The following is a 57,671-nucleotide window of genomic DNA, read 5'->3' as shown; positions in this document are numbered from 1 at the left end:
GGAGCGCACGGCGGACCGGTCCGTGGGCTCTGCAGGTTTTTCGGGCATCACGACCGAGACTATGTTTCACCACTGACATCGCTCACCCCCTTTTTCCGGTTTCAGGTTTCCGGTTTCCGGTCTCACTCCGCGACCCGGAGCAGCAGCACCGACCTGCCCTCCACCGTGAGTTCCGAGCCGCCCCTGTGGAGCGTGCCGGGGGCGGTGGACTGCTCGTCCCGCGAGGTGTCCAGGACCAGTTCGTAGGCCTGGGCCCAGGGCGGGCCGGGGAGCTGGAATCCGCAGGGCCTGTGGTCCGCGTGCAGCACCGCGAGGAAGCTGTCGTCGGTGATCTGCCCGCCCCGGGCGTCCCGGCCCGGGATGTCGCGCCCGGAGAGATAGAGCCCGAGCGTCGCGGCCGGCGCGTACCAGTCGCCCTCCGTCATCTCCGCGCCCTGCGCGGTGAACCAGGCAAGATCCCGCAGACCGTCCGGGGCCTGCGGAGTCCCGGCGAAGAAGGCGCGGCGGCGCAGCACCGGGTGGCGGTGGCGCAGGGCGAGCACCCGGGCGGTCAGCTCGGTCAGCTCCCGCCACCTGGGCTCGTCGAGGAGCGACCAGTCCAGCCAGCTGATCTCGTTGTCCTGGCAGTAGGCGTTGTTGTTGCCGCCCTGCGTACGTCCCATCTCGTCGCCCGCCACCAGCATCGGCACCCCGGTCGACAGGAGCAGCGTCGTCAGGAGGTTGCGCAGCTGCTTCAGGCGCAGGGCGTTGACGGCGGGGTCGTCGGTCTCGCCCTCGGCGCCGCCGTTCCAGGCGCGGTTGTCGTCCGTGCCGTCGCGGTTGTCCTCGCCGTTGTCCTCGTTGTGCTTGTTCTCGTAGCTGACCAGGTCGCGCAGGGTGAAGCCGTCGTGCGCGGTGACGAAGTTGACCGAGGCGTACGGCCGCCTGCCGCCCCAGGCGTACAGATCGCTCGATCCGGTGAGCCGGTAGCCGATGTCGCGCACGTCGGGCAGGGCGCCGCGCCAGAAGTCGCGTACGGCGTCCCGGTAGCGGTCGTTCCACTCGGTCCACAGCGGCGGGAACGCGCCCACCTGGTAGCCGCCGTTGCCGACGTCCCACGGTTCGGCGATCAGCTTGACCCGGCGCAGCACGGGGTCCTGGGCGATCACCGCGAGGAAGGGGGAGAGCATGTCGACGTCGTGCATCGAGCGGGCGAGTGCGGCCGCCAGGTCGAAGCGGAAGCCGTCGACGCCCATCTCGGTCACCCAGTAGCGCAGGGAGTCCGTGATCAGCCGCAGGACCTGCGGCTGCACGACGTGCAGGGTGTTGCCGCAGCCGGTGTAGTCCGCGTAGCGGCGGGCGTCCTGCTGGAGGCGGTAGTAGCCGCGGTTGTCGATGCCGCGCAGGGACAGCATCGGGCCGAGCTCCCCGGCCTCCGCCGTGTGGTTGTAGACCACGTCGAGGATCACCTCGATCCCGGCGTCGTGCAGGGCGTGCACCATCTGCTTGAACTCGCCGACCTGCCGGCCGGCCGTGCCGCTCGCCGCGTAGTCCGCGTGCGGCGCGAAGTAGCCGATGGAGTTGTAGCCCCAGTAGTTGTGCAGTCCGCGCCGCAGCAGATGGTCCTCGTGGGCGAACTGGTGGACGGGGAGCAGCTCCACGGCCGTCACACCGAGCCGCTTGAGGTGGCCGACGGCGGCGGGGTGGGCGAGCCCGGCGTACGTGCCGCGCAGCTCGGGCGGGATGTCGGGGTGGAGCTTGGTGAAGCCGCGTACGTGCAGCTCGTAGATGACCGTGTCCGCCCACGGGGTCTTCGGCCTGCGGTCCTCCGCCCACTCGTCGTCGTCGTGCACGACGACGGCCTTGGGGACGTACGGCGCGGAGTCCCGGTCGTCGCGCACGGTGTCGGCGACATGCTGCTCGGGCCAGTCCCTCACATGGCCGTACACCTCGGGCGGCAGGGTGAACGATCCGTCCACCGCGCGGGCGTACGGGTCGAGGAGCAGCTTCGCGGCGTTCCAGCGGGCCCCCGTCCAGGGGTCCCAGCGGCCGTGCACCCGGTAGCCGTACCGCGCTCCCGCGCCCACCCCGGGGACGAAGCCGTGCCAGATCTCATGGGTCAGCTCGGTCAGCGGAAGCCGGGTCTCGGTGCCCCGCTCGTCGAAGAGGCAGAGCTCGACGGCCTCGGCGCCGCCCGCCCAGAGGGCGAAATTGGTGCCCGCGACCCCGTCGGGCCCGACCCGGAAGCGTGCGCCCAACGGCATCGGGGCACCCGGCCATACGGGTGGTTCGTCCGGTTCGCCCTTCGGGGCCGGCCGGGTCACCACCACCCGCCCCGTCGCACGCGGAGTTTCCTCCTGCTCGGCAGTGCTCGACACCTCTCAGCCTCCTGCGGCTCGTAGGAGCGGTCACCCGGCAGAAGGAGCGCGCGGCGTCCCGGCCGCGGCCTCCCTGGCGGTGTCCTCCCCTCTCTTCTGCCCACCGGTGGCCCCGCCCTCACGTTTCCCCGGGGCGGTCACGTCGTTGGGGGGAGGGTGAACCACGTAGCGAAGAGAGCACGGGCGGGTTCGGCCGCCGTGCTGACATGGGCAGGACTGTTCACCGTGCTGGTCCTACTGACGGGCTGCACCGATGCGACGTCGTTCTTCGGGGACGACCGCTCACCCGGGGACGTCATCCGGATCACCCCCAAGGACGGTGCCGCGAACGTCGGCGCCGACAGCCCGCTCGGGGTGGAGGTCCCCGACGGGCGGCTCGAGCGGGTGAAGGTGACCCGGATGGCGGACGCGGAAGAGCAGGAGGTGCCGGGCCGGATCGCGAAGGACGGCCGTTCGTGGGCTCCCCAGGAAGCCGGATACCGGCTCGGGCTGGCCGGGAAGTACAGCGTGGAGGCCGTCGCCGTCGACGGTGACGGCCATCGCTCGGCCCGCAACACCTCCTTCACCACGCTGGTGCCCAAGGACCGCTTCATCGGCTACTTCAAGCCGGAGAACCGGTCCACCGTGGGCACCGGCATGATCATCTCCTTCGACTTCAACCGGCCCGTCACCCACCGGGACGCGGTCGAGAAGGCCATCAGGATCACCACGGATCCCGAGGTCGATGTGGTCGGCCACTGGTTCGGCAAGGACCGGCTGGACTTCCGCCCCGAGAAGTACTGGGAGCCGGGAACCGAGGTCACCGTCGATGTGGGGCTGCGCGATGTGGAGGGCGCGCCCGGTGTGTACGGGAGCCAGCAGAAGAAGGTGACCTTCCAGGTGGGCCGCTCCCAGACGTCCGTGGTGGACGCGCGGGCGCACACCATGGAGGTACGCCGCGACGGCGAGGCCGTCAGTACGGTGCCGATCACCGCGGGCGCGGCGAAGACGACCACGTACAACGGGAAGATGGTGGTCTCCGAGCTGCACGACGTGACCCGCATGGACGGCAGCACCGTCGGCTTCGGCGGCGAGTACGACATCAAGGACGTGCCCCATGCCATCCGGCTGACGAAGTCGGGCACCTTCCTGCACGGCAACTACTGGGAGTCCCCCGACATCTTCGGCTCCGAGAACACCAGCCACGGCTGTATCGGGCTGCGCGATGTGAAGGGAGGCAGCTCGGACACCCCGGCCGGCTGGTTCTTCGAGCGGACGCTCGTGGGCGATGTGGTCGAGGTGGTGAACTCCACGGACGGGACCGTCGCCGCCGACAACGGCCTCTCCGGGTGGAACGTCGGCTGGCCGCAGTGGACGGCGGGCTCCGCCCTGCGCTGATCCCCGGTCCGACCAGGGCGGGTCCCGGAGGCGCACCCTCCGGGACCACCCGGCGGCGGCCCCGGACGACTTGGGACCGAACGGTGACATTCCGGGGGGAGTCTCCCCATGTGCGGTGTGATTGTCTTACGCCCAGCGTGCATGTACAGCGCGTGGGAGTGCGGGCCATGGCGGGGCCAGGCCGTGCGAGGGGAGACGACCACATTGAACGGGCAGCCGATATCGGGGGCATGGGCCGACGCGGGCGGGGGACGGCGCGGGCGAGGTGCCCGGGGCCTCCTCGCACTGGCACTGGGCGCGCTGCTGTTGCTGGCGACCGCGTGCGGTGGCAGCGGGAACGCCGCCGACAAGAACGGTGACAAGCCGGGCGCGAAGACCGACGACACCAGCGCCTCGCAGGCGGTGGTGACCGTCGCGCCCAAGGACGGCGCCGACGGCGTGGCGACCAGCGGGGCACTGAAGGTCTCGGCGGCCAAGGGCAAGCTGAGCACGGTGAAGGTCGCGGACCCCAAGGGCAAGGACGTCCCGGGCAAGGTGGCGAAGGACGGGCTGACCTGGGTGCCCGACCGCCACCTGGCCGCCGCGACCAAGTACACGGTGCACGCGGTCGCCAAGGACGAAGATGGCCGGCAGTCGGCGAAGGACACCAGCTTCACGACGCTCGTCCCGCAGAACACCTTCATCGGTCAGTACACGCCCGAGGACGGTTCCACCGTCGGCGTGGGGATGCCGGTGTCGATCCACTTCACCCGGGGCATCACCGACCCCGAGGCCGTGGAGAAGGCGGTCACCGTGACGGCGGAGCCCGCCGTGGAGATCGAGCCCCACTGGTTCGGCAACGACCGCCTCGACTTCCGACCCGAGGACTACTGGGCGGCGGGCACGAAGGTGACCCTGCGCCTGGACCTCGACGGCGTCGAGGGACGGCCCGGGGTCTACGGCAAGCAGGCCAAGACCGTGAAGTTCACCATCGGCCGCAGCCAGGTCTCCACGGTCGACGCGCGCTCGCACCGGATGAAGGTGGTCCGTGACGGCAAGCAGATCAAGGACATCCCGATCTCCGCGGGCGCCCCGGCCACGACCACGTACAACGGCCAGATGGTCATCAGCGAGAAGCTCAAGGTGACCCGGATGAACGGTGACACCGTCGGCTTCGGCGGCGAGTACGACATCAAGGACGTGCCGCACGCGATGCGCCTGTCGAACTCGGGCACCTTCATCCACGGCAACTACTGGGGCGGCTCGGGCATCTTCGGCTCGACCAACACCAGCCACGGCTGTGTCGGACTCCAGGACGCGCGCGGCGCGGGAGACGGCGGGACACCCGCCGCCTGGTTCTTCGACCACTCCCTGATCGGCGACGTCGTCGTCGTGAAGAACTCCGACGACAAGGTGATCCAGCCGGACAACGGCCTCAACGGCTGGAACATGGACTGGTCGGAGTGGACCAAGTAGCTCCCCCCGCCCCGCGGGTGTGAAACGGGCCCGGTGCTGTGACCAACGGCACCGGGCCCTGACGCGTCCGTCATGTTGACGCGCTCACCCGCGATCGTCAGCGGCGTCACGGAGTCCGGGACCTCCGCCTCCGGCGTTGTCGTCAGTCGCGGGTGCGCTCGTTAACCTGCCTCCCATGACCGTAACCCTCGAAGTACACGACAACGTCGGCACGATCCGTCTTGACCGGCCGCCCATGAACGCCCTGGACACCGCCGTCCAGGACCGGCTGCGCGAGCTCGCCGACGAGGCGGCCCTGCGGGACGACGTGCGCGCGGTGATCCTCTACGGCGGCGAGAAGGTGTTCGCGGCGGGCGCGGACATCAAGGAGATGCAGGTGATGGACCACGCCGCGATGGTCGTGCGCTCCAGGGCCCTGCAGGAGTCCTTCACGGCCGTTGCGCGCATCCCCAAGCCCGTGGTCGCGGCCGTCACCGGTTACGCCCTGGGCGGCGGCTGCGAGCTGGCCCTCTGCGCCGACTTCAGGGTCGCCGGGGACAACGCCAAGCTCGGCCAGCCGGAGATCCTGCTGGGGCTGATCCCCGGAGCCGGCGGCACCCAGCGGCTGGCCCGTCTCGTGGGCCCGTCCAAGGCGAAGGACCTGATCTTCACGGGCCGTCAGGTGAAGGCGGACGAGGCCCTGGCGATCGGGCTCGTGGACCGGGTGGTGCCCGCCGCCGAGGTCTACGAGCAGGCCCACGCCTGGGCCGCCCGGCTGGCCCGGGGGCCCGCGCTGGCGCTGCGTGCCGCCAAGGAGGCCGTGGACGCGGGCCTTGAGACGGACATCGACACCGGGCTCACGGTCGAACGGTCCCTGTTCGCAGGCCTGTTCGCCACCGAGGACCGCGAGCGCGGCATGCGCAGCTTCGTGGAGGAGGGACCGGGCAAGGCCGAGTTCCTCTGACCGAGCGTGAGTTGCGTACACAGACGCGCGCGTTCATCCGTGCGGGCGGATTAGCTGAACCTTAAGAGAACCTTAAGGCCCGGCGTCCGCACTGCCTGTGCAATTACCCGGTGTCTCGCCGTCGCCGCAGGTGAGTGGGGCTGGACAGGGGGTTGTTCTGCCGCTGGCATATGCCGGAGAACCAGCCCGGAGTGACTGGTTCCGGTAGAGGGATTCACCGGAACGGTCACGGAGAGCGTTCTGTGCCTCCATGATGGTGAGCATGGCGGGCCTCGAAGGTGTGGATCAGCCGCGACCGCGCGGCGGCGCGACAGCAGCGCGCTTGACGACTGCCGTCGAAGACGAACAGGCGTTCAAAGCGCTGGAGTTGTTCGGAAATCCGACGGAGGGTGAAGTCCGGCTGCCCTCCCGTCCCGAGTCCGCGGCGACCGCCCGCCGGATCACCTCGTGCGTGATGCTGCGTCAGTGGCAGCTCCCCCCGCAGACCGCCGAATACGGAGTGCTACTGGTCTCCGAGCTGGTGGGCAACGCGGTGCGGCACACCGGGGCGCGGATCTTCGGTCTGCGGATGCTGCGCCGCCGGGGCTGGGTCCGTATCGAGGTGCGTGACCCCTCGCGCGGACTGCCGTGTCTGATGCCCGTCCGCGAGATGGATGTCAGCGGCCGGGGCCTCTTCCTGGTCGACAAGCTCTCCGACCGGTGGGGCGTGGATCTCTTACCGCGCGGGAAGACCACCTGGTTCGAGATGCGCACCACCGACCGCTGAGCCCTGACCCGCACCCCACAGGCGGGCCGGCACGCAGAAGCCCCCGGTCCGCCTGGGTGTGGCGCTTCGGGGGCTTCTGAGGGGGCCGTGGAATGGGGGGTGTGTCCACGGCCGCACGGGGGGGGACCTGGCTCGGGTCGGAGGAGGTCGTACCCCCGACTATGACAGACGGGCGACCCCGGAGCCAAAGCCGTAAAACGGTCAGCGACCCACAAAACTATCGATTTGGGTTATGAATCGCAGGTGGGATGGGTCACGCGCCTGGCATTCCCCGTTGATCCGCCGGTATCGACGGGTGTTTCATCGATCCGTCGGGTAGGTGGCCTCGAACGAGGTCCGGAACAGGGTGGTGCGCGTGCACGAGGACGGCCGGGACGCAGACGATCAGTTCGAGCGCGGCGATGCCGGCCTCGCTCCAGCCGCGTGGGGGCGCGCCGCATGACGCCGCAGCCCGAGCCCGGCGGCCGTCCGCTCCGTGCCGCCGTCGTCGGCACCGGGGCCATCGCGCAGGGCGCCCATCTGCCCGCGCTGCGCGCGCTGGAGCCGGCGGTGGACGTGGTGGCGGCCGTCGACGTGTCGGCGGAATCCGTCCGTGAGTTCTGCGAACAGGGCGGCATCCCGCACGCGTACACGTCGCTCGACGACCTCCTGGCCGAACAGCGCCCCGACTTCGTGGTGATCTGCACCCCGCCGGCCGTGCACCGCGAGCAGACCGTGGCGGCCCTGCGGGCCGGTGCCTGGGTCCTGTGCGAGAAACCTCCGTGCCCCTCGCTCGCCGACTTCGACCTGATGACGGCCGAGGAACGCGAAGGCGGCCCGTACGCCGCGATCGTCTTCCAGCACCGCTTCGGCTCCGGCTCCGCCCATGTGCGCCGTCTGCTGGCGAGCGGGGCACTCGGTAAGCCGCTGGTGGCCCACTGCCAGACCACCTGGTACCGCGACCGCGCCTACTACTCGGTCCCGTGGCGGGGTCGCTGGGAGACGGAGGGCGGTGGCCCCGCCATGGGCCACGGCATCCACCAGATGGACCACTTCCTCGACCTGCTGGGGCCCTGGTCGCAGGTGCAGGCGATGGCCGGGCGGCTGGTGCACGACGTGGAGACCGAGGACGTGTCCACCGCCCTGGTCCGCTTCGGGAACGGCGCGCTCGGCACGATCGTCAACAGCGTGCTCAGCCCCGACGAGGTCAGCCGCATACGGATCGACTGCGAGCGCGCCACGGTCGAGGTCACCCACCTGTACGGCCACTCCAACGCCGACTGGCGGATCACACCGGCGCCCGGGGTGCCAGGGACCGAGGCCGCCGCCTGGCAGGACTTCGGCCCCGACACACCCAGTTCACACCTGGAGCAGCTGCGCGCCTTCACCGCCGATCTGCGGGCGGGCCGCCGGCCGGGCTCCAGCGGGCAGGGCGGCCGCAGCACCCTGGAACTCATCAGCGCGCTGTACAAGGCGGCCTTCACCGGAGCCACCGTGCGCGCGGGCGAGATCGGTCCTGGCGACCCCTCCTACACGGCGCTGCACGGTGACGCCCCGGGCTGGGCGCCCGGGACGACGACGGAGAGCACCGCATGAAACAGCACGGACTGTCTGGCCGAGGCCCTGGTGCGCACCGAACGGCCCGCCGAGCGCGGCAGATTCGGCAGGTGCGGACACCTTGGCGTCTGCACCCCATCACCCGCGTCCCCAACCTCACAGGGCAATACACCTAGCACTCGATGATGTTCACCGCGAGCCCGCCCCGGGCGGTCTCCTTGTACTTGACGGACATGTCCGCGCCCGTCTCCTTCATGGTCTTGATGACCTTGTCCAGGGAGACCTTGTGGCTGCCGTCGCCGCGCAGCGCCATCTTCGCCGCCGTGACCGCCTTGACCGCCGCCATGCCGTTGCGCTCGATGCACGGGATCTGGACGAGGCCGCCGACCGGGTCGCAGGTCAGGCCCAGGTTGTGCTCCATGCCGATCTCGGCGGCGTTCTCGACCTGCTCGGGGGAGCCGCCCAGGACCTCGGCGAGGGCACCCGCCGCCATGGAGCAGGCGGAGCCGACCTCGCCCTGGCAGCCGACCTCGGCGCCGGAGATGGAGGCGTTCTCCTTGAAGAGCATGCCGATGGCGCCGGCGGCCAGCAGGAAGCGGACGACGCTGTCCTCCTTCTCGGCCTCGGTGCAGCCGCCCGCGGCGAAGTTCATCCAGTAGTGCAGGACGGCCGGGATGATGCCCGCCGCGCCGTTGGTGGGGGCGGTGACGACACGGCCGCCGGCGGCGTTCTCCTCGTTGACGGCCATCGCGTAGAGGGTGATCCACTCCATCGCGTGCGTCTGGGGGTCGCCCTCGGCGCGCAGCTGCCTGGCCGAGTTCGCGGCGCGGCGGCGGACCTTCAGGCCGCCCGGCAGGATGCCCTCGCGGGACATGCCGCGCGCGATGCAGGCCTCCATGACGCGCCAGATCTCCAGCAGCCCGGCCCGGATCTCGGCCTCGGTGCGCCAGGCCCGCTCGTTCTCCAGCATCAGGGAGGAGATGGACAGGCCCGTCTCGTCGGCGAGCCTCAGCAGCTCGTCGCCGGTGCGGAAGGGGTGCTTCAGGACGGTGTCGTCCGGGACGATCGGGTTCTCGCCGGCCACGGCGTCCCCGTCGACGACGAAGCCGCCGCCCACCGAGTAGTACGTCTTCTCCAGAAGCGGGGCGCCGTCGCGGTCGTACGCGATGACCGTCATCCCGTTGGCGTGGTAGGGCAGGGCCTTGCGCCGGTGCAGCACCAGTTGCTCGTCGGCGTCGAAGGGGATCTCGTGCATGCCCAGCAGATTGATGCGCCCCGAGGCGCGGATCTCCTGGACGCGGGCGTCGGCGCCCTCGACGTCGACCGTGCGGGGCGACTCGCCCTCCAGGCCGAGCAGGACGGCCTTCGGGGTGCCGTGGCCGTGCCCGGTCGCGCCGAGCGAGCCGTACAGCTCGGCGCGTATCGAGGCGGTGTGGGCCAGCAGGCCCTCGTTCTTGAGGCGGCGGGCGAACATGCGGGCCGCGCGCATCGGGCCGACCGTGTGGGAGCTGGACGGGCCGATACCGACCGAGAAGAGGTCGAAGACCGAGAGGGCCACGGGAGTACTCCTAAGGCGTTGGTGGACGTCGTTGTCCGCCGGGTGGTGCGGGACGGGCCGGGTGGGCCCGGGAGCGCGGGGCAAAGGGGTGGGGGCACCGGGCTCACTGTGTTCAGTGTGCGCGGTGCCCCCACCCTGCGTGCAAATTGCGGGTGACTACTTGATGCCGGGGTACAGCGGGAACTTCTCGGCCAGCGCGATCACGCGGGCCTTGAGGTCATCGGCGTCGTACGCGGGCTTCAGCGCGGACGCGATGATCTCGGCGACCTCGGTGAAGTCCTCGGTCCGGAAGCCACGGGTGGCGAGCGCCGGCGTACCGATCCGCAGGCCCGAGGTGACCATCGGGGGGCGCGGGTCGTTCGGGATGGCGTTCCGGTTGACCGTGATGCCCAGCTCGTGGAGCCGGTCCTCGGCCTGCTGCCCGTCCAGCTCGGAGTTGCGCAGGTCGACCAGGACCAGGTGGACGTCCGTGCCGCCGGAGAGGACGGATACGCCCACCTCGGTGACGTCCGGCTGCACCAGGCGCTCGGCGAGGATGCGGGCGCCGTCCAGGGTGCGCTGCTGGCGCTCCTTGAACTCCTCGGTCGCCGCCACCTTGAAGGAGACGGCCTTGGCCGCGATCACATGCTCCAGGGGGCCACCCTGCTGACCGGGGAAGACCGCCGAGTTGATCTTCTTGGCGAGCTCCTGCGTCGACAGGATGACGCCACCGCGCGGACCGCCGAGGGTCTTGTGCGTGGTGGTCGTGACGACGTGGGCGTGCGGCACCGGGCTGGGGTGCAGACCCGCGGCGACCAGGCCCGCGAAGTGCGCCATGTCGACCATCAGGTACGCGCCGACCTCGTCCGCGACACGGCGGAAGGCGGCGAAGTCCAGCTGGCGGGGGTAGGCGGACCAGCCGGCCACGATGAGCTTCGGCTTCGACTCCTTGGCGAGGCGCTCGACCTCGGCCATGTCCACGACACCGGTGTCGTCGACGTGGTACGGGACCACGTTGTAGAGCTTGCCGGAGAAGTTGATCTTCATGCCATGGGTCAGGTGACCGCCGTGGGCCAGATCGAGGCCCATGATCGTGTCGCCCGGCTTCAGCAGCGCGAACATCGCGGCGGCGTTGGCCTGCGCACCCGAGTGCGGCTGGACGTTCGCGGCCTCGGCGCCGAAGAGCGCCTTGATGCGGTCGATCGCGATCTGCTCGACCACGTCGACGTGCTCGCAGCCACCGTAGTAGCGGCGGCCGGGGTAGCCCTCGGCGTACTTGTTGGTGAGGACGGAGCCCTGCGCCTCCATGACCGCGACCGGAGCGAAGTTCTCCGAGGCGATCATCTCGAGGGTGGACTGCTGACGGTGGAGCTCGGCGTCGACGGCGGCGGCGACATCCGGGTCCAGCTCGTGGAGGGAGGAGTTGAGAAGCGACATCAGTTAAGTCCCTAAGGTCTCAGTTGCCGGAGAACGCGGTGTACTCGTCGGCGGAGAGAAGGTCCTTCGGCTCCTCCGCGACGCGCACCTTGAACAGCCAGCCGCCCTCGAAGGGAGCGGAGTTCACCAGCGACGGGTCGTCCACGACGTCCTGGTTGGCCGCGGTCACCTCGCCGGTCACCGGCGAGTACAGGTCGCTGACCGACTTGGTCGACTCCAGCTCTCCGCAGGTCTCGCCCGCGGTCACCGTGTCGCCGACCTCCGGGAGCTGGGCGTAGACGACGTCACCGAGCGCGTTGGCCGCGAACTCGGTGATGCCGACCGTGGCCACGCCGTCCTCGAGGGCCGACAGCCACTCGTGCTCCTTGCTGAACCGCAGCTGCTGGGGGTTGCTCATGACCTGAATTCTCCTGTACGCGGGGGAGTGCTGATGAACGATGGTCTTACGGTGTGAGACGGGACTGCGTCACGTCTGCGGTGCGCTGCGCGCTGTGTCACTTACGGCGCTTGTAGAAGGGCAGCGCCACGACCTCGTACGGCTCGTGCGTGCCCCGGATGTCGACCGCGACACCCTCGGTGCCGGGCGTGGCGTGCGCCGCGTCCACGTACGCCATGGCGATCGGCTTGCCCAGGGTGGGCGACGGCGCGCCGGAGGTCACCTCGCCGACGACCTCGCCGCCGGCCACGACCGGGTAGCCGGCGCGCGGCACCCGGCGGCCCTGGGCGATCAGGCCGACGAGCTTGCGGGGCGGGGCCGCCTCGGCACGCTCGGCGGCGGCGGACAGCGCATCGCGGCCGACGAAGTCACCCTCCTTCTCGAACTTCACGACCCTGCCCAGGCCCGCGTCGAAGGGCGTCAGCGCGGTGGTCAGCTCGTGCCCGTACAGCGGCATGCCCGCCTCCAGGCGGAGCGTGTCGCGGCAGGAGAGTCCGCAGGGGATCAGCCCGTACGGCGCGCCGGCCTCGGTCAGGGCCTTCCACAGCTGCTCGGCGTGGGCCGGGTCCACGAAGAGCTCGAAGCCGTCCTCACCGGTGTAGCCCGTACGGGCGATGAGGGCGGGGACACCGGCGACCGTTCCGGGGAGTCCGGCGTAGTACTTCAGTCCGTCCAGGTCGGCGTCCGTGACCGACTTCAGTACGGCGGGGGAGTCGGGGCCCTGGACGGCGAGCAGTGCGTACGCCTCACGGTCGTCGCGCACCTCGGCGTCGAAGCCCCCGACGCGCTCGGTGAGGGAGTCCAGGACGAGCTGGGCGTTGCCCGCGTTGGCGACGACCAGGTATTCGGTGTCGGCCAGGCGGTAGACGATCAGGTCGTCCAGGATCCCGCCGTCCTCCGCGACGATCATCGTGTAGCGGGCCCGGCCCAGGCCGACGGTCGCGATGTTGCCGACCAGCGCGTAGCTCAGGAAGGCCGCCGCCTGCGGACCCGTGACCGTGATCTCACCCATGTGCGAGAGGTCGAACAGGCCGGCCCCGCCGCGTACGGCGTTGTGCTCGTCGCGCTCACTGGCGTACCGCAGCGGCATGTCCCAGCCGGCGAAATCGGTCATGGTCGCGCCCAGGGACCGATGCAGGGCGTCGAGGGCGGTGAGGCGGGGTGCGGCGCTCGGGGCAGTGCTCATGGACTTGGCTCCAGGGCATGACGACAGGGGGTGGTTCCCTCCCCATCTGTCATCGGAACCTGAGAGGTTCGCCGAGAGCCCCTGAAAGGGTCCGGCTTGCACCTTGGGTGGAGCCGCACAGCGGCCCGCTTTTCAGATCTGCCTCATCCACGCGGTACGGGGCCTGAGAGATTCAAGGGAGGAACTTGCTCCTTCGGCGCCCGGCGCACACGGTGTCCGGGACTCTCCCGCGCGGATTCAAACGGCCGGTATGCAGTTGGCGGGGTCATCATCGCACGCGTTGGGCAAGATTGCCTTTTCTTTACACTTCATGGGTAGCCCGTCGGGCGACTCGGCAGGGGGACGGCGATGACGTTGCAGGGCCACGCGGCGACCACGGGGGCGTTACCCGGTGCGCTGCCCCACCCCCGGCCGGGCGGGCCTCCCCGGGACCCGGGGAGCGTGCCCGCCCCCGTGGTGCGTGATCTGCGGGGCGGGGGCGGGCCGGGCGGCCTCGACTTCGCCGCGGGCGACGTGGTGGTGATCTCGGGGCTGCCCGGCAGTGGGAAGTCGACACTGATCCGGCGGGCGGTCCAGGGGCACGCGGTCGACTCGCAGGACACCAGGGACCGCTGGGCGGCCGTCCTGCCCGGAGTCGTCCCTTATGCCCTCTACCGTCCCCTGGTGCGCGCCGCGCACTTCGCCGGACTGCGGCGGCGCCTGCGGTCGGGCGCATCCGTCGTCGTGCACGACTGCGGCACGCAGGTCTGGGTGCGGCGCTGGCTGGTGCGTGAGGCCCGGCGCCGGGGCGGCGACCTGCATCTCGTCCTGCTCGACGTCACCCCCGAGGCGGCCAGGCAGGGGCAGTGGGAGCGGGGGCGGCGCGTGTCCGGATACGCCTTCGCCCGGCACCGGCGGGCCTTCGCCCGGCTGTTGCGCGACACGGAGACCGGACTGCTCCCGCCGGGGTGCGCCTCGGCGGTGCTGCTCGACCGGGAGGCGGCCTCGGGGATCGGCCGGATCTCGTTCCCCCGGGCGCGGCTCCCGCTGGGATAGGTCCCGTGGCGCCGGCGCGGGCGGGGAGCGATTCCTGGTGCGCCCCGGGGCCGCTGCGGGCGTCACTGTTCGCATACGCACAGTTCGCGGGCGTCCCGCGGGCCGTCCGATATCTGGACGGTGCGGTGGACGGCCCGTCGCGCCTGCCGGTGACGCCCCCCGAGCGCGGCGGACCGTCTAAGGTTTCAGCCGCACCACAAGGCGAGAAAGGGACACAGACACCGTGGACATTCCGGCTCAGGCCCAGGCCCCGTCGCATCCGTCGCAGGGGTGGCCGGCCAACGAGCTCGAAGAAGTGCTCAGCGCCTCCATCGGCGTGCCCGGGGCGGGCGGCAGGCTCGTCGAGGTGCTCGGCCGCAGCCAGGTCTGGGTACCCCTGCCGAACGGCGGAGGGCCCGACAGCATCGGCCTCGACCTGCCGACGGTCGACATCGACGGCGGCGCGTACGTCCCCGTGTTCAGCTCCGAGGCGCAGTTCCTCCAGTGCGTCGGCTCCCATCTCTCCTTCACCGTCGCGCCCGCACGTGAGTTCGCCCGTGGGCTGCCCCCGCAGCTCGGTGTCGCGGTCAACCCCGGTGGAGCCGTCGGGGTTCCCCTGCCGCCGGCCGCCGTCGCGGAGCTCTGCCGGGCCGGACGGACCCCGCTCGACGGCCCCGCGAGCGGCGGCCGGGTGCGGCTGTACGAGCCGGACTGGAAGGAGGACCCCGTGGACTTCCTCTCCGCGGTGTCCGCCGAATTCCAGGCGACCGGCGTGGTGAACACCGCGCGCCGGGCGCTGGCCAGCATCGAGGGCGAGGGCCCCGTGCTGTTCGTCGGCGTCGAGTCGCCCACCGTATGGGAATCCGCGGCGCAGAGCGCCCCGCTGGACGCCCTGGGCCGCGCGCTGGGCCGGGTCCAGGTGCCCTGGCCCGTCAATCTGGTCCTGCTCGACGCCGCGCAGGACCCGGTCGGCGACTGGATGCTGGAGAAGGTGCGCCCGTTCTACCGGCGCGACGCGTACTGAGCGGAGGCCCACGGCGGCTGATGGCGTCGAGGCCGTGTCGGGGGTGGCGCCTAAGCTGTTGGACGACGACGAGGTGGAACGAAGAGGGGCGGGACCCAGGGTGAGTGCGTCAGGCACCGCGGCGGCCGGGCAGCTGGAGCACATGCTTCGACAGGTGACCCCTGGGCGCCTCGACGCGTACGAGACGCTGCTGCGGTCCCTGGCGGACGGCCAGGTCTGGATGCTGCTCTGGCACGGTACAGCCGGTTCCCCGGACGCCCAGTACGGCAACATGGAGGTCCAGGGGCTGGGTTACGCCCCCTGCGTGACCTCCGCCCAGGAGCTCTCGGCCAGCGGCTGGACCAGGGCCCACGAGGTGACCACGGGCCGCGACATCGCCCGCTCCCTCTTCCCCGACCGCTGGGGCATCTGGCTCAACCCGCACGCCCCGGGCGGCGGCGTCGGCATCCCCTGGCTCGACCTGCGCCGCATCGCCACCGGCCTCGACCGGATGCCCGCGGGGCCGCTGCGGCTCTCCGAACCCGCCATCGAGCTCCCGCAGTTCTACGCCCTGTTGTCGCAGAACGCCCACCGCACCTCCGCGGTCCGCGCGCTGCGCAGGGCCTGGGTGCAGCCGGCGCTCGGTGCCCCGTACCTCGCGATCGGGCTCGACCTCTACGACACCGGCAGGCCCTCGGTCGACGCGGTCCGCGCGATGATGCAGCAGTCGATCGGCGTGGTCCCCGACGGGCTGCCGGTCTCGACGGTCTCGCTGTCCGACGAATACGACCCGGTCGCGATGTGGCTCAACGCCAACTCCCGGCCCTTCTACGACCGCGAGGCGCACGCCCCCGCACCGGCCGCCCCCGGCTACGGCTATCCGCCCGCCGCCGGCCCCGCTCCGCACGCCTACTGAGAAGGCGTCAGCGGACGCGGGGGCGTGCGGGTCATTGGTGCCGTGTTCAACGCTGTTGCGCAGCATGTCCGTTATCGCGGATTAGTGGCCGAGAGGTCCGCTGAGTAAGCACGAGTGTCCGGATAACGGAAGCCCTCTGACAGCATCACGTTTGAGCAAACATTCCCCGTCAGGTCTGGCGGGTGATCGCGAAGTGGCTGAAGACTCCACACAGCAGGTGGTCCATGCCCTACGCGCCCCTTTTTCAAACTGGGTCCGTTCGGCCGTAGCGCCACCACACGCACATGTCATACGAGCCGCTACAGCGGCGGTCACAGGCCGGCCACCGCCGGCCGAGAGGGGTCTCCAGCGCAATGACGGCACCGATCGAGACCACCGGGGCGGACGCGCTGCCCGAAACGGTGCTGGAAGGCGCCGGGCGCAAGGAGATCGAGGGCCGCTCGCTCGGCCGCATCGCCTGGACGCGCTTCAAGCGGGACAAGGGCGCGATGGCCGGTGGCATCGTTGTCGTGCTGTTGATCCTCATCGCGGTGCTGTCCAAGCCGCTCCAGTCGCTCCTGGGGCTCGACCCCAACGGCTTCAACCAGAGCCTGGTCGACCCCGTCATGCTCGCGCCCAAGGGCTCCCTGGGCGGGATGAGCTGGGACCACCCCCTCGGCGTCGAACCGCAGACCGGGCGCGACATCCTGGCGCGCATCCTCGAAGGCTCCTGGGTCTCCCTCGTCGTCGCCGTCGGCTCCACGCTGCTCTCCGTCGTCATCGGCGTCATCATGGGCGTCGTGGCCGGGTTCTACGGCGGCTGGGTGGACAGCTTCATCAGCCGGCTGATGGACACCTTCCTCGCCTTCCCACTGCTGCTCTTCGCGATCTCCATCTCCGCCTCCCTGCAGGGCAACGCCTTCGGGATGGAAGGACTCACGCTGCGGATCGCGGTCCTGATCTTCGTGATCGGTTTCTTCAGCTGGCCCTACATCGGGCGCATCGTCCGTGCGCAGACCCTCTCCCTGCGCGAGCGGGAGTTCGTCGAGGCCGCCCGGTCGCTGGGCGCACGCGGCCCGTTCATCCTCTTCCGGGAACTGCTGCCGAACCTGATCGCGCCGATCCTCGTGTACGCGACGCTGCTGATCCCCACGAACATCCTCTTCGAGGCCTCCCTGTCCTTCCTCGGCGTGGGTATCGCGCCGCCGCAGGCGTCCTGGGGAGGCATGCTCACGCAGGCGGTCGACCTCTACGAGGTGGACCCGATGTTCATGGTCATCCCCGGCATGGCGATCTTCATCACCGTGCTGGCCTTCAATCTGCTGGGGGACGGGCTGCGCGACGCACTCGACCCTCGTGGCAAGTAATCGCGGCAGTGCCGCACCGGACTAGCGAGGGGGCTTTCCTCAGCATGCAGAACAGAAAGACAGCAGCGGCCATAGCCGTGGCCGTAGCGGTGTCGCTCGGCGCATCGGCGTGCAGCGGCAGCGACTCGGGCAGTGACGGCAGCGGCGGTGGGGGCAACGCCAAGGCCGACGCGGGTCTCACCAGCGTCGTCAACGCGACGGACAAGAAGGGCGGGACGCTCACGCTGGAGCACTCCAGCGGCGCCGACTCCCTGGACCCCGGCAACACGTACTACGGCTGGGTGCAGAACTTCTCCCGCCTGTACGCCCGTTCCCTGGTGACCTTCAAGCCGGCCGCGGGCAAGGAAGGCCTGGAGGTCGTTCCCGACCTCGCCACCGGCCTGGGCAAGGCCAGCGACGACGCCAAGACCTGGACGTACACGCTCCGCAAGGGCGTGAAGTTCGACGACGGCAGCGAGATCACCTCGAAGGACGTCAAGTACGCCGTCGAGCGCTCCAACTTCGCGCCGGAGGCCCTGTCCAACGGCCCCACGTACTTCAAGGCCTACCTCGCGGACGCCGACAAGTACAAGGGTCCGTACAAGGACAAGTCCAAGGAGGGTCTCAAGTCCATCGAGACCCCGGACGACCAGACGATCGTCTTCCACCTGAAGAAGCCGTTCGCGGACATGGACTACCTCGCGGCGTTCTCGCAGACGGCCCCGATCCAGCAGAAGGCCGACACGGGCGCCAGCTACGTCCAGAAGATGGTCTCGTCGGGCCCGTACAAGATCTCCAAGTACGACGAGAGCAAGGGCATCACGCTGGTCCGCAACCCCGAGTGGGACGCGAAGACCGACCCGATCCGTAAGGCGCTGTCCGACAAGGTCGAGCTCAAGTTCAACGTCAACGCCACCACGATCGACGACCACCTGCTGAACGACGCGATCACCGTGGGTGCCGAGGGCACGGGTCTGCAGTCCAAGACCCAGCCGAAGGTCCTGGCCAAGGCCGCCGAGAAGGCGAAGACGGACAACCCGTACGCCGGCGCCCTGCAGTACCTGGCGCTGAACGTCAAGGTGAAGCCGTTCAACAACGTCGAGTGCCGCAAGGCCGTTCAGTACGCGGTCGACAAGCAGAGCATGATCGACTCGATCGGTGGCTCGGTCAAGGGCGATCCGGCGTCCACCGTCATCCCGCCGACCGTCGCCGGTTACAAGAAGTTCGACCTGTACCCGACCGAGGGCAGCAAGGGCGACGTCGCCAAGGCGAAGGAGCACCTGACCAAGTGCGGTCAGCCCAAGGGCTTCAAGACCACGCTGACCGCTCGCTCGGACCGTCCTGACGAGATCACCGCCGCCACGCAGCTCCAGGGCAGCCTGAAGGCGATCGGCATCACCGCCGAGATCAAGCAGTTCCCGGCCGACAAGTACTTCACGGACTTCGCGGGTGTGCCCGAATGGGTCCACAAGAACAACGCGGGCATGATGATGATGGCCTGGGGCGCCGACTGGCCGACCGGCTTCGGCTTCCTCGACCAGATCGTGAACGGATCGGCCATCAAGCCCTCCGGCGGCACGAACCTGATGGAGCTCGACGACAAGGGAGTCAACAACCTCCTCGTCAAGGGCATCGGCACCGTCGACACCACGGAGCGCAACGCCACGTGGGGCGAGGTCGACCAGAAGGTCATGGAGACCGCCTCGGTCGTGCCGCTGTTCTACCGCAAGAACCTGCTCTACCGCCCGGACTCCGCGCAGAACGTCACGGTCGCGAACTCCTACCTCGGCATGTACGACTACGTGCTGATGTCGTCCGCCAAGTAACACCTGTTCATCGACAGCATCCCCTGAAAGGCAGGTGAAGGCGCCGGGCCGGCGGGCGTACCCCGCCCGGCCCGCCCGGCGCCGCACGGCTGTGGCTGCGTACATCATCCGACGCGTCTTCGCCGCGGTGTTGCTGCTGCTGGTGGTCAGCGCAGTCACGTTCGCGATCTTCTTCCTGGTGCCCCGCCTCGGCGGGCAGACCCTCGACTCCATGGCCGCCCAGTACGTCGGGAAGAGCCCCGACCCCGACGTCATCGCCGCGGTCAAGAAGAACCTGGGGCTCGACCAGCCCCTGTACCTCCAGTACTGGGACTTCATCAAGGGCATCGTCGTCGGCGCCGACTACAAGTTCGGCCCCGACCCCGTCACCTGCAACGCCCCGTGCTTCGGCTACTCCTTCAAGACCCACACCGAGATCTGGCCCCAGCTCGTCGACCGTGTCCCGGTCACGCTGTCGCTGGCCGTCGGTGCGGCCGTCCTGTGGGTCGTCTCCGGTGTCGCGGTCGGCGTCCTCTCCGCGCTGAAGCGGGGCTCGATCTTCGACCGGCTCTCCATGGGCGTCGCCCTGGCCGGTGTCTCGCTGCCGATGTTCTTCACCGGTCTCGTCGTGCTGGCGCTGTTCGGCAACGGGGAGTACGTACCGTTCGCCGAGAATCCCGTCCAATGGGCGGGCAGTCTGGTGCTGCCCTGGTGCACGCTCGCCCTGCTGTACTCCGCGCTCTACGCCCGGCTCACCCGGGCCGGGATGCTGGAGACCATGGGCGAGGACTACATCAGAACCGCGCGGGCCAAGGGCCTCCAGGAACGCAAGGTGGTCGTCAAGCACGGCCTGCGCTCCGCCCTGACCCCGCTCGTGACCATCTTCGGCATGGACTTCGCGCTGCTGCTGGGCGGCGCGGTCATCACCGAACGGGTCTTCTCCTTCCAGGGGCTCGGTGCCTTCGCCATCCAGGGCGTGACCACCGCCGACCTGCCCAAGGTGATGGGCGTGACCCTGGTCGCCGCCTTCTTCATCGTCATCTGCAACCTGCTGGTGGACCTCGTGTACGCCGCGATCGACCCCCGGGTGAGGCTCTCATGAGCGACGCAATCAAGAAGGACTCCCCGGCGGCGGACGCCGTTCCGGCCCCGCGGTCCGGCGATGTCGACGGCGACGGCACCGGCCGTACCGACGGCGGGAAGAAGGAATTCCTCTCCGTACGCAACCTCAGCGTCCACTTCGACACCGACGACGGCCTGGTCAAGTCCGTCGACGGCGTCAGCTTCGACCTGAAGGCCGGCCAGACCCTCGGCATCGTCGGCGAGTCCGGCTCGGGCAAGTCCGTGACCTCACTGGGGATCATGGGCCTGCACACCTCGGACCGTGCCCGGATCGGCGGTGAGATCTGGCTCGACGGCGAGGAGCTCATCGGCGCCGGGTCCGAGCGGGTACGCAGGCTGCGCGGCCAGAAGATGGCCATGATCTTCCAGGACCCGCTGTCCGCCCTGCACCCGTACTACAGCATCGGCGCGCAGATCGTGGAGGCCCACCGGGTCCACAACAAGGTCGACAAGAAGACCGCCAAGAAGCGCGCGGTCGAGATGCTCGACCGTGTCGGCATCCCCGAGCCGCACCGCCGTTACGAGGACTACCCGCACCAGTTCTCCGGCGGCATGCGCCAGCGCGCGATGATCGCGATGGCTCTGGTCAACAACCCGCAGCTGCTGATCGCCGACGAGCCGACGACCGCACTCGACGTCACCGTCCAGGCGCAGATCCTCGACCTCATCCGCGATCTGCAGAAGGAGTTCGGCTCCGCGGTCGTCATGATCACCCACGACCTCGGTGTGGTTGCCGAGATCGCGGACAACCTGCTCGTGATGTACGCGGGACGCTGCATCGAGCGCGGCACCGCCGAAAAGGTGTTCTACGAGCCCCAGCACCCCTACACCTGGGGGCTGCTCGGCTCGATGCCGCGCATCGACCGGGAGCAGACCGAGCGGCTCATCCCGGTCAAGGGCTCGCCGCCCAGCCTCATCAACGTCCCGTCGGGCTGTGCCTTCCACCCGCGCTGCCCGTACGCCGACGTCCCGCCGGACAACATCACCCGCACCGAGCGCCCGGAGCTGCAACAGGTCAGCGACGGGCACTACTCCGCGTGCCACATGTCGCGTGAGCAGCGCGACCGGATCTGGACCGAAGAGATTGCGCCGAAGCTGTGACTGATCGAGACAAGAAGACTCCCGCGTCTCCCGCGGCAGGGTCGGACGGGTCCGAGCCGCTCCTCAAGGTCGACGGCCTGGTCAAGCACTTCCCGATCACCAAGGGCGTGCTGAAGCGCAAGGTCGGTGCGGTCCAGGCCGTGGACGGGCTCACCTTCGACGTGCGCCCAGGGGAGACCCTGGGCGTCGTCGGCGAGTCGGGCTGCGGCAAGTCGACCATGGGCCGTCTGGTGACCCGGCTCCTGGAGCCGACCGGTGGCAAGGTCGAGTTCCAGGGCCGCGACATCACGCATATGTCCGCCGGACGACTGCGGCCGATGCGCCGCGACATCCAGATGATCTTCCAGGACCCCTACGGCTCGCTGAACCCGCGCCACACCGTGGGCGGGATCGTCGGGACCCCCTTCCGGCTCCAGGGCGTCAAGCCCGAGGACGGTGTGAAGGCCGAGGTCCAGCGGCTGCTGGAGCTGGTGGGGCTCAACCCCGAGCACTACAACCGCTATCCGCACGAGTTCTCCGGCGGCCAGCGTCAGCGCATCGGTATCGCGCGGGCCCTCGCGCTGAAGCCGAAGCTGGTCGTCGCGGACGAGCCGGTCTCGGCGCTGGACGTGTCGATCCAGGCGCAGGTGGTGAACCTGCTGGACGACCTCCAGGACGAGCTCGGGCTCACCTACATGATCATCGCGCACGACCTGTCGGTCATCCGCCATGTGTCCGACCGGATCGCCGTGATGTACCTCGGCAAGATCGTCGAGCTCGCGGACCGTGCGTCGCTGTACGAGGCGCCCATGCACCCGTACACCAAGGCACTGATGTCCGCGGTGCCCGTGCCCGACCCGCGCCGGCGCGGTGCGAAGAGCGACCGCATCCTGCTCAAGGGAGACGTGCCGTCGCCGATCTCGCCGCCGAGCGGCTGCCGGTTCCACACCCGGTGCTGGAAGGCGACGCAGATCTGCGGGACGACCGAGCCGCCGCTGCTCCAGCTGAAGACCGGGCACCAGGTGGCGTGCCACCACCCGGAGAACGGTGAGGACCTGGCTCCGGGGGACGCGCCGCTCGTGGCGGACGTCATCACGGTGAAGCCGGCGGAGCCGGAGCCGGAGGCGGAGGCGGCTCCCGAGCCCGCGGCGACGGAGGAGCCCGCCGCCGTGACGGAGGAGGCCACCGCCGTGACGGAGGAGGCCACCGCCGTGACGGAGGAGGCCACCGAGCCTGCCGCGACGGAAGAGCCGCCCGCCGGCGCGACGGAGAAGCCTGCCGAGGCCGCCCCGGAGGAGGCCGCCGAGGCCGTGTCCGAGAAGCCGGAGAAGGCCGCCGGGCCCGCTCCGGGCAGCCCCTCCGAGGGCGATGCCGGGGACGCCGAGGACACGGAGGACAAGCCGAAGGCGTAGGACCGGCACAATTGACCGGTGCTCAACGAACTCTTCACCCCCTCCGTCCAGCATGCGCTTGACATCGTCGGAATATTCGTCTTCGCGATCTCGGGCGCCCTGCTCGCCGTACGCAAGAACTTCGATGTCTTCGGCATCGCGGTCCTCGCCGAGGTGACAGCGCTGGGCGGAGGGATCTTCCGTGATGTGATCATCGGCGCGGTCCCGCCGGCGGCCTTCACGGATCTCGGCTACTTCGTGACCCCGCCGATCGCCGCAGGCCTGGTCTTCTTCCTGCACCCGCACGTGGAGCGGATCCAGGTCGGCGTCAATGTCTTCGACGCGGCGGGTCTTGGCCTTTTCTGCGTATCCGGCACGATCAAGGCGTACGAGTACGGCCTCGGCCTCACCTCGTCCGCCGCCCTCGGCCTGGCCACCGCGGTCGGCGGTGGTGTGCTGCGCGACGTGCTGGCCAACGAGGTGCCCTCGCTGCTGCGCTGGGACCGCGACCTGTACGCCGTGCCCGCGATCGTCGGTGCCGTCATGGTGGCGCTCTGCATCCGCTTCGACGTGCTCGACGCCTACACCAGCGGCGCCGCCGCGATCACCGCGTTCGTCCTGCGGCTGCTGGCCATGCGCTTCCACTGGCGGGCCCCGCGCGCCTACAACAGGCGCTCGGCGAGGGCGGAGGAGAATCCGGCCGTCATCTGACGGCAAAGAAAAAGCTACCGCTCAGTAATGCGATCGGTGTAGCGTGAATTCCATGGCACAGGCAGCAGCGCAGGAGTCGCGCGCGGTACAGGCGACCATCGGTGACAGCGAGTTCGACCGTGACACCGCGGTCACACTCCGGGAGGAAGGCGTCTACGACGCGGAGCTCTCCGCGGGGTGGACGATCATCCGCGCGGTCAACGGCGGCTATCTGCTCGCGATGCTCGGCCGGGCGCTCGGCGACGCGCTCCCGCACTCGGACCCCTTCTCCGTCTCCGCGCACTACCTCACGGCCTCCGTCCCGGGACCCGCCGTGATCCGTACGCAGGTCGTCCGCACCGGCCGTACGCTCTCCACCGGCGAGGCCTCGCTCTTCCAGTTCGCCGAGGACGGCACGGAGGTCGAGCGCATCCGGGTGCTGGCCACCTACGGCCGGCTGGACGACCTGAGCGACGAGGTCCGTACGTCGGCCGAGCCGCCCGCCATCCCGCCTCTGGAGCAGTGCCTCGGCACGAGCGACGGTGCGCCCTCGATCCCCGGCAGCTCCGCCATCACCGAGCGGCTGGACATCAAGCTGGACCCGGCGACGGTCGGCTGGGCCGTCGGAGCACCGTCGGGCAAGGGTGAGATGCGGGGCTGGTTCGCCCTCGCGGACGGCCGGGACGCCGATGCCCTCTCGCTGCTGCTCACCGTGGACGCGCTGCCGCCGACCTCGTTCGAGCTGGGGCTGAAGGGCTGGACGCCCACCGTCGAGCTCACCACCCACATCCGCTGCCGCCCGGCCCCCGGGCCGCTGCGTGTCTCCATCACCACCCGCAACCTGGCGGGCGGCTTCCTGGAGGAGGACGCGGACGTCTGGGACAGCGCGGGCCGTCTCGTCGCCCAGTCCCGTCAGCTGGCGCGCGCGCCGCGTGGCTGAGTCCCGTGGCTGGGCACTGTGTCTGAGTCCCGTGGCTACGCGCCGCGTGGCTGAGCGCCGTGACCGGGCCCTGCGGCGGCGTCCCGTCATGATGATGCGGTGAAGTCCGACCGGCTCCTGTCCATCCTGCTGCTGCTCCAGACCCGTGGCCTGGTCCCCGCCGGCGAGCTGGCCGAGCGCCTCGAAGTCTCCGTACGCACCATCTACCGGGACGTCGAGGCGCTCTCCGCCTCCGGGGTGCCGGTGTACGCGGAGCGGGGGCGTAACGGGGGGATCGCGCTGCTGCCGGGCTTCCGGACCGACGTCACCGGGCTCACGGCCGACGAGGCACGTGCCCTGTTCGTCCTCGCCGCGCAGGGCGCCCACGCCGCGCTCGGTCTCGACGCGGCGCTCGGGTCCGCGCTGCGCAAGGTGATGGCCGCGCTTCCCGCCCCCCATCGGCCCGCCGCCGAACAGACCAGCCGCCGCATCCTGGTGGACCCGGTCCGCTGGATGAAGGGGCCGGAGGCCGCCGTCGACGTGGCCGAGCTGCACGACGCGGTCTTCGCCGACCGGCGGCTGCTGCTCCACTACCGGCACAGCGGCACGGACACCCCGCGTGTCTACACCGTCGACCCGTACGGCCTCGTGGTGAAGGCCGGCGTCTGGTATCTGACCGCCGACCTGGACGGCGCGCCCCGGCTCTTCCGCGCGGACCGCGTGCGGCGTGCGGTCATCGGCGAGGAGGCCGTGGTGCGCAGGGCCGGTGTGGAGCCCGCCGACGTATGGGAGGAGCTGCGCAGGCAGGTCGAGGAGCGGCCGGGGGACGTGCGGCTCCGGGTCCGTGTGCACCGCTCCCGCCTCGACCTCTTCGTACGCCTCCACGCGGGGGTGCTGACCGGCCGGCCCGAACCCGAACCGGCGTCGTCGGGGGAGTGGTTGCTGGCCGAGCTCGCCGTGCCCGAGGTCGCCTGGGCGCGTTCCCTGCTCTCCTTCGGCCCGAACCTCGAAGTGCTCTCGCCCCCGAGGGCGCGCCGCGTACTCGCCGAGGCCGCGGCCGCGGTCACGGAGCTGTACGCAGAAACCGGGTGAGGGCCGCGGTGAGTTCGGCGGGGGCGTCCTCCTGCACGAGATGCCCCGCCCCGTCGATCAGCCGCAGCTCGGCGCCCGGGACCAGCCCGGCCAGCTCATGGCCCCTGGCGACCGGGATCCAGGTGTCATCCGTGCCCCAGCAGACCAGGACGGGAAGCTCCAGCTCCCGGTAGCGGTGCTGGATCTCATCGGTGAACCGCTGGTCGTTCTGACTGATCTGCCGGTAGAACGCGGGCTGCCCGGCCTCGGTGCACCAGGGGGCGACGAGCCTGTCCAGCACCGCCGGGTGCAGGCCCCGGTGGCTCGCCGATCCGACGTACTCGGTCACCAGCGCCCGGTGCAGATCGGGCGGCAGCTCACCGAAGACCTCGGCGCTGCCGCCGAGCAGCCGGTAGGCGGGCGAGCCCCAGGGGGCCAGTGCCACGGGGTCGACGAGGGCCAGGCGCCGGTAGCGGGCGCCGTGCAGGAGATGGGCGCGCAGCGCGACACAGCCGCCGAAGTCATGGGCGGCCACGGCCGGTTCGCCGAGCCCCCAGTGTCCGAGCAGCTCGGTGAGCACCAGGGCCTGGGCGCGGAGCGACACGTCCTGGCCTTCGTACTGCGCGGAGGCGCCGTAGCCCGGCAGGTCCCACACGTACACCCGGTGGTCCTGCGCCAGCGCCCGTGCGATGCCGCGCCAGACGTACGAGGAGAAGGGCGTGCCGTGCACCAGCACCACGGGAGGGGCCTGCTCGGGGCCGAGCGCGTCCCAGCGCACCTCGCCCGAGGAGCTGATGAAGGTCCGGTCCAGGATCCAGTCGCTCATGACGCCGACCCTACGACGTCCCGTCCAGCCAGTGCGCCCTGCCCAGCGTGACCAGGCGCAGCCGGCGCCGGGCCACCCGGATGACCCCTTGTTCGCCCTCGGGGCCCGCGTCCAGCAGCGCCGATGTGGTGAGCACCATGTGGTCGACGTACAGCCCGCCCAGCATCAGCAGGTCCTCCTGGTCCCAGCCGGCCGAACCGGACTCCTGGCCGAGCGCCAGGGCGACCTCCTCGGCGAAGCCGTCCAGCTGGGCGGCGATGGCCCCGCGGACCTCGCCGACGCCGCCGTGCTGCTCGCGGGCGATGAAGCGGAAGTGGGCGGGCTGCGCCGTGACATGACGGGCTATCAGGGTGACGCTGCGGTCCAGCCGCTCCTCGCTGTCCCCCGTGTCGGCGAGGATCGCGCCGATCATGCCGCGCAGGCTGCCCAGTGTCTCCTCGACGAGGGCGACACCCAGGGCGGCGGTGTCGTCGAAGTGCCGGTAGAAGGCGGTCGGGGTCACACCCACGGCACGGGTCACCTCACGCAGGCCCAGACTGCTCAGGCTCTGGTGCTCCAGCAGCTCCAGTGCCGCGTCGAGCAGCGCCTGGCGGGTCTTCAGCTTCTGGGCCTGGCGGATGCCGGGGACGGTGTGACTCATGCCATTCAGTAAACAACCGTTCTCCGAGTCTTGGAAGAGGTAGAGGGTCTAGACTCAGGAGTCAGTGAACAGTCGTACTCTCAAAGCTCGCAGAAAGGCCGGACATGTTCGTCCTCGTCGCCGCGCTGCTCCTGCTGGGGGTTGTCCTCGGAGCGGTCGCACACCTCCCGCTCGCCGTGACCCTGACCGCCGCGGCCGTGATCGGCCTCTGGCTGGTGGTCTTCGGCGCCCGTGAACGCCTCGCCCGCCGCACCCGCTGACGAAGGAGCCGCATCATGGCACTCACCACGACTCGCACCACGCGCACCACTCGTCCGACGCCCGACGCGACCGCCTCGGCCACGCCTGCGGACGAGACCCGTTCCGGCGAGGCCCCTTCCGGCAAGGCCCGTTCCGTCACGAGGGAGGCCGACGGGCTCGCCGTCGCCTCGTTCGTGCTCGGGCTGCTCGGTCTCCTCGTGATGAACATCCTGCTGGGGCCCGTCGCCATCGTCATGGCGCTCATCGCCCTCGCCCGCTCCACCGCCCGCCGTGGCCGCGCCCTGCTCGGGCTGGCCCTCGGTGTCGCCGACCTGGTCGTCCTGGCTGTCCTGGTCACGGGCAACGGCACCGTCTCCTGGAGCCTGGCCGGCTGAGAACCGGCCCGGCCCCGTGGGGTGAGACCCCTCGGTGTGAATTTCCGGGGTGAGTCTCCCGAATATGCTTCCGCTCCCCGTGATCACTCGTCAGACTTCCCTGGTACCGAAACGGGTGTCACGGGGGAGACGTTGCAGGCGTGTCAGATCTGACGGGCAGTGGGGCCAAGCCGCTGGAAGCGGACGATCCGGTGCAGATCGGTGGGATTCCTCTGGCGGGCCGGCTCGGCGCCGGCGGGATGGGGCGTGTGTACCTCGGCGTCCACGAGGAGCGGTACGTCGCGGTCAAGCAGGTGCTGCCCGCTATCGCGGGTGAGGACCAGGACTTCGTCCGCCGCTTCGGCCACGAACTCGACAATCTCTCCCGGTTACCGGCGGAGGCGACCGCGCCCCTGCTCGCCAGCGCCCGCGACGCCCGGCCGCCCTGGCTCGCGACCGCGTACGTCCCCGGGCTCACCCTGAACGAGGCCCTCAGGCTGCACAAGGGCCCCCTGCCCGCCGGCACGCTGTGGCTGCTGCTGCGCGAGGCCGCCGCGGGTCTGGTGGCCGTGCACGAGCTGGACATGGTGCACCGGGACCTCAAGCCGTCCAACGTCATGCTGACCGTCGACGGCGCCACGGTCATCGATTTCGGTGTGGCCCGTGCCACCGAGCAGAGCCAGCTGACCGTGAGCGGCATGGTGGTCGGCACACCGGCGTACATGGCTCCCGAACAGGCCACCACTCAGCGGGATCTGACCGGCGCGGCCGATGTGTTCGCCCTGGGGTCGGTCCTCGCGTACGCGGCCGGTGGCAGCCCGCCCTTCGGTGAGGAGTCCGGGCCCGCCGTCCTCTACCGCATCGTGCACGAGGAGCCCGGCCTGGACGCGGTGCGGGAGCTGGACCCCGATCTCGCCGATGTCGTCGCCGAGTGCCTGGCCAAGGACCCCGGGGCGCGCCCCACGGCGGCCGAGCTGCTGCGGCGCGCCACGGAACACGGACCGTTCACGGCTCCGCTGTGGCCGGAGACGATCAGCGGGAACCTCGCGGAGAAGGCGGCCTTCGCCGCGCACGTCCAGAAGATCGAACTGCCGCCTCCCGTGTCCGTGGAGACCCGGGATCTCGGGCTGAAGGCCCGCCCGAAGTTCCGTGAGCGCCGGCGGCGTACCCGCGTCACCCTCGTCGCCGTTCCGCTCGTCCTGGCGGTGGGCGGCGCGACGCTGGCCGTCCAGCTCCTGCCCGGGGTCCTCGGGCCCGGCGACGGTGCGGCAGCCGGACCCTCCGTCTCCGGCACGGCCTCCGCCGGGCCGACGGCGCCCGCGCCGGACGTGAGCACGTCGGGCTCGGCGTCACCCGGGCCTTCGTCGAAGGACAAGAAGAAGGGGGACGGGAAGTCCGACGGGGAGTCCGGCGGGAAATCCGGCGGGAACGACGAGGCGAAGGACGGGAGCTCGGCCCCCGCCCCGGGATCCGGTGACACCGGGGGAGGCGCCCAGGGCGGGTCCGGAGGCTCCTCGGGGGCCGGCGGCGGCGGCGGAAGCTCCTCCGGAGGCTCCAGCTCGTCAGGCGGGTCGGGAGGGTCCGGCGGGTCGGGAGGGTCCGGTGGCGGCTCGGACGGAGGGTCGACCACACCCTCCGGAACGCACCGCTACCGCAACGGCGACAACAACAAGTGCCTCATCGCCGCCTACGGGAGTTCGGACGACGGCGACTGCTCCGACCCGAGTGCCACCTGGACCGTCCGGGCCGTGTCCGGGGGGAGCTTCGAACTCGTCAACAAGCAGAGTGGGCAGTGCCTGTCCGCGAACATGATCGGCCAGGCCGTCTTCACCGGTGCGTGCGACAAGGCCGGCGCACGCCGCTGGCGTACGGGATCGAACGGCAGCATCGTGAGCGTCTCCAACAGCGGCTGTCTCGACCTGGCCTTCGGCGGCGGCATCGCGGCGAACACCTGCGCGGGCGAGGCGTCGCAACGCTGGACGGCCCTGTGACGCCGGTCTCCTGAGCGGTCCCGGCACCGGTGTTCCGGGCACCGGTGCCGGGCGCCCGGCACCGGGCCGCGCCACGGGCTCGTAGAATCGTCAGCACCATGGCTTACCTCGACCACGCCGCGACCACGCCGATGCTTCCGGAGGCGATCGCGGCGATGACCACGCAGCTCGCCGTCACCGGCAACGCGTCCTCACTGCACGCTGCCGGGCGCCGGGCCCGCCGTACCGTCGAGGAGTCCAGAGAAACCCTCGCCGACTCCCTCGGGGCACGCCCCAGCGAGGTGGTCCTGACCTCCGGCGGCACCGAGGCCGACAACCTCGCCGTGAAGGGCATCTACTGGGCCCGCCGTGACGCCGACCCCCGGCGCACCCGGGTGATCGCCAGCCCGGTGGAGCACCACGCCGTGCTCGACGCGGTGGACTGGCTCGCCGAGCACGAGGGTGCCACCGTCGAATACCTCCCGGTCGACGCTCAGGGGCGGGTGCACCCCGACGCGCTGCGTGAGGCGCTCGTCCGCGACCCCGACGATGTCGCCCTGATCACCGTGATGTGGGCCAACAACGAGATCGGCACCATCATGCCGGTCAGTGATCTCGCCGAGGTGGCACGGGAATTCGGTGTGCCCATGCACGCCGACGCGGTACAGGCGTTCGGGCAGATCGAGGTCGACTTCGCCAGGTCGGGGCTCGCAGCCATGACGGTCAGCGCGCACAAGATCGGCGGCCCCTTCGGCATCGGCGCGCTGCTGCTCGGCCGCGACCAGACCCCCGTGCCCGTCCTGCACGGCGGCGGACAGGAGCGGCATGTGCGCTCCGGCACGCTCGACGTACCCGCCGTGGCCGCGTTCGCCGTGGCCGGACGGCACGCCGCCGACGGACGCGAGCGCTTCGCCCGCGAGGTCGGCGCGCTGCGGGACGAGCTCGCCGACGCCGTCCTGAAGGCCGTCCCCGACGCCATCCTCGGCGGCGACCCGGCCCCCGGCGGGCGGCTGCCGGCCAACGCCCACTTCACCTTCCCCGGCTGCGAGGGCGACTCCCTGCTGCTGCTGCTCGACGCCCAGGGCATCGAATGCTCCACCGGATCCGCGTGCACGGCGGGCATCGCCCAGCCCAGCCATGTGCTGCTGGCCACCGGCACCGACCCCTCGCTGGCACGAGGGACCCTGCGCTTCTCGCTCGGCCACACCTCGACCCGGCAGGACGTGGAGGACGTCGCCCGCGCGATCGGCCCCGCCGTCGAACGCGCCAGGACCGCGGGGCTCAGCTGACGACCTGATCCGCTCGCTGTCGTGCACCAGGCCGTAAGGGCTCAGCCCGCCCGCGCGCTGTCGGTGGACGCCGCGCGCACCAGCTTCATGTAGCGGGGCCAGTCCCAGTGCGGCCCGGGATCGATGTGGTCCGAGCCCGGCACCTCGACGTGCCCGATGATGTGCTCGCGGTCCATGGGGATCGAGTACCGCTTGCATATCGCCGCCGTCAGCTCCGCGGAGGCCTCGTACATCTTCTTCGTGAAGTCCTGGGGGCGGTCGATGAAGCCCTCGTGCTCGATGCCCACGCTGCGTTCGTTGTACGAGCGGTTACCCGCGTGGTACGCCACGTCCAGCTCGCGGATCATCTGCGTCACCTGGCCGTCCTTGCCGACGATGTAGTGCGATGCCGCCTTGTGCGCCGGGTCCTGGAAGACGTTGACCGCGCTCTCGAAGCTGCCCTGCGTGACATGGATGATCACCCGGTCCACGTCGTAGTCGTCGGGGCGGTCGGCCCGCCGCCAGTTCGCCTCGGAGGCCGCGACCCAGCTCGCCGGTGCGTAGTCCCGCTCGTCCTCGTCGCGGGCCCTGTCCACGCCCGGCATCCGCCACCAGACACGCCGGATCTTGTCCGCGGCCACAGCGGCCGTGCCGACCGCGGCGGCCCCGCCCCCGATCAGCAGTGAGCGCCGACTGATGCCGTGGCCGGATCCCTTCCCCGGTGTCCCGGCACTCCCGTTCTTCCCCATGTGATCCTCAACGCCTATCCGCGAGCATTCGGTTCCCGGAGCCCCGTACCCTGGAGAGGCTATGACTCAGACCTCCCAGCGCCCCCTCCGTGTGCTCGCCGCCATGTCCGGCGGAGTCGACTCCGCCGTCGCGGCGGCGCGAGCCGCCGAGGCAGGCCACGACGTGACCGGTGTGCACCTCGCCCTCTCCGCGAACCCGCAGTCCTTCCGTACGGGTGCGCGCGGCTGTTGCACCATCGAGGACTCCCGGGACGCCCGCCGCGCGGCGGACGTCATCGGCATCCCGTTCTACGTCTGGGACCTGGCGGAACGCTTCCGCGAGGACGTCGTGGACGACTTCGTCGCGGAGTACGAGGCCGGGCGCACCCCCAACCCCTGCCTGCGCTGCAACGAGAAGATCAAGTTCGCCGCGCTCCTCGACAAGGCGCTCGCGCTCGGCTTCGACGCCGTCTGCACCGGCCACTACGCCACCGTCGTCCTTGCTGACGACGGCAGCCGGGAGCTGCACCGCGCCTCGGACATGGCCAAGGACCAGAGCTACGTACTCGGGGTCCTGGACGAGAAGCAGCTCGCCCATGCCATGTTCCCGCTGGGCGACACCCTCACCACCAAGGACGAGATCCGCGCCGAGGCCGAGCGCAGGGGCCTGGCGGTCGCCAAGAAGCCCGACAGCCACGACATCTGCTTCATCGCCGACGGCGACACCCAGGGCTTCCTGGCCGGGCGCCTCGGCGGCCCGGCGGAGGGCGACATCCTCGACGAGTCGGGTGCCAAGGTCGGCACCCACGAGGGCGCCTTCGGCTTCACCATCGGCCAGCGCAAGGGCCTGCGCATCGGCCACCCCGCCCCGGACGGCAAGCCGCGCTACGTCCTGGACATCTCCCCGGTCGACAACACGGTGACGGTCGGCCCCGTCGAGGCCCTCGACGTCACCGCCCTGACCGCCATCAGGCCCCGCTGGTGCGGCACGGCACCCACGGGACCCGGCACGTACACCGCGCAGCTCCGCGCCCACGGCGGTGAGACCGAGGTGACGGCCGAGCTGACCGACGGCACCCTGTCCGTCACCTTCACCGAACCGGTCCGTGGCGTGGCGCCCGGCCAGGCGGTCGTGCTGTACGACGGCACCCGGGTCGTCGGCTCGGCCACGATCGCGACGACGGAGAGCAGGGAGAGGGCCTCGGCCGCCCGCTGAGCGGACGTCCGGGCCGGCCGGGTCGCTCCCCTGCGACGACCCGGCCGTATCGGCGGCCCCTGCGCGGGAGCCCTCAGGACGCCTGGCGCAGGAACGAGTCGCGGGCGAAGAAGTCCGTCAGGACCGGCGCGATCGCGTGCGGGGCCAGGTCACGGGTCTGGCCGGTCAGGGCGCGGTGTCTGGCCCGGGGGAGGGTCGCCGCGAGGGCGAGCGTCGTCTCCCACGCCCGCTCGGTGCTGGAACCACCGGTCACCACCAGGGTGCGGGCGGTGACCGATGCGAACCTCCCGGTGGGGATCGAGCCGTCGCCCAGCAGGGCGTCGTCGTACGCCAGGGTGTGGGCCATCGCTTCGAGGTCCGACCACAGAGGCGCCCGGCGCATGCGGGCGATCGTCCCCTCCGGGACCCCGGTCCCGGACAGGAACAGCTCGACGGCCCCGCCCCGGTCACCGGCAGCAAGAAGCCGGCGCAGCAGCGCCGAGCAGCGGGACTTGTGCAGCAGGCCGTCGACGCCGGGGGAGTACGGCGGCTCGTAGACCGCCAGCAGGTCCACGGGCAGGCCCGCCGCCTGCGCCTCCAGGGCCAGCGCCCCGCCCGACAGCATGCCGAAGAGCGAGACGCGCTCACCCGCCGTCGCCGCCACCGCCGCCAGGTCCTCGATCTCCAGGCGGGGCGTGTGCGGCCCGCCGTCGCCGCTGGCCCCGCGGCCCCGGCGGTCGTAGGTGACCACCGTGAAGCGCGGGGCCAGCAGGGCGGCGAGCGGCGCCCCGTCGGCCGCGGTGGCCAGGGCCCCGCCGACGAGGATCACGGGCGGCCCGTCACCATGGCGGCGGTACGCGATCGACGTGCCGTCACGGGAGAGAGTCTTGTCCATGTGAAGGTGGACCGCCGCGCCCCACGGAACTCATCGCCCGGGCGGAGAAATCTTTTTGACGGCCCTTCGGCGGTCAGTCGGCGACGACGTCCGTCGCGTAGAAGCAGTAGTGGTCCTTGATCGCGGCGACGGCCTCCTTGGGCTCCGGATAGCCCCAGACGAGGTCCGCCGCACCGGGCAGTGACCAGTACGACGCGTCCCCCTTGAACGGGCAGTGCGTACGGGTGTCCGAGGGCGTCAGCAGCTCCGTGCGGACGTCCTCGGGCGGCAGGTAGTAGCGGTCGGGGCAGCCCGTCTCGCGCAGCACCAGCGGGCGGCGGCTCTCGGCGAGCACCTGCCCGTCGCTCACGGCCCGCACATGCATGGTCCCGGGGGTCACGGTGATGGTGTGTCCTGTGATGGAGGTCATACCTGGTTCAGCCGCCGAACGGTCCGGTTTCTTCCCGCACCCGGGGCCCGCCGTACGGTGTCCGCATGAACATCTGCGTCTTCCTCTCGGCCGCCGACCTCGACGACCGCTACACCGTGCCCGCCCGTGAATTCGCCGAACTGCTGGGCAGGGGCGGACACACCCTGGTCTGGGGCGGATCGGAGAGCGGACTGATGAAGGTCGTCGCCGACGGCGTCCAGGAGTCCGGCGGGCGGCTCGTCGGGGTGTCGGTGGACTTCCTCGCGGCGAAGGCCCGGACGAACGCCGACGAGATGGTGATAGCCAAGGACCTCGCCGAGCGCAAGGCGCTGCTCCTGGAGAAGTCCGACGCGATCGTGATCATGGTCGGCGGCACGGGCACGCTCGACGAGGCGACCGAGATCCTGGAGCTGAAGAAGCACGGCAAGCACACCAAGCCCGTCGTCCTGCTGAACACCGCCGGCTTCTACGACGGTCTGCACGAGCAGTTCCGGCGCATGGAGGACGAGGGCTTCCTGCCGCTCCCGCTGACCGAGCTGGTCTTCTTCGCCGAGGAAGGTGTCGGGGCGCTGGCCTACCTGGAGGAGTCGGCCGGCCTGCGGTGATGCGAGCGTGAGCCCGCGGTGATGCGAGCATGAGGGCATGCCTACTCATCTCATCACCGGCGCCGGCTCCGGCATCGGAGCTGCCGTCACCCGTCGACTCCTGGAGCGCGGCGACGAACTCCTGCTGCTGGCCCGCGACGCCGGACGCGCCAAGGAGCTGGCCGCGCTCCACCCCGGGGCCCGGACACTCGTCGGCGACCTCGGCAACCCCGACCGGCTGTCCTGGGCGTTCGGGCAGCAGTCGATGCCCGAACGCCTGGACTCGCTGCTGCACATCGCCGGCGTCGTCGAGCTCGGCAGCGTCGGTGACCTCACCCCCAAGGCCTGGCACTTCCAGCTCAACGCCAACCTCGTCTCCCCGGCCGAGCTGACCCGACTGCTGCTGCCGCAGCTGCGCGTCACCCAGGGCCACGTCGTCTTCGTGAACTCAGGGGCCGGGCTCTCGGCGAACGCCGGATGGAGCGCGTACGCCGCGAGCAAGCACGGGCTCAAGGCACTCGCGGACTCCCTGCGCCACGAGGAGCACGGCAACGGGGTCAGGGTCACCTCCGTCTACCCGGGCCGCACCGCGAGCCCCATGCAGGCCAAGGTCCACCAGCAGGAGGGCAAGGAGTACGACGCCTCGCGCTGGATGGACCCGGAGTCGGTGGCCACCACCCTCCTGCTCGCACTCGACCTGCCCAGGGACGCCGAGGTCAACGACCTCACGGTCCGTCCAGGCCGCTGAGGGAGGGCGCGCTCCGGGCTGCCCGTAGGCTTTCCGCGTGAGCGAGAAGAGCGGGTTCAGCGCCATTGCAGCCACCGGGATCGGGTCCATGCCGGGGGGAGACGCCCGGGAGGCGGCGAAAACCGTCACCGGGTCCTTCGCCGACGGTCAGGGCATGCCGTATCTGGCGGAGCTGCCCGCGCGCGGCCCCGGCGCGGACATGACCGGGCGGACCGTCGGCCTGCTCGTCGAGATGTACGGACACGTCGAGCCCAGCGGCTGGCGGATCAGCGACCGCCCCGGCCGCGACACCCGCAGGGCCCGCTCCTGGCTCGGCGAGGACCTCGACGCGCTGGAGGAGTTCACCCAGGGCTACGAGGGGCTCGTCAAGGTCCAGGCCGTCGGCCCCTGGACCCTGGCGGCGTCGCTGGAACTGCGGGGCGGCGAGGCCATGCTGGGCGACCCGGGTGCCTGCCGTGACCTGGCGGGCTCGCTGGCCGAGGGGCTGCGTTCCCATCTCGCCGAGGTGCGGCGGAGGATTCCCGGCGCCGAGGTCGTGCTCCAGCTGGACGAACCATCGCTGACCGCCGTGCTCCAGGGGCGGGTCAGGTCGGCCAGCGGCTACCGCACCTACCGTGCCGTGGACCGCCAGGTCGTCGAGGGCACGCTCCGCGAACTGCTCGCGGTGAACGGCGAAGGACCCACGGCCGTCCACTCGTGCGCCCCCGAGGTGCCGTTCGGCCTGCTGCGCCGCGCCGGGGCCGACGCGGTCTCCTTCGACTTCTCCCTTCTCACCGAGCGTGAGGAGGAGGCGATCGGGGAAGCCGTCGAAGCCGGTACCCAGCTCTTCCTCGGCGTCATCCCCGGTCTCGACGCGGCCTCGACCGCATTGTCGGACCCGGGCGGTAGCGTCATGGAGGTCAGGACGTTGTGGAGCAGGCTGGGGCTGCGTCCGGGGACTCTCAGCGAGTCCGTGGTGATCACCCCGTCCTGCGGGCTGGCGGGAGCGTCGCCCGCGTACGCGCGCGCCGCGCTCGCCCACTGCGCCCGGGCCGCGAGGTCGCTCGCGGACAACCCTGAGTAGCGGGTCGGCCCGAGCGGCGGGCCGAGGAGTCAACGGGAGGAACAGGCGATGGCCGGCGAACAGCAGGCGCGGCAGCTGACCGGTGTGCCGGCGGAGGTGCGGGAACAGCACGCACTGCTCGCCGAGCAGATCGAGGAGCACCGCTTCCGGTATTACGTCAAGGACCAGCCGGTCGTCGACGACGCCGAGTTCGACCGGCTGATGCGCGCCCTGGAGGCCATCGAGGACGAGCACCCCGAGCTGCGCACCCCGGACTCACCGACCCAGAAGGTCGCGGGCCCCTACACCACGGAATTCACCTCCGTCGAGCACCGCGAGCGCCTGCTCTCCCTGGACAACGCCTTCGACGACCTGGAGCTCGCGGCCTGGGCCGAGCGCGTGGCCAGGGACGTGGGCAGCGGCGGGTACCACTTCCTGTGCGAGCTCAAGGTGGACGGTCTCGCCGTCAACCTCACCTACGAGCACGGCAGGCTGACCCGCGCGGCGACCAGGGGCGACGGACGCACGGGCGAGGACATCACCCCCAACGTCCGCACGATCGCCGAGATCCCGCTCCGCCTCAAGGGCGAACGCATCCCGGAGCTCGTCGAGATCCGGGGCGAGGTCTTCTTCCCCATGGAGGCCTTCGAAGGGCTCAACGCCCGGCTGGTCGAGGCCGGTGACAAGCCCTTCGCCAACCCGCGCAACGCGGCGGCCGGATCGCTGCGGCAGAAGGACCCGAAGGTCACCGCCACCCGCCCGCTCCACATGGTGGTGCACGGCATCGGCGCCCGTGAGGGCTTCGACATCGACCGGCTCTCCCAGGCCTACGACCTGCTGAGGGAGTGGGGCCTGCCGACAGCCAAGCACAACAAGGTGGTCGGATCCCTCGACGAGGCACGGGAGTTCATCGCCTGGTTCGGCGAGAACCGCCAGTCCGTCGAGCACGAGATCGACGGCGTCGTCATCAAGCTCGACGAGATCCCGCTCCAGGGCCGGCTGGGCTCCACCTCGCGCGCGCCGCGCTGGGCGATCGCCTGGAAGTACGCGCCGCAGGAGGTCAACACCAAGCTGGTCAACATCCGGGTCGGCGTCGGACGCACCGGCCGGGTCACTCCCTACGCCCAGGTCGAGCCGGTCGAGGTGGCGGGCTCGGAGGTCGAGTTCGCCACCCTGCACAACCAGAACGTCGTGAAGGCCAAGGGCGTCCTCATCGGTGACACGGTGGTGCTGCGCAAGGCGGGCGACGTCATCCCTGAGATCCTCGGCCCCGTCGTCGATCTGCGCGACGGCAGCGAGCGGGAGTTCGTCATGCCGTCCGAGTGCCCCGAGTGCGGGACGGCGCTGCGCCCCATGAAGGAGGGCGACATCGACCTCCGCTGCCCCAACGCCCGCTCCTGCCCCGCCCAGTTGCGGGAGCGCCTGGCCTATCTCGCGGGCCGTAAGTGCCTGGACATCGACCACTTCGGGTATGTGGCCGCCGCAGCCCTGACCAAGCCGCTGGAGCCCGCGGAGCCACCCCTGGTGGACGAGGGCGACCTCTTCGGCCTCACGGTCGAGCAGCTGCTGCCGATCCGGGCGTACGTCCTGGACCCGGACAGCGGACTGCCCAAGCGCGACCCGAAGACGGGCGAGGAGAAGATCGCCACGGTCTTCGCCAACCAGCAGGGCGAGCCGAAGAAGAACGCCGTCGGGATGCTCGACGGCATCGCCGCGGCCCGGCAGGCCCCGCTCGCCCGTATCCTCACCGGGCTCTCCATCCGGCACGTCGGGCCGGTGGCCGCCGTCGAGCTGGCCCGGCAGTTCCGCTCCGTCGACCGTATCGACGAGGCGACCGAGGAGGAGCTGGCCGCGGCGGACGGAGTGGGGCCCACCATCGCCGCCTCGGTCAAGCAGTGGTTCGCCGAGGACTGGCACCGCGAGATCCTGCGCAAATGGCGGGAGGCCGGGGTCCGGATGGAGGACGAGAGCGTGGGGGAGGACGAGGGGCCCAGGCCGCTGGAAGGACTCACCGTCGTCGTCACCGGCACCCTGGCCACGCACACCAGGGACGGCGCCAAGGACGCGCTCCAGAGCCGCGGGGCGAAGGTCACGGGCTCCGTCTCGAAGAAGACCTCCTTCGTGGTGGTCGGTGACAACCCGGGGTCGAAGTACGACAAGGCGATGCAGCTGAAGGTGCCCGTCCTCGACGAGGAGGGCTTCGCCGTGCTCCTCGGCGAGGGACCGGACGCGGCGAGGGAAGCCGCTGTCCCCGCCGAAGCGTGACCGAGGGGCGCTGCTGGAGTCGCGATCGAGGCACGATCGAGACAGGGGTGACGCGTGGTCACCAGCAGGTCGGGGAAGTAAGCAGACAAGGCGGACAGCGAACGGCCAGGAGGCCTGGTCGGCCCGCCCGTCTCACCCGTTCGGTGCTTACCAGACAGTCAGGAACGCGGGACCGCATTCGGGCAAGACCTGCAGAGCGCTGCCCGCGACGGCCCTCATCGGCCTACTGTTGACGGAGCACCTGCCGTGCCCGGCCGCGTGGTGGGAATCGGGTCGTGGTGGCATGGGAGCGGGGGCCACCGCGGGACATCGGCACCGCCGGCTGTGAGAGGGACGGAATGAAACCGACCGAGAGCGCCGCACCGGTGTCGCGTCTGCAAGGTTTCGTGGGCCTCACGTCCAAAGTGGGGGCGGTCGTCGTGGCGGTCGCCGCTGTGTTGCTCGCGACCGGCTTCTACCGCACGGTCCACGACGGACGTGCGCTCTTCCCCGCCGGCACCGCGGGCTGGTCGCTCGCCCTCCTCACGGGAATCATTGTCGGGCACCTGGTCGCGCTCGGGCGCGACCGCTGGTGGGGCGGCACCGGTTCCGGCGCCGCCCTCACCCTCGCCGTCCTGCTGCTCTACGGCTGGGTGGCCGCCGGTCTGGTCAGCCTCGTCGTCGTGGTGCTCGTCGGGGTGGCCAGACGCCACCGGTGGTGGCAGGGACTGCTGCACGGGGCGGTGGACATCCTCGGCGTCGGCGCGGCCGCGCTGGTCCTGTCCGCCTTCAGCGAGGTGCCGAGCGTCGAGACGCCCTGGAGGCCACTCCACTGGGGCATCGGCGCCGTACCGGAGGTGCTGCTCGCCGCAGGCACGTATCTCCTCGTCACCCGCGTCCTGCTCTGGTACGCCAGGGCATCCCAGACCGGCGGGCTGCCGACGGTCGCCCGCACCGCGCTGCTGCGCCAGGGGCTCGTCGCGGTCGCGCTGCTCGGCATCGCCCCGCTGATCTGCGTGGTGGCATCGGCCAAGCCGGTGCTGCTGCCGCTCTTCGCCGTCCCGCTGATCGCCCTGGACTCCACGCTCTGGATCGCCCGCGCACGGGCCGAGGAGCAGCTACGGGACCCGCTCACCGGCCTGCCCAACCGCCAGTGGCTCCTGGAGAGGACATGGACGGCGCTGGAGGAGGCCGACGGCACCGGCAGCAGAACCGCCCTCGTCCTCATCGACCTCGACCGCTTCCGCGCCGTCAACGACACCCTCGGCCATCTCGCCGGGGACCGGCTCCTCCTCCAGATAGCGGACCGGCTGCGGCTCGCCCTGCCACGCGGTGCGGAGGCGGCCCGGCTCGGCGGCGACGAATTCGCCGTGCTGCTGCCGACCGTGGACTCGACGACCATCGCCCAGCGCGTCGCCCGCCATCTGGTCGCCGAACTCTCCTCCTCCCTCGACCTGGACGGGCTGACCCTGGTGCTGGAGGCGAGCGCGGGGGTCGCCGTCCACCCCGACCACGCGCTCGACGCCGAAGGGCTCCTCAGACGGGCGGACGTGGCCATGTACCAGGCCAAGCGTGACCGCACGGGCGTGGAGGTCTACGAGTCCAAGCGCGACAGCAACACCCCGGACCGGCTCGGGCTGCTGGGCGATCTGCGCCGCGCCCTCGACGCCCACGAGGTGGAGCTCCACTACCAGCCCAAGGTCCGCTTCGACGGGCAGGTGGCCGGCCTCGAAGCGCTCGTGCGCTGGGTGCACCCGGAGCGCGGACGGGTTCCCCCGGACGAGTTCATCGCCATCGCCGAGTCCTCAGGGCTGATGCCCCACCTCACCGAATACGTCCTGGAGACCGCGCTGGCCCAGGTGGCCAGGTGGCGGAAGCAGGGGCTGTTCGTCCCCGTCGCGGTCAACGTCTCGCCGCGCGACGTCCACACCCCCGGCTTCGCCGGCAGCGTCGCCGCGCGGCTCGCCCGGCACGGGGTCCCGGCCGGTGCGCTCCAGCTGGAGATAACCGAGCACGTCCTGCTGGAGGACCCCCAGCGGGCCGCCGACACCCTGGCCGGCCTCACGGGGCACGGCGTGAAGATGTCCCTCGACGACTTCGGTACCGGCTACTCCTCCCTCGTCCATCTGCGGAAGCTGCCGGTGAGCGAGCTCAAGATCGACCGCTCGTTCGTCGCACGGCTTGCCGTGGACAACGAGGACGCCGAGATCGTCCGCTGCACCATCGACCTGGCCCACTCGCTCGGGCTGATCGTCGTCGCCGAGGGCGTCGAGGACGACGAGACCTGGGAGCGGCTGCGGGACCTGCGCTGCGACGCGGTGCAGGGGTGGCTCGTCGCCGCCGCGATGCCCCCGCAGGAGACGACGGCCTGGTTGCGTGCACGGGGCGAGCACGGGTGGCGACGCCCGTCGGAGCGGGAGGCCGCTCCCGCGCAGGCGGCGGCTCCCGAGCCGGCGCCCAGGGCCGCGGGGCGCGCGCTGAACTCCGGCCCGGCCACGGCCTGACGGAGCGGTCCCGAAGCTCCGAAGGCGGTGTGGCCGTCGGCGTGTCCCGCGACCCCATAGGATTGGGGGTCGGCGGCACATTTCCACCTGCCGCGCGACGCCTGGCACGCACGCTCGCCGCGTTGCCGAAACGCCCACGTGGCTCCGCCACGAGGGCGCTCCGGCGCCTTGCGATCGCACGCACCGGACGCCGTGCGGCCCGTCCTTCGGACGGACGGTGGAAATGTGCCGCCGGCCCCCAGCCAAAACCACACACCAAACCCTGAGGATCGCTGCATGCCTGGCATCACGCGCGAGGAGGTCGCCCACCTCGCCCGGCTGGCGCGTCTGGAGCTGAAGGGCGAAGAGCTCGAGCACTTCGCCGGCCAGCTCGACGACATCATCGGCGCGGTCGCCCGCGTCTCCGAGGTCGCCGACCAAGACGTTCCGCCGACCTCCCACCCGCTGCCGCTGACCAACGTCATGCGCACGGACGAGGTCCGTCCGTCGCTCACCCCCGAGCAGGCGCTCTCCGGCGCCCCGGCCCAGGAGCAGCAGCGTTTCAAGGTGCCGCAGATCCTGGGGGAGGACTAACAGCCATGACGGACATCAGCACGATCACCAAGCTCACCGCGGCCGAGATCGCCGCGAGCATCGCCTCCGGCGAGCTGACGGCCGTCGAGGTCACCGAGGCCCACCTGGCCCGGATCGACGCCATCGACGAGAAGGTCCACGCCTTCCTGCACATCGACCGTGAGGGCGCGCTCGCGCAGGCCCGCGCCGTCGACGCCAAGCGCGAGGCGGGCGAGAAGCTCGGCCCGCTGGCCGGCGTCCCGCTCGCGCTCAAGGACATCTTCACCACGCAGGACATGCCGACCACCGTCGGATCGAAGATCCTCGAGGGCTGGGTCCCGCCGTACGACGCGACGCTCACGAAGAAGCTCAAGGCGGCCGACGTCGTCATTCTCGGCAAGACCAACATGGACGAGTTCGCCATGGGGTCATCCACCGAGAACAGCGCCTACGGCCCGACCGGCAACCCCTGGGACCTCACCCGTATCCCGGGCGGTTCCGGCGGCGGCTCGTCCGCCGCGCTGGCCTCCTTCGAGGCGGCGCTCGCCATCGGCACGGACACCGGCGGTTCCATCCGCCAGCCCGCCGCCGTCACCGGCACCGTCGGCGTCAAGCCCACCTACGGCGGCGTCTCCCGCTACGGCATGGTCGCCTTCTCGTCCTCCCTCGACCAGGGCGGCCCCTGCGCCCGTACCGTCCTGGACGCGGCGCTGCTCCACGAGGCGATCGGCGGCCACGACCCGATGGACTCGACGTCCATCGACTCACCGGTCCCGCCGGTCGTCGAAGCGGCGCGCAACGGCTCGGTGCAGGGCATGCGCGTCGGTGTGGTCAAGCAGTTCTCGGGCGAGGGCTACCAGGCCGGTGTCGTCCAGCGCTTCGAGGAGTCGGTCGAGCTGCTGAAGTCGCTCGGCGCCACCGTCGTCGAGCTGGACTGCCCCTCCTTCGACCTCGCCCTTTCGGCGTACTACCTGATCGCGCCGTCCGAGTGTTCCTCGAACCTGGCGCGCTTCGACGCCATGCGCTACGGCCTGAGGGTCGGCGACGACGGCACCCGCTCCGCCGAGGACGTCACCGCGCTCACCCGCGAGGCCGGCTTCGGCGACGAGGTCAAGCGCCGCATCATCCTCGGCACCTACGCGCTCAGCTCCGGCTACTACGACGCGTACTACGGCTCGGCCCAGAAGGTCCGCACCCTCATCACCCAGGACTTCGAGAAGGCCTTCGAGCAGGTGGATGTCATCGTCTCGCCGACGACGCCCACCACGGCCTTCCCGATCGGCGAGCGCGCCGACGACCCGATGGCGATGTACCTCGCGGACCTGTGCACCATTCCGACCAACCTCGCCGGCAATTCCGCCATGTCGCTGCCCTGCGGCCTGGCCCCGGAGGACGGCCTGCCGGTCGGACTGCAGATCATCGCTCCCGCCATGAAGGACGACCGGCTGTACAAGGTCGGAGCAGCCGTCGAGGCCGCCTTCGTGGAAAGGTGGGGGCACCCGCTGCTTGAGGAGGCTCCGTCGCTATGAGCGCAATGGCTAAGAAGGCCAAGAACTTCAAGAAGTCCAAGACCGGCGCGTACGTGTCCATGGGCACCACCGCCTTTGGCGCGCTCAGCGTGTTCAAGCAGGTGAAGATGGCCCGCGAGGAGAACGACACCCTGCGGCTGATCGACGCCGCCGTATCCGCCGCCGCGATCGTGACCGGACTCGCGATCCTCTACCGCGAGCTCAAGCGTCTCGGCGACGACGACGTCCTGCTGGGCTGAGAGGGAAAGTTGTCAGTGACTGTCATCGACCTGGAGTCGTACGAGGACGCCCTCGCGACGTACGACCCCGTCATGGGCCTTGAGGTCCATGTGGAGCTGGGCACCAAGACCAAGATGTTCTGCGGCTGCTCCACGGAGCTCAAGCAGGACGCCAACTCGCAGACCTGCCCGGTCTGCCTCGGGCTGCCGGGCGCGCTTCCGGTCGTCAACGAGATCGGCGTCGAGTCCGCCATCAAGATCGGGCTCGCGCTGAACTGCGAGATCGCCGAGTGGTGCCGGTTCGCCCGGAAGAACTACTTCTATCCGGACATGCCGAAGAACTTCCAGACCTCCCAGTACGACGAGCCGATCGCCTACGACGGCTATCTGGACGTCCAGCTGGAGGACGGGGAGATCTTCCGCGTGCAGATCGAGCGCGCGCACATGGAGGAGGACACCGGCAAGTCGACGCACGTAGGCGGTGCCACCGGCCGTATCCACGGCGCCTCCCACTCGCTGCTCGACTACAACCGCGCGGGCATCCCCCTCATCGAGATCGTCACCAAGCCGATCGAGGGCGCCGGCGCACGCGCCCCCGAGGTCGCCAAGGCGTACGTCGCCGAGCTCCGCGAGCTCATCAAGGCGCTCGGTGTCTCGGAGGCCCGGATGGAGATGGGCCAGATGCGCTGCGACGTCAACCTGTCGCTGCGCCCCAACGGCACCGAGAAGTTCGGCACGCGCTCCGAGACGAAGAACGTCAACTCGCTGCGCTCCGTCGAGCGTGCCGCCCGCTTCGAGGTCCAGCGGCACGCCGCCGTGCTGAACTCCGGCGGGACGATCGTGCAGGAGACCCGGCACTTCCACGAGGAGGACGGCTCCACCACGGCCGGCCGCATCAAGGACAACGCCGAGGACTACCGCTACTTCCCCGAGCCGGACCTGGTGCCGGTCGCCCCTTCCCGCGCCTGGGTCGAGGAGCTCCGCAAGGGGCTTCCCGAGCTGCCCCGGCTGCGCCGCAAGCGGCTGAAGGAGGAGTGGGGTGTCAACGACCACGACATGCAGTCCATCCTCAACGCGGGCGCTGTCGACCTGATCGTCGCCACGACGGACGTGGGCGCCCCGTCCGACCAGGCCCGCAAGTGGTGGATGGGCGAGCTCGCCCGTAACGCCAACGAGACCGGCCGCAGCCTGGACGAGCTGCCGGTCACCCCGGTGCAGGTCGCCAGGGTGGCGGAGCTCGTCGCCTCGGGCGACCTCAACGACAAGCTGGCGCGCCAGGTGCTCGAAGGCGTACTCGCGGGCGAGGGCGACCCGGACACCGTCGTCGAGAAGCGCGGCCTGAAGGTCGTCTCGGACGAGGGCGCCCTGGGCACCGCGGTCGACGAGGCCATCGCGGGCAACGCGGCGATCGCCGACAAGATCCGCGGCGGCAAGGTCGCCGCCGCCGGTGCGCTGGTGGGCGCCGTCATGAAGGCCACCCGTGGCCAGGCGGACGCGGCGCGTGTGCGTGAGCTGATCCTGGAGAAGCTCGGCGTCGAGGGCTGATCCCCGGCACGCCCCGTCTTCGGCACGGCCTTGGGGGCGGTGCACCCGTTCTCACCGGGTGCACCGCCCCCTTCTCGTTGCCCCGGCCACCGGCGGCCGGCCTGTGGGGGCCGTTCACCGCCAGGCCGTACGGCGGTCTTCCCGTCGCCACCCGGCGTGACTAGCTTCCAGGCGTACACACGTATCAGGGAGGCTCAACTTGACGACGGACATGTCACGGCGGCGGCTCTTCGCGCTCGGGGGCGGCGCCCTCGGCGCCGCGGCGGCGGGATCGTTCCTGCCCCCGTCGCTCCAGGCGGCGATCGCCGCACAGCCCGCGGCCGAGCGGTCCGGCGGTGCCGGTCTCGACGCCATCGAGCACGTGGTGATCCTCATGCAGGAGAACCGCTCCTTCGACCACTACTTCGGGACACTGCGCGGCGTACGCGGCTTCGGCGACCGCAACGCGATCGAGCTCCCCTCCGGCAGCCCCGTCTTCGAGCAGCCGGGGCCGCTGGGCACCACCGTGCTGCCCTTCCCCGTGCGCGGGGCGGCGGCAGCCCAGAAGGAGAACCTCCAGTACATCGACGCCCTCGACCACTCGTGGAGCGGCGGCGCCGAGGCCTGGGCCGACGGCTGGATGAACGGCTGGGTCACCGCGAAGACCGCCGCGACCATGGCGTACTACGACCGCGACGACATCCCGCTGCACTACGAACTCGCCGACACCTTCACGGTCTGCGACGCCTACCACTCCTCGATCCACAGCTCCACCAGCCCGAACCGCAACCACCTCTGGAGCGGCAGGACAGGCGACGAGCCGGGCGGTGACCGGGCCGTCGGCAACGACGCGTACGACGAGGGCACCCACCCCGGATACGACTGGGGCACCTACGCGGAGCGGCTGGAGAAGGCCGGGCGGAGCTGGCGGACGTACACCGAGTGGGAGAACTTCACCGACAACCAGATCGAGTTCTTCGCCACCTTCAAGGCCGTCGCCCGTAAGGCACTGGCGAGGACCGGCGGACACACCTACATGGAGTCCTTCTACGCCACGGTGCGCGACGCGGACGACGCCGCCGAGCGGGAGCGGCTGCTGGGACTGCTCGACGAGGGGGTCGCCGACCTGACGGAGGCCGAGCGCAGTCTGTTCGAGCGGGCGCTGCGCCGCGTGGAGACGGGCACGCTCGCGGACGAGTTCGCCGCGGACGTGGCGGCGGGGACCCTGCCCGAGGTCTCCTACCTCGTACCGTCGGCGGTGGACTCCGAGCATCCGAGCGTCTCGTCGCCGGTGCACAGCGCCACGATCGTCTACAAGGTCCTGGACGCGCTCGGCAGGCACCCCGATGTGTGGCGCCGCACCGTCGTCCTCATCAACTACGACGAGAACGACGGCTTCTTCGACCACGTGCCGCCGCCGGTGCCTCCCGCGGAGGTGACCGAGGAACACTGGCAGGGCAAGCCCACCGGCCTGGGGATGAGGGTGCCCCTGCTGGTCGTCTCTCCGTGGTCGGTCGGCGGATACGTCTGCTCCGAGGTCTTCGACCACACCTCCGTGATCCGCCTGCTGGAGCGCTGGACGGGGGTGCGGGAGCCCAACATCGGTGACTGGCGGCGTCAGGTCACCGGCGACCTCACCTCCGCCTTCGACTTCACCCGCGCACGACGCCGGCCGGAGACGGAGCCCCCGGGGGCGATCCCGCCGTTCGGTGGACGCTGGCAGCCGAAGCCGCCGTCCGACCAGCACATGCCCGCCCAGGAGACAGGTGTACGCCCGGCCAGGCCGCTGCCCTACCAGCCCGACGCCCAGGCGAAGCACGTGGACGGCGGGCTGCGGCTCGACATCGGCAACACCGGCAGCTCCTCCGCGCACTTCGCGCTTTACCCCTACGCGCGAGAGTTCCCCGCCCCGCAGCACCGCGACGTCAAGGGCACCGCACACTGGACCGTGCCGCTGAAGGGCGACGGCTACCGCTTCACGGTCACAGGACCGAACGGCTTCCGGCGGGAGTTCGAAGGAGCGGCCGACGGCGCCGCCGAACTCTCCTCGCACCTCGACGCCCACGAGCGGGACGTGCATCTCACGCTGCGCAACAACGGCGCACGGACACTGACCTTCACCGTGCGGCCCCTCGGATACGTCGACGAGGACGACCTGCGGGACTGGACCCGCACGGTCAAGGTCAAACCGGGGCGAAGCCGTACGGTCGTGCACTCGGCGGCGGACGCCCACGGCTGGTACGACCTCGTGGTGACGGCCGACGAGGCGGGATCCTTCCGGCGCCGGCTGATGGGCCACATGGAGAACGGCAGGGCGAGCGTCTCCGGGTGAACCGAGCCATGGCCACAGGATCGCGCGGCGCCGCGTGCGAGGATCCGGGGGAGCGCACCGACGCTCGGCGCGGGGCCTTCCGGGCGGGAGGCCCCGGGCGTCACGAAACCGAGGAGAGCGACTGTGTTCACGGTGTCACTGGGGGACGACGGGGCGGAGCTCCGCCCGATCGAGCCCTGGCAGGCGGAGGAGTTCCTGGCCCACATGGACCGGGCGCGCGCCCTGGTCGACCCCTGGATCCCCTTCGCCGCGGCCGCCACGGACCTCACGTCCGCACGCGAGCTGCTCCAGCGGTACGCCGACAAGCAGGCGGCCGACACCGGACGGCTCTACGGCATCTGGCTGGACGGCACGCTGGTCGGCGGGGTCCTGTTCCGGATATTCGAGGCCGGGACCGGCAACTGCGAGATCGGCTGCTGGCTGGAGGCCGCCGCCGAGGGCCGGGGCCTGGTGACCCGCGCGTCACGGAAGCTGATCGACTGGGCCGTCCACGTCCGTGGCATGCACCGCGTGGAGTGGGTCGCCTCCTCGGCCAACTGGCGCAGCGTCGCGGTGGCCGAGCGGCTCGGGATGACCCGCGAAGGCGTCCTGCGCGAGGCCTATCCGTACCGGGGGAAGCGTCACGACGAGGAGATCTGGGCCGTCCTGGCACCCGAATGGTGCAGGCGGACGGCCTGAGGACGCCAGCGTTAAGGAGGTTCTCATACGGGACACCTAGCGTGCGGCGCATGAACACCTCCCCCACCACCGAGACCACCGACGACACCGAGGAGAAGACGGCGGCCGACGGGACCGCCGCACCGGAGCTGACGAAGACGGCCGAGGCGACGGAAGACGCCGCTCCGGACGAGGTGGCGCCCGGCGTGACCGAGTCGGACGTCACCGCCATGGACGTGGCCGTGACGGACGCCGCCGCGGCGGGCGACCTGGAGCCCGACCCCTACGACGAGGCGGAGGCCGCCGAGGCGGCCGGGGCCGGGATCGGAGCCACGGCCATCGTGTCCGCCGGGCTCGGCATCATCTCGCTCGCGGGTGCCTGGACCGGCCGCGTCGCCGGCGAGCGCGAGACGCTGATCGGGCAGATCAAGACCTCGGGCGGCGGAAGCGCCGCCCAGCAGGTCTCCGAGATCTACGGCGACGCCTGGCACACCACGGCCTTCGTGAACGGGATCTTCGCGCTGCTGGCGCTGCTCGTCGGTGTCTTCGTCCTGGTGCGTCCGGCCTTCGGTCCTCCCGCGGTACGCCCGCAGGCGGGCTGGGTCCGCTCCGTCGCCATGGCGGGCGTCGCACTCGGAGTCATCGGCCTGCTGATCTCCGTGGGCATGTACCTCGACCTCTTCGTGTCCCTCCCCTCCGCACCCGGGAGCTGAGGACCCCGGTGCCGGACGGTCCGCCGGACCGTCGAAGAGGGTCCGGCAATTGGGGGGGCGGCGTCGCGGGGCTGGGCACGCGCATCTGCGGCGTTGTCGTCAATCAACAACGCTCCGCGTTGCCTCAATCCTCCGCCTTGCAGCTGCACGCACCCAGCCCCGCTCCTTCTCCCACCCCCCAATTGCCGGACCCTCTAAGGCATCCGTCACCCGGGCCTAAGGCCCCCCACCCGCAGAGATGCGGCACTCGCCCGATGTGGCGGCATCCCCTGGCGGACGACAGTGGGGGCACGGCAGGAAGCCGTGCCCCCACTGTCCGTTCCACCAGGGAGAAGACCATGTACGAGTACGAACTCCACCGGATCGTCGTCGCCGAACTGATCCGCAGGGCGGACGAGCAGCGCATCGTCCGCCGGGCCGTACTGGCCCGCCGCGACGCCCGACGCGCAGGACGCCATGACACCGAAGGGCGGGTGCGCAAGAACCGGAGCTGGTTCGTCCATGCCGCGTAGCGATGGGCGCCCCCCGAAAAACGGCCGTCGGAGTGTCGTACGCGTATGCGATGCTCGGCGACGTGGAGACCAACACCGTCAGCCCCGTCTTCGTCGGCCGAGCCGGTGAACTCGCCGCGCTCACCGAGTCGCTCGCCCGTGCCGCCGCCGGCGAACCGCAGGCGCTGCTCCTCGGCGGCGAGGCAGGGGTCGGCAAGACCCGGCTGGCCGAGGAGTTCGTCACGACGGCCCGCCGCCGGGGCGCCGTCGTGGGGGTCGGCGGATGCGTGGAGATCGGGGCCGACGGCCTGCCCTACGCCCCCTTCGCGGCGGCCCTCCGCGCGCTGCGAAGGGCGCTGCCCGACGAGCTGACCGAGGCACTGGCCGGCCAGGAGGGCGAGCTCGCCCGGCTCCTGCCCGAACTGGGCGAGGCCGACCGGGCGCCCGACGACGAGCACGGCACCGCCCGGCTCTTCGAACTCGCAGCCCGGCTGCTGGAACGCGTGTCCGCCACCCGCACGGTCGTCATCGTCCTGGAGGACCTGCACTGGGCCGACGCCTCCACGCGCCATCTGCTCGCCTACCTCTTCCGCACCCTGCGCAGCGGCCGTCTCGTCGTGATCGGCACCTACCGCGCCGACGACGTCCACCGCCGCCACCCCCTGCGCCCGCTCCTCGCCGAGCTCGACCGGCTCCGCACCGTCCGCCGGATCGAGCTCGACCGCTTCAGCCGCGCCGAGGTCGGCCGGCAGCTCACCGGGATCCTCGCGATGGTCCCCGACTCCGCACTGGTCGACGACATCTTCGACCGCTCCGACGGCAACGCCTTCTTCGTCGAGGAGCTCGCCCGCAGCGTGGAGTGCTGCGGCGACAGCTCCGGGCTCTCCGACTCCCTCCGCGACCTCCTCCTGGTCCGCGTCGAGGCGCTGCCCGACGACGCACAGCGGATCGCCCGGATCATCGCCGAGGGCGGTTCCACGGTCGAGCACCCCCTCCTCGCCGCCGTCGCCGGCCTCACCGATGACGGCCTCGACGAAGCACTGCGGGCGGCGGTCGGCGCCAACCTCCTGCTGCCCGCCCCCGACACCGACGGATACCGCTTCCGCCACTCCCTGGTCCGCGAGGCCGTCAGCGACGACCTGCTGCCCGGCGAACGCACCCGCCTCAACCGCCGCTACGCCGAAGCGCTGGAGGCCGACCCCTCGCTCGTACGCGCCGACGAGCGCGCCGCACGCCTCGCCAGCTACTGGTACGCCGCGCACGACGCGGTCAAGGCGCTGCCCGCCGTGCTCCAGGCAGCCGTGGCGGCCAGGCGCCGCTACGCGTACAGCGAGCAACTCAGGCTGCTGGAGCGGGCCATGGAGCTCTGGGACGACGTCCCCCAGGAGGTACGCGCCACCCTGCGGCCCCTCGACCACGCCGAGGCCTACCCGGGGTGCGGCTGCGAGCCGGGGGCGGATCCGCTGCGCTACCTCGATCTGATGGCCGAGGCCACGGTGTCCGCCCGGTTCGGCGGCGACCGCGAACGCGCCCTGACCCTCGCGAAGAAGGCCCTGCGCATCCTGGACGGTGACAGCGACCCGCTGCGCGCCGCGTGGTTCTGGGTGCAGCGTTCCCTGCTGGTGCAGAGCCTCTCCAGGGCCGACGGCCGGGAGGAACTGGCCACCGCCGAGGACCTGGTGCGGGGTCTGCAGCCGTCCGCCGTGCACGCCGACGTCCTGGCGTCCGTCGCGAGCTGGGGCGCCCTGCACACGCCGGGGCCCGAGACGCTGGTCGCCGCCGACCGGGCCGTGGAGTACGCCAGGCTCGTCGGCGAGGAGTCCATCGAGCTGCACGCCAGACTCACCCGTGGCTGGCTCACGATCGAGTCGGGCGACATCGAGGAGGGCGTCGCCGAGATGTACGCCGTCCGGGACCGGGCCGAGGAACTGCACCTGGTGAGCGTCATGAGCCGGGCCGCCGTCAATCTGCCCTCCTCGCTCGAATCCTCCGGCCGTTCCCTGGAGGCGGTGGCGGTCGCCGACCACGGCATCGAGATCTGCCACAGCCACGGGGTCCCCGAGTCCGAGGCCTGGGCGCTGGTCAACCAGGCGCAGTCGTACTTCTCGTTGGGGCACTGGGAGGAGAGCCGGGCGGCGGCGGAGGCCGCGGCCCCGCTGGCCAGATCCCGTAAGTCGAACGGCCTGGTGGCCGCCCGCCTGGCGGACCTGGCCCTGGCCCGCGGCGACTTCGACGAGGCCGAGCAGCAACTGGCCCTGAACCGCCGCCACCTGGGCCACGACCCGCAGCCGCAGCATCTGATCTGCCCGGTCCGCCACTCCATGGTCCTCGCGGCCCAGCAGGGCAGGATCCCGGACGCCCGGGCGGCGTTCGAGGCACAGTCCGAGATCGGCCTGCCACCGGGCACCCAGCGGTATTCCCTGCCCCTGCTCCACGCCGCCGCCGTCATCGAGGCCGACGCACGTGGCCTGCCCGCCACGGAGCCCGGACGACCCGCGGTCCTGGCGCGGATCAGGAGCCACCTCAAGAGACTGCCGATGCTGGTGCCCGTCTGGGCTGCCTACGGTGTGCTGATCGAGGCGGAGCTGGCCCGAGCGGAGGGCGCGGACACCCCGGACCACTGGTGCAGGGCCGCCACCGCCTTCGCGCCGCTCCAGCGCCCCTACGAGCTGGCCCAGATCCGGAACCACTGGGCGGAGGCGATCCTCGCCTCGTCGGGTGACCGGGGTCCCGCTGCGGGCCTCCTGCGCGAAGCGCACGCGGGGGCGGTACGCCTCGGGGCGCGTCCGCTGGTGGAGAGCGTCGAGCTGCTGGCCGGCCGGGCCCGTATCGCGCTCACCGCGCCGGGTGGGGCGAGCGGGGACGACGCCGCGCATCCCGTCGAGGCGGACCCCGCGGTGGACGCCATCGAGTCGTTCGGGCTGACCTCGCGGGAGCAGGAGGTGCACCGGCTGGTCGCGGCGGGATACACCAACCGCCGGATCGCGGAGGAGCTGTACATCTCGCCGAAGACCGCCAGCGTGCACGTGTCCAACATCCTGGCGAAGCTGAGCGTCTCCAGCCGCGGGGAGGCGGCCGCGCTGGCGCACCGCTTCCGGCTCTACACGGCGGGCTGAGAGCGGGCCCCGCCGCTCTCGACCGCCGCTCTCAACCGTCGGTCGGGTCGGCCTCGTCGGCCTCGGGCCCGTTGGTCGGGTCGGCCTCGTCGGCCTCGGGCCCGTTGGTCGGGTCGGCCCCGTCGGCCTCGGGCCCGTTGGTCGGGTCGGCCCCGTCGGCCTCGGGCCCGTTGGTCGGGTCGGCCCCGTCGGCCTCGGGCCCGTCGGTCGGGTCGGCCCCGTCGGCCTTGGGCCCGGCGTCCCCGGGCCCGTCGTCCTCCGGCGCCGGGCGGCGCAGCGTCACCTTGCCTGACGTGAGGTCTATCGGGCCCCGCGCCGGGTCCCCGATGCCCAGGTCCACCCGGCTCAGCTCCAGCCGCTTCTGCTCCTCCGCCGTGTGCTTCCGGCCCGGCGCGAAGAGCTCCTCGAAGAAGTTGAACACCCTGACCGTGCTCCCTCCGCCGCCCCGCTACCGCACCTTCAGGAGCAGGATCCTGTCGTCGCCCGACTTCGCGGTGCCTCGGCCGTCCGTATTGCTCGTGACCAGCCAGAGCTTGTCGCCACCCGCGGCGAGCACCGTGCGCAGACGGCCGTACTTCCCCTCGAAGAACGCCTGGGGGGCGGCCAGAGGTTCCCCGTCCGCCTTTCCGGACAACGGGATCCGCCAGAGCCGCTCACCCCGCAGCCCCGCCATCCAGACCGACCCCCCGGCGTACGCGATGCCGCTCGGGGAGGCCTCGGAGGTCTTCCACTGGGCCACCGGGTCGACAAAACCCGACGTCCCCTTCTTGCCCTCGACATCGGGCCAGCCGTAATTCCTGCCCGGCTCGATCAGATTCAGCTCGTCCCAGGTGTCCTGGCCGAATTCCGACGCCCAGAGCCGCTTGCCGCCGTCCCAGGCGAGGCCCTGCACATTGCGGTGCCCGTACGTATAGACCACCGAGTCGGCCTCGGGATTGCCGTGCACCGGTTCGCCGTCGGGCGTCATCCGGAGGATCTTGCCGGAGAGGGACTCCTTGTCCTGGGCGAGTCCGGTCTCACCCGTCTCGCCCGTGCCCGCGTACAGCATCCGGTCGGGTCCGAACGCGATCCGCCCGCCGTTGTGGATGGCGCCCTTCGGGATGCCCCGCAGGATGGTGTCCGGCGCCCCCAGCTGTTCGCCGGCGGGCTTCTTCTCGTCGTACTGGAGGCGGGCGACGCGGTTGTCGGACTCGGTGGTGAAGTACGCGTAGACCAGATGGTCCGCGCCGAAGGTCGGGGCCACGGCGAGGCCGAGCAGACCTCCCTCACCCGAGGGAGCCACCCCGGGCACCGAGCCCAGCAGGGTCTTCTTGCCGCTCTTCCCGTCGATCCGGGTGATGGTCGCGTCGTCACGCGAGCCGACCAGCAAGTCACCCCCGGGCAGCGCCGCCAGACCCCAGGGCGACGCGAGGCCGTCCGTGAGCGTCTTCACCACTTCGGCCGAGCCCTTGGCCGGTGGCGGGTCCGACGGGCTCGCCGACGCCGACGCGCCGGACGTGGCGCTCGCCGAGGGCGAGGACGCGCCTTCACCGCCCGCCGGTCCTTCACCGGACGAGCAGGCGGTCAGCAGGAGGGAGGCCGAGGCGAGCAGGGCCAGCATCCCCTTGCGCAGGGCGGGAGTTCGCACAGTACCGATCCTTTCGAGGGTCACACGCTGAAGGGCTGTCCCAAGCATCCGGTACTTCTCCCGCCGTGGAGTCACACGGCGCCCCGTGTGGCGGCCGGTCTCAGTCCCAGGAGTCGCGGGCTCCCGGCAGGCCGGCCACCTCGGCCAGATCCCGGTCCGTCAGCACCAGATCCGCAGCGCCCGCGTTCTCCACGGCCCACTCCTCCCGTTTCGCGCCCGGCACCGGCACCACATGGCGGCCCTGTCGCAGCACCCACGCCAGAGCCACCTGCGCCGGAGTGGCGCCGTGCCGCTCCGCGACCCTGCGAAGACCCGCCACGACCGGCTGGTTGGCCGCCATCATCTCCGCGGTGAAGCGGGGGTGCCTGGCCCGCGGGTCGTCCGGCTCGAAACCCTGACCGGGCTTGAGCGTGCCCGTGAGATAGCCGCTGCCCAGCGGCATCGCCGCCAGCACACCCACGCCCCGGGCCGCACACCACGGCAGCAGGTCATCCAGCGCCTGGGGCGACCACACGGAGAGCTCCGCCTGGACCGCGCTGACGGGAAAGACCTGCTGCATCCGCTCCAGCTGCCGGACGGTCCCGTCATGCATCCGCGCTCCCGGCCTCCGGCCCGCCCTGGCCCCCACCGCGCACAGCCCGAGCGCCCGCACCTTGCCGGCCGTCACCAGATCCGCCATCGCGCCCCAGGTCTCCTCGACCGGCACCTCGGGATCCGCCCGGTGCAGCTGGTAGAGATCGATCACATCGGTCTGGAGCCGGCGCAGCGAGGCGTCGCAGGCCCGGCGCACATAGCCGGGACGCCCGTTGGCCACGATGTGCTGATCGCCCACCAGCAGACCGCACTTGGTGGAGAGGAACGCCTCGGACCTGCGGCCCTTGAGCGCCCTTCCGACGAGCAGCTCATTGGTGAAGGGCCCGTACATGTCAGCGGTGTCGAGCAGTTGGACGCCCGCGTCCAGCGCGGCGTGCACGGTCCGCACCGAGCGGTCACCGCGCTGCTGCGACGTGCTGTAGCCCCAGCTCATCGGCATACAGCCCAGCCCGACCGCACCCACGGCGAGCGCCGCCGCACCGATAGTCCTGCGCTCCAACTCCCCGAACCCTCCCTCGGTCCCATGATCACGGGACCCACAGCACCCCAAAGTAACCTCTACGGCCCCGCACCCTTCGCATAGCCTCCTGACCATGACTTCTACAGCTGCCACCGACGTATGGCTGCCGTTCGCGGCCGATGAGATCGACGGCCTCCCCGAGGGTCTCAACTACCGTTTCTGGGACGGCGGCCGGGACTACCCGGCGGACCCTTCCGACTGCGCGTTCTACGTGGTTCCGTACATGAGGGGGCCGAAGGTCGCGGTCCGTCCGCTCGACGAGATGCGGGCCGTCCAGGTCGTCCAGACCCTCTCCGCGGGCATCGACCACGTGGAGCCGGGACTCGGTCTGCTGCCCGCGGGGGTGCGGCTGTGCAACGCCAAGGGCGTGCACGAGGCCTCGACGGCCGAGCTCGCACTCGCCCTGGTCCTCGCCTCGCTGCGAGGGTTCCCCGACTTCGTGCGGGGGCAGGAGAAGGAGGAGTGGCTGTCCGGTTTCTATCCGGCGCTCGCCGACAAGTCCGTCCTTGTCGTGGGTTACGGATCGATCGGCTCGGCCATCGAGGACAGGCTCGAACCCTTCGAGTGCGCGCGGGTGGTGCGCGTCGCGCGCTCAGCGCGGACAACCGCGCGCGGCCCCGTACACGCGATCGACGAGCTTCCCGCCCTGCTCCCCGAGGCGGACGTCGTCATCCTGTCCACCCCGCTGAACCCGTCCACACAAGGGCTGGTGGGCCCCGCCTTCCTCGCCGCGATGCGGGACGGCGCCCTGCTCGTGAACGTCGCACGGGGGGCCGTGGTCGACACCGATGCCCTGCTGTCCGAACTCGAGTCCGGGCGGCTGCGTGCCGCGCTCGACGTGACCGACCCCGAACCGCTGCCCGCCGGGCATCCTCTCTGGCATGCTCCCCACACACTGATCTCTCCCCATGTGGGCGGCAGCACCTCCGCGTTCCTGCCGCGGGCCAAGCGACTGCTGGCCGGACAGCTCACCCGGTTCGCCGCAGGGGAGCCGCTCGGCAACCTCGTGCTCACCACCGGCTGAGCGCGCTTAGAGGCGACGCGGCCGCACTACGTTCCGGGAACACCCCAGGTGGTAACGGAGAGTAGAGAAGCTATGTCCCTGAGTGACGACTCTGGTGTATCGTCCCCAGGAGGGCTGCGCCGTGGCAGGGGCGGCGCCGGGGAGGAAGCGGAACGCGAGGGGGCGACGGGCGATGTTCGGCCAGTGGAGAGACAGTTCGACGCGGCGGGGCGGGCAGGAGAGGCGGCGGGCAGCGGCGAGGGCGCCGGGGACCGCCCGTGGAGTTCTCCGGTGAGCGCCCTAGGGGCCATGCTCTCCCGGGAACAGACCACCTCGGGGCGGGCCGTCGGCCTGCGCTCCCAGATCGCCCTCGGTGCCGTCTGCGCCGGATACGCGGTGGGGGCGGCGCTCGGCTGGGGATCACCCCGAGTCGCCCTGTTCATGGGCGACTTCGGCCTCAGCGTCGCCGCCCTGATCGCCGCGGTGTCCTGCTTCCGCTACGCACGCGCCGGCGGGAGCCGTTTCCGGCCCGCCTGGCTCCTCTTCTCGCTCTCCTCGGCCATGGCGGCCGGAGGCAACGCGATCTGGGGGTGGTACGAGGTGGTGCTGAGGAGCTCGGTGCCCAGCCCCTCCCTGGCCGACCTCTTCTTCCTCTGCTTCGCGCCGCCCGCCATCGTTGGGCTGCTCGTCCTGGCCAAGCGGCCCGTCACACGGGCGGGCTGGGTCTGTCTGGTGCTGGACGCCTGGCTGATCGGCGGCTCCCTGCTGACGCTCTCCTGGAGCCTGGCACTGGCCCACGCCGCCCATGTCGCCAACGCCGCGGGCGAGAGCGTGGCCAGGGCAGCGCTCTCGCTGGCCTACCCGCTGCTCGACATCGTGCTGGTCTCCATGGTCCTCGCGCTGCACTTCCGCCGGGTCAACGTCAACCGCTCCGCGGTGAACACCGCCATCGCGGGCCTCGCCATGACCGTGCTGTGCGACGCCCTGTTCACGGCCCCGCTGCTGCGCTCGGCCTACCAGTCGGGCCAGTTGCTGGACGCGGGCTGGTTCGCCGGCTCGCTGCTCCTCGCCTACGCCACCTGGGGCGCGCGCACACGCCGGGGCCAGGACAACGCTGTCGAGGCCCCCTGCCCCGAGCCGCGGGCCGCGAGCCGCCCGATCGCCGGGTCCCTCGCCGCGCTCACGCCCTACCTCGCCGCCGCGGTCTGCACCCTGGGCATCCTCTACAACGTCGTGGAGGGCCGCAGGGTCGACCGGGTCGTCGTCCTCACCGGCTGCACGGTGGTGCTCGCGCTCGTCATCCGCCAGGCGATCGTGCTCATCGACAACGTCGCGCTCACCCAGGAACTCGCCCAGAAGGAGAACCACTTCCGCTCCCTGGTGCAGGGTTCGAGCGACGTCATCATGATCGCCGAGCCCAGCGGTGTACTCCGCTACGTCAGTCCCGCGGCGGCCGGGGTCTACCGGCGCGATGCCGAGGACCTCGTCGGCGCGGAGCTGTCGTCGATCATCCACCCCGACGACCTCGGGGGAGTGGTCCACGAGCTGCGCCGCTTCCTCGCCGCGACGGCCCTGGACGAGCCCACCACCCGGATCGAGTGCCGCTTCGGATCGGGCACGGGTGACTGGCTCCATGTCGAGTCCACCGTCAACCGCCACGAGGGCGGCCTGCTGCTCAACAGCCGCGACGTCACCGAGCGGGTCAGGCTGCAGGCGCAGCTCCAGCACAACGCCGAACACGACCCGCTCACCGACCTGCCCA

The 57,671-nt window shown here is 71.1% G+C and carries 51 protein-coding genes and 1 riboswitch (2 of these 52 cut by a window edge); of the genes, 37 read left to right on the top strand and 14 right to left on the bottom strand.

Annotation, left to right across the window (positions count from 1 at the left end):
* Both AB0C75_RS23680 and glgX read right to left on the bottom strand, forming a co-directional pair.
* Positions 1-48, bottom strand: partial view of an ABC transporter ATP-binding protein gene (locus AB0C75_RS23680; RefSeq protein WP_362893680.1) — the beginning only. Its footprint begins 1,767 nt before the window's first position; 48 of the gene's 1,815 nt are visible here — the first part of the coding sequence; the start codon lies at positions 46-48; its stop codon lies off the left edge, out of view.
* A 74-nt stretch (positions 49-122) separates the two neighbouring features.
* Positions 123-2,243 carry a glycogen debranching protein GlgX gene (gene glgX / locus AB0C75_RS23675; protein ID WP_362893731.1) on the bottom strand — a complete coding sequence of 707 codons (2,121 nt, stop codon included), beginning with the start codon at positions 2,241-2,243 and terminating at the stop codon, positions 123-125.
* A gap of 270 nt (positions 2,244-2,513) precedes the next feature.
* Here glgX and AB0C75_RS23670 point away from each other — a divergent pair, with 270 nt between their 5' ends.
* The 5 genes from AB0C75_RS23670 to AB0C75_RS23650 all read left to right on the top strand — a co-directional run bounded on the left by AB0C75_RS23670 (position 2,514) and on the right by AB0C75_RS23650 (position 8,473).
* Entirely contained in the window at positions 2,514-3,734 is a 1,221-nt protein-coding gene (locus AB0C75_RS23670) for an Ig-like domain-containing protein (protein ID WP_362893679.1), read from the top strand.
* 204 nt (positions 3,735-3,938) lie between these two features.
* Positions 3,939-5,189, top strand: coding sequence for an Ig-like domain-containing protein (locus AB0C75_RS23665; RefSeq protein ID WP_362893678.1), 1,251 nt, complete (start codon positions 3,939-3,941; stop codon positions 5,187-5,189).
* A gap of 175 nt (positions 5,190-5,364) precedes the next feature.
* Positions 5,365-6,132, top strand: a complete 768-nt coding sequence (locus AB0C75_RS23660) for an enoyl-CoA hydratase-related protein (RefSeq protein ID WP_362893677.1) — start codon at positions 5,365-5,367, stop codon at positions 6,130-6,132.
* 250 nt (positions 6,133-6,382) lie between these two features.
* Positions 6,383-6,898 carry an ATP-binding protein gene (locus AB0C75_RS23655; RefSeq protein WP_362893676.1) on the top strand — a complete coding sequence of 172 codons (516 nt, stop codon included), beginning with the start codon at positions 6,383-6,385 and terminating at the stop codon, positions 6,896-6,898.
* A gap of 438 nt (positions 6,899-7,336) precedes the next feature.
* A complete protein-coding gene (locus AB0C75_RS23650; RefSeq protein ID WP_362893675.1) occupies positions 7,337-8,473 on the top strand; it encodes a Gfo/Idh/MocA family oxidoreductase in 1,137 nt (378 codons plus the stop codon).
* A 133-nt stretch (positions 8,474-8,606) separates the two neighbouring features.
* Here the strand turns inward: AB0C75_RS23650 and AB0C75_RS23645 are convergent, their stop codons facing one another.
* The 4 genes from AB0C75_RS23645 to gcvT all read right to left on the bottom strand — a co-directional run bounded on the left by AB0C75_RS23645 (position 8,607) and on the right by gcvT (position 13,030).
* Positions 8,607-9,992, bottom strand: coding sequence for an L-serine ammonia-lyase (locus tag AB0C75_RS23645; protein WP_362893674.1), 1,386 nt, complete (start codon positions 9,990-9,992; stop codon positions 8,607-8,609).
* A gap of 156 nt (positions 9,993-10,148) precedes the next feature.
* Positions 10,149-11,408 (bottom strand): serine hydroxymethyltransferase, encoded by a 1,260-nt coding sequence (glyA, locus tag AB0C75_RS23640; protein WP_362893673.1) that lies wholly within the window; start codon positions 11,406-11,408, stop codon positions 10,149-10,151.
* Between the two features lie 19 nt (positions 11,409-11,427).
* Entirely contained in the window at positions 11,428-11,805 is a 378-nt protein-coding gene (gene gcvH / locus AB0C75_RS23635) for a glycine cleavage system protein GcvH (RefSeq protein WP_362893672.1), read from the bottom strand.
* Positions 11,806-11,902: 97 nt separating this feature from the next.
* Positions 11,903-13,030, bottom strand: coding sequence for a glycine cleavage system aminomethyltransferase GcvT (gene gcvT, locus AB0C75_RS23630; RefSeq protein WP_362893671.1), 1,128 nt, complete (start codon positions 13,028-13,030; stop codon positions 11,903-11,905).
* A 142-nt stretch (positions 13,031-13,172) separates the two neighbouring features.
* Positions 13,173-13,270, bottom strand: a riboswitch (glycine riboswitch).
* A gap of 108 nt (positions 13,271-13,378) precedes the next feature.
* Here gcvT and AB0C75_RS23625 point away from each other — a divergent pair.
* The 11 genes from AB0C75_RS23625 (at position 13,379) to AB0C75_RS23575 (ending at position 25,387) form a co-directional block, all read left to right on the top strand.
* Entirely contained in the window at positions 13,379-14,065 is a 687-nt protein-coding gene (locus AB0C75_RS23625) for an AAA family ATPase (protein WP_362893670.1), read from the top strand.
* A 223-nt stretch (positions 14,066-14,288) separates the two neighbouring features.
* Positions 14,289-15,068 (top strand): enhanced serine sensitivity protein SseB, encoded by a 780-nt coding sequence (locus AB0C75_RS23620; protein WP_362893669.1) that lies wholly within the window; start codon positions 14,289-14,291, stop codon positions 15,066-15,068.
* A 100-nt stretch (positions 15,069-15,168) separates the two neighbouring features.
* Positions 15,169-15,963 (top strand): enhanced serine sensitivity protein SseB C-terminal domain-containing protein, encoded by a 795-nt coding sequence (locus tag AB0C75_RS23615; RefSeq protein WP_362893668.1) that lies wholly within the window; start codon positions 15,169-15,171, stop codon positions 15,961-15,963.
* Between the two features lie 353 nt (positions 15,964-16,316).
* Complete coding sequence (locus tag AB0C75_RS23610; protein ID WP_362893667.1) at positions 16,317-17,309, top strand: ABC transporter permease; 993 nt, start codon at positions 16,317-16,319, stop codon at positions 17,307-17,309.
* A gap of 44 nt (positions 17,310-17,353) precedes the next feature.
* Positions 17,354-19,114, top strand: a complete 1,761-nt coding sequence (locus AB0C75_RS23605) for an ABC transporter substrate-binding protein (RefSeq protein WP_362893666.1) — start codon at positions 17,354-17,356, stop codon at positions 19,112-19,114.
* Between the two features lie 91 nt (positions 19,115-19,205).
* Positions 19,206-20,195, top strand: a complete 990-nt coding sequence (locus AB0C75_RS23600; RefSeq protein ID WP_362893665.1) for an ABC transporter permease — start codon at positions 19,206-19,208, stop codon at positions 20,193-20,195.
* Positions 20,192-21,316, top strand: a complete 1,125-nt coding sequence (locus AB0C75_RS23595) for an ABC transporter ATP-binding protein (RefSeq protein ID WP_362893664.1) — start codon at positions 20,192-20,194, stop codon at positions 21,314-21,316. Before AB0C75_RS23600 ends, AB0C75_RS23595 begins: the two co-directional genes overlap by 4 nt.
* Entirely contained in the window at positions 21,313-22,707 is a 1,395-nt protein-coding gene (locus AB0C75_RS23590) for a dipeptide ABC transporter ATP-binding protein (RefSeq protein ID WP_362893663.1), read from the top strand. Before AB0C75_RS23595 ends, AB0C75_RS23590 begins: the two co-directional genes overlap by 4 nt.
* An 18-nt stretch (positions 22,708-22,725) precedes the next feature.
* Positions 22,726-23,397: a trimeric intracellular cation channel family protein gene (locus AB0C75_RS23585; RefSeq protein ID WP_362893662.1), complete on the top strand. Its 672-nt coding sequence runs from the start codon at positions 22,726-22,728 to the stop codon at positions 23,395-23,397.
* 52 nt (positions 23,398-23,449) lie between these two features.
* Entirely contained in the window at positions 23,450-24,316 is an 867-nt protein-coding gene (locus AB0C75_RS23580) for a thioesterase family protein (protein ID WP_362893661.1), read from the top strand.
* Between the two features lie 99 nt (positions 24,317-24,415).
* The gene (locus AB0C75_RS23575; protein WP_362893660.1) at positions 24,416-25,387 is read left to right on the top strand and encodes a YafY family protein; all 972 of its coding nucleotides are present in this window, start codon (positions 24,416-24,418) and stop codon (positions 25,385-25,387) included.
* On the opposite strand, the gene AB0C75_RS23570 is transcribed toward AB0C75_RS23575, so the two are convergent.
* Both AB0C75_RS23570 and AB0C75_RS23565 read right to left on the bottom strand, forming a co-directional pair.
* Positions 25,359-26,192, bottom strand: coding sequence for an alpha/beta hydrolase (locus AB0C75_RS23570; protein ID WP_362893659.1), 834 nt, complete (start codon positions 26,190-26,192; stop codon positions 25,359-25,361). The two genes, AB0C75_RS23575 and AB0C75_RS23570, sit on opposite strands and share 29 nt — an antisense overlap.
* Before the next feature lie 10 nt (positions 26,193-26,202).
* Positions 26,203-26,832 (bottom strand): TetR family transcriptional regulator, encoded by a 630-nt coding sequence (locus tag AB0C75_RS23565; RefSeq protein ID WP_362893658.1) that lies wholly within the window; start codon positions 26,830-26,832, stop codon positions 26,203-26,205.
* A gap of 104 nt (positions 26,833-26,936) precedes the next feature.
* Here AB0C75_RS23565 and AB0C75_RS23560 point away from each other — a divergent pair, with 104 nt between their 5' ends.
* The 4 genes from AB0C75_RS23560 (at position 26,937) to AB0C75_RS23545 (ending at position 30,705) form a co-directional block, all read left to right on the top strand.
* Positions 26,937-27,092 carry a hypothetical protein gene (locus AB0C75_RS23560; RefSeq protein WP_362893657.1) on the top strand — a complete coding sequence of 52 codons (156 nt, stop codon included), beginning with the start codon at positions 26,937-26,939 and terminating at the stop codon, positions 27,090-27,092.
* Between the two features lie 15 nt (positions 27,093-27,107).
* On the top strand, positions 27,108-27,467 hold the full coding sequence (locus AB0C75_RS23555; RefSeq protein WP_362893656.1) for a DUF4190 domain-containing protein: 360 nt from the start codon (positions 27,108-27,110) through the stop codon (positions 27,465-27,467).
* Positions 27,468-27,607: 140 nt separating this feature from the next.
* Positions 27,608-29,437, top strand: a complete 1,830-nt coding sequence (locus AB0C75_RS23550; protein WP_362893655.1) for a protein kinase — start codon at positions 27,608-27,610, stop codon at positions 29,435-29,437.
* A 98-nt stretch (positions 29,438-29,535) separates the two neighbouring features.
* Positions 29,536-30,705 carry a cysteine desulfurase family protein gene (locus tag AB0C75_RS23545; protein ID WP_362893654.1) on the top strand — a complete coding sequence of 390 codons (1,170 nt, stop codon included), beginning with the start codon at positions 29,536-29,538 and terminating at the stop codon, positions 30,703-30,705.
* Positions 30,706-30,746: 41 nt separating this feature from the next.
* Here the strand turns inward: AB0C75_RS23545 and AB0C75_RS23540 are convergent, their stop codons facing one another.
* The gene (locus tag AB0C75_RS23540) at positions 30,747-31,433 is read right to left on the bottom strand and encodes a peptidoglycan recognition family protein (RefSeq protein ID WP_362893653.1); all 687 of its coding nucleotides are present in this window, start codon (positions 31,431-31,433) and stop codon (positions 30,747-30,749) included.
* 61 nt (positions 31,434-31,494) lie between these two features.
* On the opposite strand from AB0C75_RS23540, the gene mnmA reads away from it, so the two are divergent.
* A complete protein-coding gene (mnmA, locus tag AB0C75_RS23535; protein ID WP_362893652.1) occupies positions 31,495-32,628 on the top strand; it encodes a tRNA 2-thiouridine(34) synthase MnmA in 1,134 nt (377 codons plus the stop codon).
* Between the two features lie 73 nt (positions 32,629-32,701).
* On the opposite strand, the gene AB0C75_RS23530 is transcribed toward mnmA, so the two are convergent.
* Together AB0C75_RS23530 and AB0C75_RS23525 are read right to left on the bottom strand one after the other, a co-directional pair.
* Positions 32,702-33,502, bottom strand: a complete 801-nt coding sequence (locus tag AB0C75_RS23530) for an alpha/beta fold hydrolase (RefSeq protein ID WP_362893651.1) — start codon at positions 33,500-33,502, stop codon at positions 32,702-32,704.
* Between the two features lie 73 nt (positions 33,503-33,575).
* A complete protein-coding gene (locus AB0C75_RS23525) occupies positions 33,576-33,911 on the bottom strand; it encodes a DUF427 domain-containing protein (RefSeq protein ID WP_362893650.1) in 336 nt (111 codons plus the stop codon).
* 65 nt (positions 33,912-33,976) lie between these two features.
* Here AB0C75_RS23525 and AB0C75_RS23520 point away from each other — a divergent pair, with 65 nt between their 5' ends.
* The 14 genes from AB0C75_RS23520 to AB0C75_RS23455 all read left to right on the top strand — a co-directional run bounded on the left by AB0C75_RS23520 (position 33,977) and on the right by AB0C75_RS23455 (position 52,165).
* Positions 33,977-34,516, top strand: a complete 540-nt coding sequence (locus AB0C75_RS23520) for a TIGR00730 family Rossman fold protein (protein WP_362893649.1) — start codon at positions 33,977-33,979, stop codon at positions 34,514-34,516.
* 37 nt (positions 34,517-34,553) lie between these two features.
* Positions 34,554-35,243: an SDR family oxidoreductase gene (locus tag AB0C75_RS23515; protein WP_362893648.1), complete on the top strand. Its 690-nt coding sequence runs from the start codon at positions 34,554-34,556 to the stop codon at positions 35,241-35,243.
* Positions 35,244-35,280: 37 nt separating this feature from the next.
* Positions 35,281-36,306 (top strand): methionine synthase, encoded by a 1,026-nt coding sequence (locus AB0C75_RS23510; protein WP_362893647.1) that lies wholly within the window; start codon positions 35,281-35,283, stop codon positions 36,304-36,306.
* 48 nt (positions 36,307-36,354) lie between these two features.
* The gene (gene ligA, locus AB0C75_RS23505) at positions 36,355-38,550 is read left to right on the top strand and encodes an NAD-dependent DNA ligase LigA (protein ID WP_362893646.1); all 2,196 of its coding nucleotides are present in this window, start codon (positions 36,355-36,357) and stop codon (positions 38,548-38,550) included.
* 338 nt (positions 38,551-38,888) lie between these two features.
* Positions 38,889-41,033, top strand: a complete 2,145-nt coding sequence (locus AB0C75_RS23500; RefSeq protein WP_362893645.1) for a bifunctional diguanylate cyclase/phosphodiesterase — start codon at positions 38,889-38,891, stop codon at positions 41,031-41,033.
* Positions 41,034-41,309: 276 nt separating this feature from the next.
* The gene (gene gatC, locus AB0C75_RS23495) at positions 41,310-41,606 is read left to right on the top strand and encodes an Asp-tRNA(Asn)/Glu-tRNA(Gln) amidotransferase subunit GatC (protein ID WP_362893644.1); all 297 of its coding nucleotides are present in this window, start codon (positions 41,310-41,312) and stop codon (positions 41,604-41,606) included.
* A gap of 5 nt (positions 41,607-41,611) precedes the next feature.
* Complete coding sequence (gene gatA, locus AB0C75_RS23490) at positions 41,612-43,114, top strand: Asp-tRNA(Asn)/Glu-tRNA(Gln) amidotransferase subunit GatA (protein WP_362893643.1); 1,503 nt, start codon at positions 41,612-41,614, stop codon at positions 43,112-43,114.
* Positions 43,111-43,353 (top strand): hypothetical protein, encoded by a 243-nt coding sequence (locus AB0C75_RS23485; RefSeq protein ID WP_362893642.1) that lies wholly within the window; start codon positions 43,111-43,113, stop codon positions 43,351-43,353. The genes gatA and AB0C75_RS23485 overlap by 4 nt, the downstream gene beginning before the upstream one ends.
* Positions 43,354-43,368: 15 nt before the next feature.
* The gene (gatB, locus tag AB0C75_RS23480; RefSeq protein WP_362893641.1) at positions 43,369-44,877 is read left to right on the top strand and encodes an Asp-tRNA(Asn)/Glu-tRNA(Gln) amidotransferase subunit GatB; all 1,509 of its coding nucleotides are present in this window, start codon (positions 43,369-43,371) and stop codon (positions 44,875-44,877) included.
* A 199-nt stretch (positions 44,878-45,076) separates the two neighbouring features.
* Entirely contained in the window at positions 45,077-47,188 is a 2,112-nt protein-coding gene (locus tag AB0C75_RS23475) for a phosphocholine-specific phospholipase C (protein ID WP_362893640.1), read from the top strand.
* Between the two features lie 123 nt (positions 47,189-47,311).
* A complete protein-coding gene (locus tag AB0C75_RS23470) occupies positions 47,312-47,866 on the top strand; it encodes a GNAT family protein (RefSeq protein WP_362893639.1) in 555 nt (184 codons plus the stop codon).
* Between the two features lie 50 nt (positions 47,867-47,916).
* The gene (locus tag AB0C75_RS23465) at positions 47,917-48,558 is read left to right on the top strand and encodes a hypothetical protein (protein ID WP_362893638.1); all 642 of its coding nucleotides are present in this window, start codon (positions 47,917-47,919) and stop codon (positions 48,556-48,558) included.
* Between the two features lie 338 nt (positions 48,559-48,896).
* Positions 48,897-49,070: a hypothetical protein gene (locus AB0C75_RS23460; RefSeq protein WP_362893637.1), complete on the top strand. Its 174-nt coding sequence runs from the start codon at positions 48,897-48,899 to the stop codon at positions 49,068-49,070.
* Between the two features lie 50 nt (positions 49,071-49,120).
* Positions 49,121-52,165, top strand: a complete 3,045-nt coding sequence (locus AB0C75_RS23455) for an AAA family ATPase (protein WP_362893730.1) — start codon at positions 49,121-49,123, stop codon at positions 52,163-52,165.
* A gap of 31 nt (positions 52,166-52,196) precedes the next feature.
* On the opposite strand, the gene AB0C75_RS23450 is transcribed toward AB0C75_RS23455, so the two are convergent.
* The 3 genes from AB0C75_RS23450 to AB0C75_RS23440 all read right to left on the bottom strand — a co-directional run bounded on the left by AB0C75_RS23450 (position 52,197) and on the right by AB0C75_RS23440 (position 54,849).
* Positions 52,197-52,586, bottom strand: coding sequence for a DUF6191 domain-containing protein (locus tag AB0C75_RS23450; protein ID WP_362893636.1), 390 nt, complete (start codon positions 52,584-52,586; stop codon positions 52,197-52,199).
* A 27-nt stretch (positions 52,587-52,613) separates the two neighbouring features.
* Entirely contained in the window at positions 52,614-53,765 is a 1,152-nt protein-coding gene (locus tag AB0C75_RS23445) for a PQQ-dependent sugar dehydrogenase (RefSeq protein WP_362893729.1), read from the bottom strand.
* Positions 53,766-53,892: 127 nt separating this feature from the next.
* Positions 53,893-54,849: an aldo/keto reductase gene (locus AB0C75_RS23440; RefSeq protein ID WP_362893728.1), complete on the bottom strand. Its 957-nt coding sequence runs from the start codon at positions 54,847-54,849 to the stop codon at positions 53,893-53,895.
* 130 nt (positions 54,850-54,979) lie between these two features.
* On the opposite strand from AB0C75_RS23440, the gene AB0C75_RS23435 reads away from it, so the two are divergent.
* Positions 54,980-55,930, top strand: a complete 951-nt coding sequence (locus AB0C75_RS23435) for a 2-hydroxyacid dehydrogenase (RefSeq protein ID WP_362893635.1) — start codon at positions 54,980-54,982, stop codon at positions 55,928-55,930.
* Between the two features lie 270 nt (positions 55,931-56,200).
* Positions 56,201-57,671 carry the 5' portion of an EAL domain-containing protein gene (locus tag AB0C75_RS23430; protein ID WP_362893634.1) on the top strand. The gene runs 1,370 nt beyond the window's last position, so only the first 1,471 of its 2,841 coding nucleotides appear in the window; it begins with the start codon at positions 56,201-56,203; its stop codon lies off the right edge, out of view.

The sequence above is a fragment of the Streptomyces sp. NPDC048565 genome (assembly GCF_040650935.1).
GTDB lineage: Bacteria > Actinomycetota > Actinomycetes > Streptomycetales > Streptomycetaceae > Streptomyces.
This window is presented reverse-complemented; position numbering and strand designations above follow the sequence as displayed.

Coding starts and splice junctions, on each gene's coding strand:
- glgX (WP_362893731.1), bottom strand. CDS start 2,243: ATGCCGTTGGGCGCACGCTTCCGGGTCGGGCCCGACGGGGTCGCGGGC.
- AB0C75_RS23660 (WP_362893677.1), top strand. CDS start 5,365: ATGACCGTAACCCTCGAAGTACACGACAACGTCGGCACGATCCGTCTT.
- AB0C75_RS23655 (WP_362893676.1), top strand. CDS start 6,383: ATGATGGTGAGCATGGCGGGCCTCGAAGGTGTGGATCAGCCGCGACCG.
- AB0C75_RS23650 (WP_362893675.1), top strand. CDS start 7,337: ATGACGCCGCAGCCCGAGCCCGGCGGCCGTCCGCTCCGTGCCGCCGTC.
- glyA (WP_362893673.1), bottom strand. CDS start 11,408: ATGTCGCTTCTCAACTCCTCCCTCCACGAGCTGGACCCGGATGTCGCC.
- gcvH (WP_362893672.1), bottom strand. CDS start 11,805: ATGAGCAACCCCCAGCAGCTGCGGTTCAGCAAGGAGCACGAGTGGCTG.
- gcvT (WP_362893671.1), bottom strand. CDS start 13,030: ATGAGCACTGCCCCGAGCGCCGCACCCCGCCTCACCGCCCTCGACGCC.
- AB0C75_RS23625 (WP_362893670.1), top strand. CDS start 13,379: ATGACGTTGCAGGGCCACGCGGCGACCACGGGGGCGTTACCCGGTGCG.
- AB0C75_RS23610 (WP_362893667.1), top strand. CDS start 16,317: ATGACGGCACCGATCGAGACCACCGGGGCGGACGCGCTGCCCGAAACG.
- AB0C75_RS23605 (WP_362893666.1), top strand. CDS start 17,354: ATGCAGAACAGAAAGACAGCAGCGGCCATAGCCGTGGCCGTAGCGGTG.
- AB0C75_RS23595 (WP_362893664.1), top strand. CDS start 20,192: ATGAGCGACGCAATCAAGAAGGACTCCCCGGCGGCGGACGCCGTTCCG.
- AB0C75_RS23580 (WP_362893661.1), top strand. CDS start 23,450: ATGGCACAGGCAGCAGCGCAGGAGTCGCGCGCGGTACAGGCGACCATC.
- AB0C75_RS23570 (WP_362893659.1), bottom strand. CDS start 26,192: ATGAGCGACTGGATCCTGGACCGGACCTTCATCAGCTCCTCGGGCGAG.
- AB0C75_RS23565 (WP_362893658.1), bottom strand. CDS start 26,832: ATGAGTCACACCGTCCCCGGCATCCGCCAGGCCCAGAAGCTGAAGACC.
- AB0C75_RS23560 (WP_362893657.1), top strand. CDS start 26,937: ATGTTCGTCCTCGTCGCCGCGCTGCTCCTGCTGGGGGTTGTCCTCGGA.
- AB0C75_RS23555 (WP_362893656.1), top strand. CDS start 27,108: ATGGCACTCACCACGACTCGCACCACGCGCACCACTCGTCCGACGCCC.
- AB0C75_RS23545 (WP_362893654.1), top strand. CDS start 29,536: ATGGCTTACCTCGACCACGCCGCGACCACGCCGATGCTTCCGGAGGCG.
- AB0C75_RS23540 (WP_362893653.1), bottom strand. CDS start 31,433: ATGGGGAAGAACGGGAGTGCCGGGACACCGGGGAAGGGATCCGGCCAC.
- mnmA (WP_362893652.1), top strand. CDS start 31,495: ATGACTCAGACCTCCCAGCGCCCCCTCCGTGTGCTCGCCGCCATGTCC.
- AB0C75_RS23530 (WP_362893651.1), bottom strand. CDS start 33,502: ATGGACAAGACTCTCTCCCGTGACGGCACGTCGATCGCGTACCGCCGC.
- AB0C75_RS23525 (WP_362893650.1), bottom strand. CDS start 33,911: ATGACCTCCATCACAGGACACACCATCACCGTGACCCCCGGGACCATG.
- AB0C75_RS23520 (WP_362893649.1), top strand. CDS start 33,977: ATGAACATCTGCGTCTTCCTCTCGGCCGCCGACCTCGACGACCGCTAC.
- AB0C75_RS23515 (WP_362893648.1), top strand. CDS start 34,554: ATGCCTACTCATCTCATCACCGGCGCCGGCTCCGGCATCGGAGCTGCC.
- ligA (WP_362893646.1), top strand. CDS start 36,355: ATGGCCGGCGAACAGCAGGCGCGGCAGCTGACCGGTGTGCCGGCGGAG.
- AB0C75_RS23500 (WP_362893645.1), top strand. CDS start 38,889: ATGAAACCGACCGAGAGCGCCGCACCGGTGTCGCGTCTGCAAGGTTTC.
- gatC (WP_362893644.1), top strand. CDS start 41,310: ATGCCTGGCATCACGCGCGAGGAGGTCGCCCACCTCGCCCGGCTGGCG.
- gatA (WP_362893643.1), top strand. CDS start 41,612: ATGACGGACATCAGCACGATCACCAAGCTCACCGCGGCCGAGATCGCC.
- AB0C75_RS23485 (WP_362893642.1), top strand. CDS start 43,111: ATGAGCGCAATGGCTAAGAAGGCCAAGAACTTCAAGAAGTCCAAGACC.
- AB0C75_RS23465 (WP_362893638.1), top strand. CDS start 47,917: ATGAACACCTCCCCCACCACCGAGACCACCGACGACACCGAGGAGAAG.
- AB0C75_RS23460 (WP_362893637.1), top strand. CDS start 48,897: ATGTACGAGTACGAACTCCACCGGATCGTCGTCGCCGAACTGATCCGC.
- AB0C75_RS23455 (WP_362893730.1), top strand. CDS start 49,121: ATGCTCGGCGACGTGGAGACCAACACCGTCAGCCCCGTCTTCGTCGGC.
- AB0C75_RS23445 (WP_362893729.1), bottom strand. CDS start 53,765: ATGCTGGCCCTGCTCGCCTCGGCCTCCCTCCTGCTGACCGCCTGCTCG.
- AB0C75_RS23435 (WP_362893635.1), top strand. CDS start 54,980: ATGACTTCTACAGCTGCCACCGACGTATGGCTGCCGTTCGCGGCCGAT.